We start from the raw sequence: 57,671 nt of genomic DNA, 5'->3' as shown, positions 1-57,671 counted from the left end.
AACGCTCGCTCTTGCATCACCTTCGACGCGCGCATCTCATCGCGGCGGACGATCAAGTAGATCGTGTCGGCACCTTTCAGATTGGCCAGATAGGTCGCCTCTTCGACCGCCGAATCGCCACCGCCGACAACGGCCAGTGGTTTGCTGCGGTACAGCGGCAGCGCGCCGTCGCAGACCGCACACGCGCTGACTCCCTTGTTCTTGTAAGCGTCTTCGGATTCGAGGCCGATGTAGTTGGCTCGGGCTCCGGTCGCGATGATCACCGTGTGGGCTTTGACGGTGTCGCCATTGCCAGCGGTCAGGGTGTGGACGTCGCCGGAGAAATCGACGCTGGCGATATCGTCGCTGACGACGCGGGTGCCGAAGTTGAGCGCCTGCTGCTTCATCAGCTCCATCAGCTCGACGCCTTGGACCGCGTAGTGCGGTTGGCCATCTTTTTCGTGGCCGGCGGGAGCGGGGGGCAGGTTCCAGTGCCGGGACTTATCGACCGCTGATTCGACGAAGGCGCGGATGTTGCCGGCCGGGAAGCCTGCAAAATTTTCGACTTCGGTGGTAAAAGCCAATTGGCCCAGCGGAATCATTTCCGGACGGACGGTCCCTTCGTAAACGACCGGATTCAAATTGGCGCGGGCGGCGTAAATTGCTGCCGACCATCCTGCGGGGCCGCTGCCGATAATTACGGTTTTTTCAATCGTGTCCGACACCAAGAGGGTACTCCGTGCAATGGGTAAGGTTCTATTGGAACCATCTGTATCAAATTTGGGGCCCGTATTATAGGTCGCTGCCGCGATTCCACCACCTGGAAACCCGGTTTGCGAGGGGCAATCGGGACGCGATTTGTGTCGCGATGGGAAAGTGGGTGCGGCAATCAACGATTTGCAGCTTGGCGACATCGCAGGGCCCGGGCGTTCGGGGCAATGATGAGGTATGCTGAGGGAGAGCGAACGCCGTTTTTGTTGGCTGACCGGGCACGAACCACTCACGCACAATCCGCCCATGGCGATAAAACCATCCATGAACCGCGATCTCACCCGCAGCATCCTCTCGCTCGCGCTGGCGTCGATCCTGCTTGCGACCGCCACGCTTCTGATTTCCGTTGCCATCGATCAAACGGTGGGGTTGCGTCCGGGCTGGCCTGCGATCGCCGAGGAGCGGACGCCAGTGGCGCGTCGCCCGCTGCCGCCTCCAGGCAGCTATGAACCGACGATCGATCAAGCCCCGATCGACGCGAATCTGCGTCAGTTGTGGGAATCGCTGAACGAGCAGGAGACGAAAACGCCGCTCAAATTCCCCGTCGAAGTCGAGCGAGCGATGTCGATCGATTCCGATCGCGGCGTCTGAACGCTTGCAGCGGCCCTGAGCTTCAGCGCTCAGATCGCTAGCAAAACAGCGGCCGCGCGGAACCTTGCCGGTCAGATCGGGTTTGCCCTGAACGTTTGGTTTTGACAGAATCCACAATTGGGGAATTTCAGTCGATCCATGGGACAAGGATGTCGGTGGCGAAGATGAAGAAGGGACATTGGCGTAAGCTCAGCAAAAACCGGCGTTTGGTTTTAGACGTCTGTGCACTCTCACGGCGGATGCCGCTGTTTCCCGCTGAACGGACGATCGATCTGACGGCGGTTGCCGAAGCGCGCGGTGCGTCCTCGCAACGGATCTCCTGGGCAGCAATCTTTACCAAGGCCTTTGCGCTGACGGCCGCGCAACAACCCCAGTTGCGGCAGACCTATTACCGGCTCCCTTGGCCGCATCTGTACGAACACAACCATTCGGTCGCTTCGATCGCGATGCACCGCTTCGATGGCGATGAGGACCGATTGTGCTGGGCGCGGATTCGCCGCGTGGAAGAGTTGTCGCTGGCCGATCTGCAGTCGCGGCTGGACGACTTCAAGAGCCAACCGATCGACGTCGCCTTCAAGTCGCAGCTGCGGATGTCGCGGTTGCCGATGCCGATTCGTCGCTTGATGTGGGGGCTGGCTTTAAATCTGAGCGGCCGATCGCGCGCTAAGTCGGTTGGCACGTTTTCGATGTCGTCGGTTGCCGGGCTGGGCGCCTACAACCGCTTCCATCCGACGATGCTGACCAGCAGCCTCAGCTATGGCCCGATCGACGACGACGGCCGCTGTTTGGTGACGTTGATCTGCGATCACCGCGTGATCGATGGCTATCGCGCGGCGATCTGTTTGCAGCAGATCGAATCGATACTGCAAGGGCCGATTGTCGACGAACTGGATCAGACGTTGCCATCGCATACGGCCGCGGCACGCGCGGCGTGAGTTGGGATGACGCGTGGAATCAGGCGGCAGCCGTTTCGGTTTTACTGGCGACAGGCAATCGAATGATGAATGCGGTTCCGCGGCCGACGGTACTTTCGACTCGAATTCGCCCCCCATGTTCTTGAATGATATCGCGGCAAGCGGACAGCCCCAGCCCGGTTCCTCCCTTGCCCGACGCATCGGGGCCCGACTTCGTCGAGAAGAAGGGCTCGAAGATACTGGGGAGCTGTTCCTGCGGGATTCCGCATCCACTGTCGCGAACCGTCAGCAAAACCTCATTGGCTTCCGGATTCGACCGCAAGCCGATACTGATCGTTCCCCCATCGGGCATCGCTTGGCGGGCATTGATGACCAGATTCAGCAGCACGCGTTGAATTTGGTTGCCATTGGCTCGGGCAGCCGGCACCTCCTGCAGATCGGTTTCGACCGTCACGCGGTATTGGCGCAGTTCACGTTCGAGCAACATCAACGAATCGTCGATGATGCTGGCCAGATCGGTCGGTTCGAAATCGTCGCTGCGATTGCGAGCGGTCGCCAGAATCGTCCGTGTGATTTTTGCCGCGCGTTCGGCAGCGGCCAGGATCTTCGTCAACGCTTTGTCCCGCGTGGGTTCGTCTTTGTGACGGATGCCCAGTTTGGCGTAATTTAAGATCGTCATCAGCACGTTGTTGAATTCGTGCGTGGCGGTGCCGGTCAGTTCCCCCAGCGAGGCGAGGGCTTGGGCCTGTTGCAATTGGTGCGTTAGATAAGCAATGCGTTCTTGATCGGAGAGTCGTTGGTCGGTGTTGGTCAAAGTCACTTCAACGTCCTTGTGGGTCAAGATTGGGCAGGCACGATCGGAATGTCTGCGAGTGCGGGCGACGGCATGTTTGGTTTTATCGTCAAACTCTCTTGGAAAACTGTACGACCGACGTCTACAATCCCTACATCTTCCATGGACGGGAAAGCTTAACGAGGGAACGGATGACACACGCAGCGAACCAGTCGCCCCAACCGACGACGCAGTTTGCCTTGGATCGGCTGGAGAAAGCACTCGCGATCGCCAAGCGTTTGGGGTTCATTGTCCGCAGCGAATGGCTGGGCGGATCGGCAACCGGATGGTGCGAAATGGGGGGCAAGCGGATTTTGTTTGTCGATCTGTCGCTGTCGGTTCACGAGCAATTGGAACAGGTTGAAGCGGCGATCGAAGCGTTGCGAGCCGAGCGGAATAAGCCGGCTTAGTCCGTCGCCTTTGAGCGCCGCACCGGTGGCTTATATCACCGGCAGTTCGTGTGCCGCCCTCCGGGCTGAGAAGGAGGTTGTTCGGCCTGTGTTCCGGTGGCTTACACCACCGGCATTAGGTATGTCGGCCTCCGGCCTTGAAATACATGTAGCTGTGCCGTACCGGTGGTTTACACCACCGGCATTAGATTTGTCGGCCTCCGGCCTTGGGAGGTTGTTCGGGCTGAGTACTGGTGGCATGCATCACTGGCGTTTCTTCTGGCGCGTTTTGGGCTGAGAGCAACTAATAAAGTTGGGACCTATTTAGGCCGTAGGCCGGCACATACTCTGCCGGTGGTGTGAGCCACCGGAACTAAGGCCATCATGAAAACACAAGGCCGGAGGCCGGCACAAAGTTGTGTCGGCCTCCGGCCTTGAAGACTGACGCAGCTCGGAACTAGTTCGCCCACGCCGGTTGTGCCGCTGTCATTTCGACGGTTTCGTCGTTCCCGGCGGGCGAGAACTGCAACTTCCACGCGTGCAAGCACATCGCGCGGGCATCGACATCGAGGGTTTGCGATTCGCCGAGGGCACCGTCGCGCAGGTACGATGGATCGCCGACGATCGGGAATCCGAGGTGCCACAGATGGACACGGATCTGATTGGTGCGACCGGTCAGTGGAGTGACCTGCAGCAACGCAGTGCCGTCGTCCAATCGTTTCAGCACTTCGAAACGCGTTGACGAGGCTTGGCCGGCTTCATCGATCGTCCGCAGGCCAGCTTGCGTCGGGACCGCGGAGATCGCCGCTTCGCACTCGAAAGAATCTTCGGTGGGATGGCCATGAACGCGTGCCAGGTAGGTCTTCTTGACGGCTCCCGATTCGAATTGAGGTTGAATCCGCCGGGCGGCCGCTTTGGATCGCGAGAGGACGACAACTCCGCTGGTGTTGGCGTCCAAACGATGGGCGATGCGCAATTGCTCGGGATGGTAAACCGTCTTCAGGATCGATGTCAGCGTGTTGCGATTGAATCGCCCCGAAGGGTGCATCGGCAGCGGCGCGGGTTTGTTGGCGACGACGATCGCTGCGTCTTCGTACAAGATCTCGATCGCTGGATTGACGTCGGGTTCAATCTCCGCTGGGATCACGTGTTGGTAGCGTTGCCCGGCAGCGACGATCTGTTGGGATTCGACCGGTTGATCTTCCAGACGCAACAGGCCCGCGTCGCAACGCGCTTGCCAGACATCGCGTCCCACATGCGGATGGGCTCGATCCAACAGATCGATCAGCGGCAGGCCATCACACTTTTCGGAAACGCAGACCGGACGGATATTGTCTTGCGGCGTGCTGCCCGGCAGGGGATCGGTTGCCGCGGCGATCGCAAGATTGCGTTTCTGACGCTGGTCGACCGCTTGTTGATCTTCGGGCTTGTAACAATGCGGACACGAGACACTAGGGACGTAATGTGGCGATTGCTGTTCTTCGAGAGTCAACGTGGCTTGGCAGGCGTAACAGAGTTCGGTGTCGGTCTCTTCCAAGTTAGGGTCGACGGCGACGCGTTGATCGAAGACGAAACAGTCGCCTTGGTAGTGGGCGCCGCCAACCTCTTCGAAGTATTTGAGGATCCCGCCGTCCAATTGGTAAACTTCTTTGAAGCCCTCGCGTTGCATCAGCGGACCCGCTTTTTCGCAGCGAATTCCTCCGGTGCAGAACATCACCAGCGGCCGATCTTTGGTTTCTTCCGGCAGTTTGGCGACCGCGGCGGGGAAGTCGCGAAAGTGATCCACTCCGATCGCTGTGGCGTTTTCAAAGGTTCCCAAGGCGACTTCGTAGTCGTTGCGAACATCCAGAAGGGTGACTTCACGCCCCTGATCCAACCATTCCCGAAGTTGCTGGGCTGGAAGTTTGGGACTCGTCCGGTGCGCCGGTGCGATCCCGTCGACACCAAACGCGATGATTTCGCGTTTGAGCCGAACGAGCGCTCGGTTGAACGGTTGCTGATCGCTGAGACTCTCTTTGAATTCCAGATCGCTGAATTCTGAAAACGCGCGCAGTCGATCAATCATCGCACGGACTGCGGAGACTTCACCAGCCAGGAAAAGATTGATCCCTTCGGGACTCAAAAGGATCGTTCCTTTAAGTCCTAGCGACTTCAGCTGGGCAAGCAGCGTCTTGCGGAGCTCAGGCAAATCGGTCAACGCGACAAATTTGTAGGCCGCGATGTTCAGAATCGATTGTGCGGGAAGGGTCGTGGTCGTCATGGGTTTGTGTCATTCGACGCGACCCGTGCACGGTCGCGTCCGGTTTTTTAGAGCAGGAAAGAATCCAACCGGCAACCGCCACGACCTTTATGTCGAGGCCTTCCGGCATTTCGACATTCATCTCGTCAACGGTTGGCCCGCTGCGCACAGCGGGCCAACCACGAGTTTGCGAACTATTCGTCCGATCCGCTACCGCCCAACAGACTGTCCAGGGTTTGGACGCTGGCTGGCGACGAGGATTGCGAACCGTTGTCATCGGCGGGCGGAGCCCCATCGGCCAACAGCGGGAAGCTTTCTTCCAGTTGTTGCGGTGCGGTTCCGGCCAGTTCTTCCATCGCTTCGCGACGGTAGCTGACTTCCGAATCTTGGAAGATGCGGAATCCGGTACCGGCGGGGATCAAGTGTCCCAGGATCACGTTTTCCTTCAAACCAACCAGGCGGTCGACCTTGCCGGCCAACGCCGCTTCGGTCAGGACCTTCGTCGTTTCTTGGAACGATGCCGCCGAGATAAAGCTGCTCGATTGCACCGATGCCTTGGTGATACCTAACAACTGGGTACTGGCCGTTGCACCACGTGGTTTCTTGCCGCGAGCGGGAGAACCACCCAGGGCTTCGATTTCGGCATTGGTCTGTTCGAAGGTTTCCTTCGGAATGATCGAACCTTCGCCGAAATCACTGTCACCCTTGTCGCTGATCTTGACGCATTTGCCCATCGATTGGTTGGCGCGACGGAATTCGAAACGGTCCATAATCAAGCCAGGCAGGATGCTGGTGTTACCGGACGATTCGATTTTCACCTTACGCAACATCCGTGCGATGATGATCTCAACGTGCTTATCGTTGATTTCCACACGTTGCGAACGGTAGACCTGTTGAACTTCGTGCAGCAGGTACTGTTGAACGGCTTCTTCGCCCGAGACGCGAAGAATATCGTGAGGTACCAACGGACCATCGATCAGGGCCTGACCCGCACGGACGATGTCGCCGGTGTGGACCAAGAATCGCTTACCGTGCGGCACCAAGTGCTCGCGTTCGATGCCGCTTTCGCTGCGGACGACAATCGTACGCTTGCCACGTTTCTTTTCGGCCAAGATTTCAACGGTACCGTCGACTTCGGCGATAACCGCAGGTTCCTTCGGCTTCCGAGCTTCGAAAATCTCGGTAATCCGAGGCAGACCCCCGGTGATGTCCGATACACCGCCCGATTCACGTGGCATTTCCGCCAACGCCGAACCGGTTTTGATCTGAGCACCTTCCTTAATCTTAATGACCGCACGTTCGGGCAGGTATTGAACGTTCAGCGTCGCGCCGGTGGCGTCTTCGATCACGATCTGAGGGTGCAGTTCACCCTTGTGTTCCATGATCGTCATACGCATGTTACCGCTGGCTTCGCGTTCCAGCTTCATCGTTTCGCCTTCGACGATGTCGTCGAAGCGAACCTTTCCGTCGACCTCGGCAAGAATCGGCACGCTGTGCGGGTTCCATTCGCAAAGGATCGCACCGGCTTTCACCTCTTCGCCATCCTTCACAGGCAGCGTTGCACCGGTGGGGACTTCGTGCTTTTCGATCTCGCGACCGCGATCATCGACAACCGCGATTTCACCGTTACGGGTCAACGCGACCAACTGGCCCTCTTCGTTGATAACCGCACGCAAGCGAGTCAAGCGAACGAATCCACCCTTCTGAGCGCGGATGTCGCTATCTTCCATCGCGACGTCGACCGAACCACCGATGTGGAACGTACGCATCGTCAGCTGTGTACCCGGTTCACCGATCGATTGAGCGGCGATGATACCGACGGCCATGCCTTCTTCGACCAACGATCCCGTCGCCATATCCATTCCGTAACAACGGCGGCAGATACCCAGCGGTGCATCGCAGGTCATCGGGCTGCGGACTTGGATCTTCTCCAGGCCCATCTCTTCGATCTTGCGAGCGATTTCCGGAGTGATCATTTCGCTTTCGCGGACGATCACTTCGTCGGTGATCGGATCGACGATGTTCTGGCGACTGACGCGACCGTTGATGCTGTCGGCCAAGCGTACTTCGACCTTCTCACCACGGTAAATCACGTTTTTGGTGATACCTTGCGTGGTACCGCAGTCTTCCATCGTGATGACCACGTTTTGGGCGACGTCGGCCAGCTTACGCGTCAGGTAACCCGAGTCAGCGGTCTTCAAAGCCGTATCGGCCAGACCTTTACGAGCACCGTGCGTCGAACTGAAGTATTCCAGTACCGTCAGACCTTCACGGAAGTTCGCCTTAATCGGCGTTTCGATGATCTCACCGGACGGCTTCGCCATCAGACCACGCATACCGCCCAGCTGACGAATCTGTTCAATACCACCACGAGCACCGGAGTGGGCCATCAGATATACAGGGTTCACATACCAACCGCCCGGACGGAAATCGTGTTCCATCGCGTGCATCATGTCGGTGGTGATCTTTTCACGGGCGCCGGTCCAGGTATCGAGTACCTTCTTGTACCGCTCGTCGCCGGTGATCAAACCGCGATCGTAGTTCTTGCGTTGTTTCATCACCTCTTTTTCAGCTTCGGCGATGAACTTGATCTTCGAATCGGGAGTTACAAGATCATCGGTCGCAAACGACAAACCGCTACGAGTCGATTCGCGGAAGCCGAGCTGCATCATGTCGTCCAACACTTGGATCGTCGCTTTACGACCCAGACGTTGGTAAGTGTCGCTAATCGCCGAGGCGAGATCGCCCGAACGCATCGCTTGGTTGTAGTAGTCCATTCCCAGCGGCAGCATCTCATTGAACATGATGCGTCCGTAGGTCGTGTCGATGATCTGACCACCCTTGGCCGAATCGTCGGGAGTCTTGATCTTGCGATACTTCGGCAACCGTACGCGAATCTTCGCGTGCAGCGCGATGACGCCTTCGCGATAAGCCATTTCGGCTTCTTCGGCACAGCTGAAGGTCATGCCTTCGCCCTTTTGATCGGGCAGCTCGACCGTGATGAAGTAACAACCCATCACCATGTCCTGCGACGGACTCATGATCGGCTTACCGTTGGACGGCGCGAAAATGTTGTTGGTGCTCAACATCAACGTGTGCGCTTCGACCTGTGCTTCGATCGAAAGCGGCAAGTGGACCGCCATCTGATCGCCGTCGAAGTCGGCGTTGAAGCCTTTGCAAACCAGCGGGTGCAGGTTGATCGCGTTCCCTTCGACCAAGGTCGGTTCGAACGCCTGGATACCCATCCGGTGCAACGTAGGAGCCCGGTTCAACATCACCGGGTGGTTGCGGATGACGGTTTCCAGGATGTCCCAAACCTCTTCGTCTTTTCGCTCGAGCATCTTCTTCGCCGATTTGATCGTGTCGGCGTGACCCAGCTCTTTCAGCTTACGAATGATGAACGGTTGGTACAGTTCCAGCGCGATCTTCTTGGGAAGCCCGCATTGGTGCAGCTTCAAACGAGGACCGACGACGATTACCGAACGAGCGGAATAATCGACGCGTTTACCCAGCAGGTTTTCACGGAAACGACCCTGTTTACCCTTGATCATGTCGGTCAAGGATTTCAGCGGACGATTGCTGCTGCCCAGAACCGGACGCTTGCAACGGTTGTTGTCGAACAGCGCGTCGACCGATTGTTGCAACATCCGCTTTTCGTTGCGAATGATCACTTCGGGCGCGTTCAAGTCGACCAACTTACGCAACCGGTTGTTCCGGTTGATGATCCGGCGATAGAGGTCGTTCAAGTCGCTGGTCGCGAAGTTGCCGCTGTCCAGCAGAACCAGAGGACGCAGGTCGGGCGGGATCACGGGGATTACGTCCAGGACCATCCATTCGGGACGGTTGTCGCTGTCGCGGATCGATTCGACGATCTTCAAGCGGTTGATCAGATCCTTGGCTTTCTGCTTGCTGCCGGTCTCTTCCAGATCGACGCGCAGTTTTTCCGATAGCGCGACCAGATCCAGTTTGCCCAACAGCTTGCGGACCGCTTCGGCACCCATGTCGGCTTCGAAGGCGTTGTCGCCCCACTGAGCCTTGGCGGCGCGATACTCTTCTTCGGTCAGCATTTGTTGCAGTTCGAGGTCGGTTTGACCTGGGTCGACAACGACGTAGTCCTGGAAGTAGATAACCTTTTCCAGGCTGGTCGTCTTCATGCTCAACAGGTTACCCAAGCGGCTGGGCATCGCTTTGAAGAACCAGATGTGAACGATCGGCGCAGCCAATTCGATGTGGCCCATGCGCTTACGACGAACGCGGCTGTGCGTGACTTTCACGCCGCAACGATCGCAGATCATTCCCTTGTATTTCATGCCACGGTATTTACCGCAGGCGCACTCCCAGTCCTTTTCAGGGCCAAAGATCCGCTCGCAGAACAGACCATCCTTCTCGGGACGGTAGGTACGGTAGTTGATCGTCTCTGGCTTCTTGACCTCACCAAACGACCAGCCGCGGATGTCTTGCGGGCGGGCCAGGTTGATCTTGACCGAGGCGTAATCATTGATGCGGTCGTAAGTGGTGCTTTCGCCGTTGGACATGGACGATGCTCCTAGTGGTAGCACGCTCGCAGCGGCGTCGACATGGCGGCCGACGCGACTGACGAGCTGGTGATTGGCTGAGGTGTGATTTGGAATCGCTGTGGCTTCCCAGCCGCAGCGATAAATTTGCAGGTAGACCGGCGACGGGGGGATTCCCCACGTCGCGTTCCGAACAAGTGATTAGACCGGACGCTTCTCAAGCTGCATGTTGAGGGCCAAGCCGCGAATCTCGTTGGTCAAAACGTCGAAGCTGGCTGGCGTGCCCGCTTCCAAGGTGTTCTCTCCCTTGACCATCGATTCGTAGATCTTGGTTCGACCTTCGACATCGTCGCTCTTGACCGTCAGCAGTTCCTGCAGGATGTAAGCGGCGCCATAAGCTTCCAACGCCCAAACTTCCATCTCTCCGAAACGCTGCCCACCGAATCGTGCTTTACCACCCAACGGTTGCTGCGTGATCAACGAATAAGGACCGGTGCTGCGAGCGTGGACCTTGTCGTCGACCAAGTGATGCAGTTTCAACATGTAGATGTAACCGACCGTGGTTTCCTGCGACAACAGATCGCCGGTTCGGCCGTCCCGAAGACGAATCTTACCGTGGCGTGGCAGTCCCGCTTCTTCCAGGCAGTCGTTGATGTCCTCTTCGCTCGCACCGTCGAAGACGGGTGTGATCGCTTGGAAACCAAGTTTCGCACCGGCCCAGCCCAAGTGGGTCTCCAGAATCTGCCCCACGTTCATACGGCTAGGTACGCCCAGCGGGTTGAGCATGATTTGGATCGGAGTTCCATCGGGAAGGAACGGCATGTCCTCTTGAGGCAAGATCTTGGAGATCACACCCTTGTTACCGTGGCGACCGGCCATCTTATCGCCGACGCTGATTACGCGTTTGGTGGCGACATAAACCTTGACCATTTGCAGCACACCGCTGCGAAGTTCATCGCCACGCTTCATGCTGTTGAGCTTGCGGTCGCGGTCGTCGATTGCGGCTTCGACGTTCGACCATTGCGATTTGTAAATCGTGCGGATTTCGTTCTGTTCTTCCGGCGATTTGACCTGCTCCAACAGGCGGATCACGCTGAACGAACTGGCGCGTTCGGCGATGTACTTCGGATCTTGATCACCCACCAGTGGCGAGCCATCGGTATCCTTGAACTTCGTCTTGATCGCGGTCTGCATCTCTTCGATCATCTGCGTAAAGGTGTGCGAAATTTCCGCATTCCCTTCGCTTTCGACCTGCTTGAGTTCTTGTTCGAAAAGCTTTCGTTCGTCTTCGGACAGACTCATCCGGCGGCTGAACTTTTGCGTATCGATCACGATACCTTCGACACCCGAAGAGACTTCCAGCGAATCATTTTTGACGTCTTCACCGGCGCGACCAAAGATCGCGTGCAGCAGTTTTTCTTCCGGAGTCAGTTCGGTCTTGCTCTTGGGCGAGACTTTACCGACCAGGATGTCGCCCGGTTTGACATACGTTCCAACTTGTACGATTCCGTTTTCGTCCAAGTTGCGCAACGCCTTCTCGGAGACGTTGGGAATGTCACGCGTGAATTCTTCGCGGCCCAGTTTCGTTTCGCGAATCTCGACGTCGAAGTCTTCGATGTGGATCGAAGTGTAGGTGTCGGCTTTGACCAAGTTCTCGGAGATGATGATCGCATCTTCGTAATTGAAGCCGTCGAACGACATAAAGCCGACCAACACGTTGCGTCCCAGGGCCAATTGCCCCTTATGGGTCGCAGCCCCGTCGGCGATGATCTGGTCTTTCTCAACCCGTTCGCCCAACCGAACGATCGGGCGCTGATTCAGGCAGGTCCGTTCGTTGAGGCCTTGGTACTTCTTCAAGACGTAGTGGTCCGAACCGATTTCGATTCGCATCGAATCGACATAAGTGACCTTGCCCGAGCGGCGAGCGCGAACCAGCATCGCACTGTTCTGCGCGACTTCGCGTTCCATGCCGGTACCTACAATCGGCGGTTCGGCGACCAATAGCGGCACGGCTTGCCGCTGCATATTCGAACCCATCAACGCGCGGTTCGCATCGTCATGCTCGAGGAACGGAATCAAACCGGCCGACACACCAACCATCTGGCTCGGGGCGACATCCATGTAGTGGACTTGCTCTGGCAAAACGATTTCAAAGTCGCTGCGGAAACGGGCGATCAAGTTGGGACCGGGCACCAACGCCAAATCCTTGACCTCGGTATCGGCGGGCGCGACAAACGACTCGTTCTCTTCGTCGGCTCGCAACCACACAAAATCGTCGGTCAGCTTGCCGTCTTTCACCTTGCGGTACGGCGTCACCAAAAATCCGTAATCGTCCACACCGGCATAGATCGCCAACGAGCTGATCAGACCAATGTTTGTACCTTCAGGCGTTTCGATCGGGCAGATACGGCCGTAGTGCGAAATGTGAACGTCGCGAACTTCAAAGCCCGCACGTTTACGATTCAAACCACCAGGGCCCAGAGCGGACAGACGACGCTCGTGCGTCAACTGGCTCAACGGGTTCGTTTGATCGACGACCTGCGAGAGTTCACCGCGGCCGAAGAAGTAATCGATGGCAGCACTGACGCTCTTGGGGTTAACCAACGAGCGTGGCGTCATGTCCTCGGCATCCTTCAGGCTCATGCGCTCTTGAACCGTACGACGCAGCTTCAGGAAGCCCTTGCGGAGTTCTTCCGACGCCAATTCGTCGATCGTTCGCAGACGTCGGTTGCCCAGGTGATCGATATCGTCGATCTCCGCGCCGCTGTCGGGATCAAACAATGCGATCAGGTAAGAGATCGAAGCGATCACGTCGTCTGACCGCAGGGTCATTTCGTCTTCGGAAACGTTCAGATTCAATTTGCGGTTGATGCGGAAACGTCCGACGCGGCCCAAACGGTAACGGTTGGAATCGTAGAACTTTTCAGCAAACAGCGTGCGCGCCTTCTCCAGTTGCGGCGGGTTACCGGGACGCAGCCGTTGGTAGATTCGCAGCAATGCTTCTTCATGGCTGCTGGTGTTGTCTTCGGTCAACGAATTGACGATCAACGGCACCTTGGGCGCGTCCATCACCTCGGCCGCCTTGCAACCGCTGGCGCAGATCAATTCGGCCATCTCTTTGTTGATCTTCTGACCCGATTCGACGATGATCTCACCGGCGCGGGGCGAACCGCTTGGGTAGATGATGTCGTCGACGGCGATCTTGTCGACAAGCTTTGCTGCCGAACGGCCATCGGCGGTCTTGTGGGTTTCGGTTTGATAGAAGGCCCGCAGCAGGTCGGCATCCGAAGAAAGTTCGGGCGACATCGCACGCAACAAGGTCAGTGCGCTGAACTTACCGCTTTGATCGATCCGAACACTCAGCGTCTCTTTCTTGGTGATGTTGACTTCGACCCAGCTTCCGCGCTCAGGGATGACGCGGCAGCTAGGCAGCTTGCGATCGCTGGTCCCTTCGGCTTCCATCACGAAGTCGATACCTGGGGAGCGGTGCATCTGGCTGACGACCACACGTTCGGCACCATTGATGATGAATTCACCACCACCCATCATGATTGGCAAATCGCCCAGGAACACCTCTTCTTCGATCGGTTCATCGCGATTCAAACGCAACCAAACGCGCAACGGTCGACCGTAGGTCAGACGCAATTGGCGGCATTCGGCCGACGTATAGCGTGGCTTGCCAAGCTCGTAGCGAAGATATTCCAGCGAGATGTTGCCATCGTAGCTTTCGACAGGGAAAACTTCCTTCAGAACAGCCTCAAGGCCTTGAACCTTGCGTTTATCGGAATCCGCGTCGGCCTGCAAAAATGCCGCATAGCTAGCGGTCTGCAAGGCCGTCAGGTCGGGAGTCGCGAAAGCTTCGCGGCCCGAGCCAAAATAACGGACATTCTCAGGTTCCAATCGGCGCTCGGTGGTGGTAGCCATACGCGAGATCGCTCCTTCAAGCAAATATCGAAAGGGATTGAACGGATTGCACTGGGGTCGCTATCTCGGCGCGCAACGCCTTCGCGGCGGAGGAGGCGCGAGTCTGGAACGCTGGCACATGGAAATGCACGGCAGAGGGCGCAGCGGGTGTTAGGGGGAGATAACGGCAGCGAAACGGGAATTCCACAATGTCAAGTTTTAGCAAAATCGAAGTTGCTGCGTAACCCCATCCGAAGATTTGGCGCAGCGATTGCTACACCGAACCAGATTTTGCCGGAATTTCCCTAAAATTCAACGTTTCCCGCTCGATCGGCCGTTTGGGAAAGAAGCCGCCACGCGTCCCGTGCGTGAGTTTGTGGGACTTCCGTTTGCCATGCGGGGGGCGTGTGGTGGAGTCGCGTCGAGCGAGCGGTTTCTGTGGTTTTAAAGCGCGATCGTCACCGTTTTGTTTTCCAGGTAAGCGCGCAAACCCTCTTCCCCGAGTTCGCGGCCGTGACCGCTCATCTTGAATCCTCCGAAGGGGGCTGCTGCGTCGAAGACGTCGTAGCAGTTGACCCAGATCGTTCCCGCGCGGACGCGTGCCGCGTAATCGTGCGCCTTTTTGATATCGCTGGTCCAGACCGCGGCCGCAAGCCCAAAATAGGTGTTGTTGGCGCGCTGGATCATCTCTTCGTAGTCCTTAAACTTCAACACGCTCAACACCGGGCCGAAGATCTCGTGTTGCGCGATCGTCATGTCGTCGGTCACCCCGTCGAAGACCGTCGGTTCGATAAAATAGCCTTTATTGCCGACCCGTTTGCCGCCGGAGATGCATCGCGCCCCCTCGTCCTGTCCCTTGTCGATGAAGCCCATGATTTTGTCGAATTGAGCTTGGTCGACCTGCGGCCCCTGTTCGGTTTGCGGATCCAGTGGGTTGCCGACGCGGCGATTGGTGGTCAGCGCGGTCAGCTTCTCCAGGAACTCGTCGTGTGCCCGCTCTTCAACGAACAGCCGGCTGCCGGCGCAGCAGCACTGGCCTTGGTTCAGGTACAGCCCTACATAGGCTCCCCGTACCGCGGCGTCCATGTCGGCATCGGCGAAGACGACGTTGGGGCTCTTGCCGCCCAATTCGAAGGTCAGTCGCTTCAACGATTCGGCCGCCTCACGCATGATGATTTGCGCCGTGCGATGCTCGCCAGTAAAAGCGACCTTGTCGATGTTGGGGTTCTTGGTGACGGCAGAGCCTGCGGTGGGTCCAAATCCCGGGACCACATTGATCACGCCTTTGGGGAAGCCTGCTTCGGCCGCCAGTTGCGCCATCCGCAGGCAGGTCAGTGGCGTTTGTTCGGCGGGCTTCATCACGATCGTGCAGCCAGCGGCCAACGCAGGGCCCCATTTCCATGCGGTCATCAACATCGGAAAGTTCCAGGGGATGATCTGTCCCGCGACGCCGACCGGTTCGCGGCGCGTGTAACACAGGTAGTTGCCCCGGATCGGAATCGTTTGACCGTGGATTTTATCAGCAAATCCGGCATAGTAGCGCAAGCAATCGATCACCAGTGGCAGGTCGGCGTGTCGCGATTCGGAGATCGGTTTGCCGTTGTCGAGCGATTCGAGTGCCGCGAGCGAATCGATCTCCTCTTCGATCAGATCGGCCAATCGCATCATCAGCTTGCCACGATCGCGCGCGTCCATCTTGGGCCAGTCGCCGCTCTCGAACGCGCGTCGCGCCGCCAGCGCTGCTTTGTCGATGTCCGCTGCGTCCCCTTCGGCCACTTTGGCGATGACTTCTTCGGTCGCGGGGTTCACTGTCGCGAAGGTCTTGCCACTCTCGGCCGGCACCCATTGCCCGTCGATAAAACACTCGGTGTGTTTCACTTTCGCAGCCACTGACGATTCGGTTAGGACGGTCATCGGAGGGTCTCCCTCGAAGTGGGACGGATGGGCGTATGTAAAGCGTCTCTCTGGAAGTCATCATACCCAATCGGCGACAAGGGGCAACGGACGTTAAGTCGCCTCAATCGCTCTGTAGTGGGGGTGGAGGTTGGGTTGGGGCCTGCGCTGCGATCATTCATCACGCCGGTAGACGGCTGCTTTTTTGCTGGCAAGTATTCCGGTTAACGGTTGCGGAGCCAAAACGGAGGCGTTGCTGCGAGCGGTGGGGAAATGGATGCGTTTTAAGCCGTTTCCGGCGACACTTTGCGGTCAGCGGGATGACCAGGTTCGGTGGGATTGCTCTACAATGCAAGCTGAGCAAGGCATTGGAGCTTTGGGATGCTGGGAACCGCAGAAGTGAGGTAGTGTCATGAAAATTTTGTTTGCGACCGACGGGTCGTGTTACGCCGCCGGTGCTGCTCGATTTATACGCCACTTGCAGTCGAAAGGCCCGATGGAATTGACGGTCCTGACCGTCAGCTACACCCCCGAAAACACATCGAGTCCGTCGGTTCAGCCCTGGTTGCCCGAGTGGCGTCGCCGCGAGCATGAACGGATCGACCAGCATCACGCCGAGTTGCGGGAGACGCTAAAGTCGATCAAGGGAACGGTGACGATGGAACTTGCCGAGGGGAACGCGGCGCGGTGCATCTTGGAGCGGGCCCGCGAACTCGATGCCGACTTGATCGTGATGGGCGCTCGGGGGCACTCGACGTTGGAGCGGTTGCTGTTGGGGAGCCTCTCGGATTCCGTGGCCACTCACGCCGATTGTTCGGTGTTGATCGTGCGGCCACCGGAATTGCACGCTCCGGTTGCAAGCGACGCTCCCTGCCCGGAACCCGCTGCCGACGAGGACCCCGTTCGCAAGATCGAACTCGCCTACGATGGTTCCTCCAGTTCGAAAGAGGCTGTCAACGAACTGATGCGTTTTCAGTGGCCGGCAACGACCGAAGTGAGCGTTTTGAGCGTAATTCCAACGTTCGATTTCTATGGGCAAGAATACGGTTTAATGGTCGAGCAGCATGACAAGACCGAGCACGAGCGAGTGCAGACGTTGTGTGAGCAGGTGATCAGTTCGCTTTCGCGAAGCATTAAAAACGTCGAATCGCAGACCGTGATGGGGGACCATGTCGGAGACGCCATCGTGCGAGCCGCCGACGAAAATCAGAGCCAGTTGATCGTCTTGGGGGACAATGGCCACGGTTTGATCGGCGAGCTGTTGTTGGGCAGCACGACCAAATACGTGCTGCGTCACGCGCACTGTAGCGTCTGGATTTCACGACACCATCGCACCCAAGCGGAAAAGGTCGCCGAGGTGGCAGTGCAGCCTGCGTAGCGGTCCCGGGCTAACGCTCAAATGGGAACATCGGTTGACGCCGGTGATGGTAGGTCATTTGCAGCATGTCGGCACACGTGGAACCTTGTGTGTTGACATGGATGAAACGGTCGGCGACCGGTTGGTAGGCGGCCATCGGAGCGATCACGCCTTTGGCGACGATCGCCCGGTACTCTTTGGGCTCGATTCCAAACGTCGTCAGCTGGCTCAAGCTGAACGGGGGCACGCGCTGCGAGGTGAGCATCAGTGTCAGGTCCGAATCAAGGGTGCGGACGATCGCCGTGGCTCCTTGGTCGAACTCGGAAAACCCGCCGTGTCGGGCTTCCGATTCGCGGAACTTTCCATCCCCTGTGCTCAGCAGTTCGACGGCGACCTGCAGCGGTTCGCCGTGCAACGCATCGGTTTTCCCGCCGATCGATACCTCTGCGCCGTTTTGGAAGTCGGCCGACGTGACGTCCGCCACCGCTTTGGGATCGTAGATGACAACCAACGACGGGCCGATCTTTTGGCGATGCAGTTCGTGTGCCAGGATGGTGCTGTCGGCAGGAGAACCTCCGCCGGCATTGTCCCCCATGTCCAGCATGCAGGTCAGGCCGGGCTGCTGTCCCGCTTGTTGGACCGCTTCGGCGGGAGAGGTGAACTCTGGCTCAAAGCATTCCGGGTTCTCGGTCAGGATCGTCGTCAGTTGGTCTAACAATTCCTGACGCCGCGCCGCGGGAACGTCTTCATAAGATACGAGGATCGCCGAACAGCCCATCTCGGCAACGTCGGAGTAGGGGAAACCGAGGACCAGACTCAGGCTGGCGACTTCGGGAAGTTCACGCAACGCATCGGCGGCTTCCCATCGCGGTCGCAGCGGCATGGCCGAGGTGTTTTGGTTTTGGATGTTGATCGCCACCGGGGGAAAAGCGGCCGATTGATGCAGCCGTCGACCGCTGGTCAGAGTTTGGACCATCAGTTGGGCCGCTTCGACGCCGCGTTGACGTTGATCCAAGTGCGGGTTGGTGCGGTAGGAAACCAACGCGTCGGTTGCATCGGCCATCGCGGGGGAGACGTTTGCGTGCGCATCGATCGTCGCGATCAGCGGCCGCTCGGGGCCGAGAAGTTCGCGCAAACGGGACAGCATGTAGCCATCGGCGTCGGGGTGACCATCGGCAACGGTCGCGCCATGGGGGGCAGCGAGGATCCCGTCCAGTGGGCCGGCCGCCTCGCATTGCTTTAGCATCGTTTCGATTAGGTGGTCAAATGTGCTGGCCTCGATGGGGCCGTATGGGATCGCGCGGGCAGCGAAGATCGGCACGATTTCGACATTGTCGGCGGCGTCGAGACCGGCGAAGAAGCCGCCGACTTCGTGCGGCGCATCCGCGAAACGCTCGCGAATCGCTTCGCCACTCAAGAGCGTATCCTGCTGGAAATGCGTAAGGGTCGTATTTTGCGAGATGAATGTATTCGATTCATGAAGCAGGGCAACAATTCCGATTCGGTAATTCATGTTGGCTTTGCCGATGGTTGAAAGAATTCGCATTTATCGGGTCGATCAGGTAGACTTTGAGAGCTCACCGTGATTCCCACCAATCGCATCTGCATTTGGCCCCACTTGCATTTGCTTCTATACATTTAAGCAAGGATTGAAATATGTCGAAACTCTCCCGACGCCAATTTGTTCACACCTCTGCCGCCGCGGGTGCGGGGTTGGCTGTTTCAGGACGAATGGCGCACGCTGTGCAATCGAACGAAAAGATCGGCGTTGCCCTGATCGGTGCCGGTGGTCGTGGTGGATCGCACCTTAGCGCATGGCTTGGCGACAAGCGAACCGATCTGCTGACGATCGTCGACGTCGACGAGAAGGCTGCCGCATCGCGCGCCGACGCTGCCGAGAAGGCTCAAGGCTTCCGCCCGAAGATCGTGACCGACATGCGGGAAGTCTTCGACGACAAATCGATCGACGTGATCAGCACCGCAACGCCCAACCACTGGCATGCCTTGTGCGGCATCTGGGCGATGCAAGCGGGCAAAGACGCGTATATCGAAAAGCCTGTCTCGCACAACATCCACGAAGGGACCGCGCTGATCGCTGCGGCTCGCAAGTACGATCGCATCTGCCAAGTCGGAACGCAGTGCCGTTCGGCAACCGCTCAACAAGAGATGGTGGATTTCATCCAAGCTGGCGGAATCGGCGAGGTCAACTTCGCTCGCGGTTTGTGCTACAAGCGACGTAAATCGATCGGTGCTTTGGGCGATTACGCCGTTCCCGACAACGTCGACTTCAATCTTTGGAGCGGTCCGGCCGCCTACACCGATCCGAAGGTTACCCGTCCGCGTTTCCATTACGATTGGCACTGGCAACGTCTGTACGGCAACGGCGACTCGGGCAACCAGGGCCCTCACCAAACCGATGTCGCGCGATGGGGCTTGGGGATCGATACCCATCCGATCAGCGTCATCTCGTACGGTGGACGATTGGGTTACCAAGCCGAACGCAAAGACGACAACTACGTCGATGCGGGCGACACGCCCAACACGCAGGTTTCGATCTACGATTACGGCGACAAGTGCATGGTCTTCGAGACCCGCGGTCTGGGCGTCGATAATTCCGATGATGCCGAATTGAACAAGCTGTTCAAGAGCACCAAGGGGAACAAGATCGGCGTCGTCTTCTACGGTACCAACGGTTATTGCGTGCAAGTCAGCTACGGCCACTCGATCGCTTACGATGTCGACATGAACGTGATCAAAGAGTTCAAGGGAGCGAAGGATCACTTCGCCAACTTCTTGGACGCTTGCGAAAGCCGCAACTACAAGGACCTGACCGCCGACGTTCGCGAAGGCCACCTGTCGGCGTCGCTGAGCCATCTGGGGAACATCTCGTTGGCGATCGGCGAACAAAAGAAAATGTCGGTCAAAGAAGCGACCGAACATCTGAGCAAGATCAAGAGCTTGGACGACAACGATGCGACACTGCAACGAACGATCAAGCACTTGGAGAAAAACGGCGTCGATCTGGAGAAGTATCCGATCGCGATGGGCCCGTTGTTGAAGTTCGATCCCGAGAAGGAAATCTTCCCCGAGAACGAAGTCGCCACGGCGATGTGTACTCGCGAGTACCGGGCTCCCTTCGTTTGCCCGACCGCCGACAAGGTTTAATCCTTGCCGCTGCCAGGCTTGTCCGCCTGGCGATCAATCGTGTGCCGGGCCCTCGGGCCCGGTGCGACTGCATCGAGCCATGCCCGGCTTTCCCACCGGGCTGCTCGGCTCTCTGCCTCTGGCGGACTGCAATCGCTATCGTGTCTTCCGGCCTTCGTCCCGCAAAACGCTTGTTTTTTAAGGCAAAAGCGTTACGGGTTTCCAATCTCGGCTCGGTGCGACAGAATAAGGCGGTATTGCAGCGGGTTCGTGTCGCAACAACCTGTGTGTATCCCTAGGGACGCTTTCTGCATCGCACGAACCGATTATGGGGCGAACTGAATCACCCCGCTCCATCTTTTATTCGCAACGGATACCGCCACTCGTGGAACGACGCGTCCTCGCTTATCTATTCGTCTCCGCATTTTTCATGTTCGTCATGATGACGATGCGGCCCAAGCAACCGCCGGCTGATGATCCCAATGCGCCCGATGTGGTCGCAGAACTGGACGCCGAAGCGGATGAGCCGGCCGACGCGGAGGATTTGGCCGAGGCGACCGATCCCGCGGCCGATGGCGATGCGAAAACCGACGACGACGCGGCGCCATCCGAACGCCCGCGGCAAAAGCAATGGTTCACGATCGGATCGCTGGCCTACGACTCCGAAGATCCCACGCTGGGTGATAAGACCCTGATCACGCTGAGCAATCGCGGGGCGGGGATCGAGCGGATCGAATTGATCGAACGCAACGCCAAGGGCCAGTTTCGCTATCGCCGCGTCGATACGCGCAGCGGCTACCTGGGCTATCTCGCTCCGTCGGCTCCCAGCGAAATCGACGGCTGCCAAATCAACGTGATCGGCCCGGGAACGCCCGCCGATCTGGCCGGCTTAAAAGTGGGCGACATCATCGTTGCCACGGGAACCGGTGTGATCGTCTCTCCGAGCGACCTGGATCGCTGGCTCGAAGAGACCAGTCCGGGGCAAACGATCACGCTCGAAGTGCTGCGTGGCAGTGGCGAGAGCCGCGAGACGGTGACTGTCGAAGCAAAGCTGACGCAGCATCCGTTGGACTTGATCCGCTTGGCCAAGTCGGGCGGGCCCGACCAAGTGCCGGGGAACATCTCCCGTTTGTCCTGCCTGCTGACCCTGGCAAAACTGAACACCACGAATCTTCGCGTCGGGCAGAAAGAGCTGACGAAGATGCCCAGTCTGTTTGATGGGCTGTGGAATGTCACGCCGATCGAAGATGCTGAAAATCCTGGTTTTGAGTTCCGTTTTCCGATTTCCGCCAGCGAAGCAGCCAGCGTCGCGAAAGGCTCTGGCGCCCTGGAAGTGGTCCGCCGCTACACCGTGCCGGCTGCCGGTTCGGGGTACGACATCGACCTGCAAACCGAGATCGTTAATAAATCCGAGGCCGAGCAAGAGGTTGCCTACCGTTTGGAAGGCCCCAACGGTTTGACGCTCGAAGGCTGGTGGTACAGCGCCAAGATCAGCCCCAATTGGACCGGTGGTGCGGGTGCTCGCGACGTGGTTTACAACACCGCCGCAGAATACCATCGGCTGATGGGCTTGCCCGCGATCGTCAAGCAGGTTCGCCAGAGAACCGAAGATGGTGTCGACAAAGACGAGGATGTCAACGAAACGCTGTTTGCATCGTCGGGCGATCCGAAAACGAATCAATTGCGTTACATCGGCATCGACGGGCAATATTTCACCGCCAGCTATCTGCCGCTCGAAGGCGAAGCGCAGACCGATGTGTTCAGCCGCGGCAGCACGATGCTGTTGGCCGATTTGAAGACGCTCAACCCGCACCAAACGCAGGCGGCCAACGTCAGCTTTTACGTCGACAGCACCGCCCGCAAGATCGCTCCAGGGGAGAGCCTGGTCGACAACTTGCGGCTGTACGCCGGTCCCAAGCGTCCCGAAATGTTGGAAGAACGTGGCCTCAGCCGCTTGATCGAATACGGCCTGTTTGGCGCGGTCTCCAAGCTGTTGTCGGGCTTCTTGCACTTCATCTATATGATCTTGGGCAACTATGGCTTGGCGATCATCCTGCTGACCGTGTGCGTTCGCGGAGCGATGTTCCCGCTGTCTCGCAAGGCGGCTCAGAACGCTCAGAAGATGCAAGAACTGGCCCCCGAGTTCAAGAAGATCGCGGAAAAATACAAAGACGACATGGAGAAGCGGCTCAAGGCCCAACAAGATCTCCAAAAGAAACACGGCTTCAATCCGCTCAGCGGTTGTCTGCCGATGTTTGTCCAGTTGCCGATCTTCATCGGCCTGTATCGCAGCCTGTCATGCGATATCGAACTGCGACAAGCCGCCTTCATTCCGGGCATCCAGTGGTGCTCTAACTTGGCAGCACCGGACATGTTCTATAACTGGTCGCCATGGATGATCGAATACTTCGCGGGGCGTGGCACCGGATGGTTCGGGCCTTATTTCAACATCCTGCCGTTGATAGTGATGGTCCTGTTCATGGCCCAGCAGAAGATGTTCATGCCGCCTCCGACCGACGAACAGCAAGAGATCACGCAGAAGGTGATGTTCTTCATGACCTTCATCATGGGTATCTTCTTCTTCAAGGTCGCTGCCGGTTTGTGCATCTACTTTATCACCAGCAGTTTGTGGGGCATGGCCGAGCGGATTTTGGTGAAGAAGACGATCAAGCAGTCTCCTGGCGGAGGCGGTTTGGCTATCGAAGGCGTCGGCAGCGACGATGGGCCCGGCATCTCGGGGCCGCTGAAGTCGGCTCCGGTGCAAAAGAATCGTCCTCGAACGCCACCGAAGAAGAAGTGAAGTCAAGGGGCGTTAGATGCCGCTAGTGGCTGCGATTTCGCCTTCCCGCGATCGTGGCCTAGGACGCGGAAAAATGCCCATTGCAAAGCCATGCAAAATGGCCCAGGCTACCTAAGTTGACAGGCGGTCATTTTCGACCAACTGCAGCGCTGGCAAGACGACACCATCTTGCCCACCAGCGGGGTTTGCCGGTAAGGTCGATAGAAACGACAAGTCGCGGCAGCCCTCGATACGGTCCTTGAGACCCCCAATAATAACAATAGATTTCCCTTATATAGGATGCGTCCGGCATGGATAATTCTGAGACCGTGGCCATTCGGCAAGCGATGGAAGAATCGATGAACGACGGCGAATTACGCAACGAAGTCTTGGCGGATGTCGATGCGGCAGAAACGGCGGAGTGGTTAGGCTCGCTGGACTATGTCCTGCAGAGCAAAGGCCCCGAACGCGCCAAATTCCTGCTGGAGCAATTGCGTCATCGTGCCGCTCAAGAAGGCGTCGCGCTCGACACGCAAACGATCACGCCCTACATCAACACGATCCCCTCGAAGGATCAGCCTCCTTTCCCAGGCAACCGCGAGATCGAACGGCGGATCAAATCGATCGTCCGCTGGAATGCGATGGCGATGGTCGTGCGTGCCAACCGCCGCCCCGGTGGTGTCGGTGGTCACATCAGTACGTTTGCGTCGAGCGCCACGTTGTATGAGATCGCTTTCAATCACTTCTTCCATGGCCGTGGCGAAGACGGCTATGCCGGCGATTCGGTCTACTTCCAAGGCCATGCGTCGCCCGGTATGTACAGCCGTGCCTTCCTGGAAGGTCGACTGACCGAAGAGAACCTCGAGAACTTCCGTCACGAACTCTCCCCCGGCGGTGGCCTCTCCAGCTATCCGCACCCTTGGTTGATGCCAAGCTTCTGGGAATACCCCACCGTCTCGATGGGGCTCGGTCCGATCATGGCGATCTACCAAGCGCGGTTCAATGAATACATGCGCGATCGCGGGATCAAAGACACTTCGGGGCAACGCGTTTGGGCCTTCTTGGGCGACGGCGAATGCGACGAACCGGAAACCCTGGGGGCGATTGGATTGGCTGGCCGTGAAAAGCTGGACAACCTGATCTTCGTCGTCAACTGCAATCTGCAGCGCCTCGATGGTCCTGTCCGCGGCAACGGCAAGATCATCCAAGAACTCGAAAGCATCTTCCACGGTGCCGGTTGGAACGTGATCAAGGTCGTCTGGGGTGGCGAGTGGGACGAACTGTTGGCCAAGGATACGTCGGGCATGCTGGCCAAACGCATGAACGAAGTCGTCGACGGTCAGTACCAGAAGTACACCACGATGCCTGGCAGCTACATTCGCGAGCACTTCTTCGGCAAGTATCCCGAGACGCGGAAGCTTGTCGAAAACATGAGCGATGAAAAGCTGGAGAAGATCCGTCGCGGTGGCCACGATCCCGAAAAGGTCTACGCAGCGTACGCTCAAGCGACCTCGTCAAAGAACGGCAAACCAACCGTGATCTTGGCGAAAACCGTCAAGGGGTATGGTTTGGGCGAAGCGGGCGAAGGCCGCAACATCGCGCACAACCAAAAGAAGATGAACGAGGAAGAGCTGCTCGAATTCCGCACGCGATTCGGGATTCCGATCAGCGACGCCGAAGTCGGTAGCGCACCATTCTACAAGCCTTCGGAAAACAGCGTCGAAATCAAATACATGAAACAGCGTCGGGCCGCTTTGGGAGGATCGCTACCCAGCCGTCCGACCGAACATCCGAAGTTGGAAGTCCCCACGCTGGAAGACTTCTCCAAGCTGATCAAACGTCTCGGCGATGGCAAAAACTGCAGCACCACGTTTGCTGTCGTACAAACCCTGATCGCTTTGTGCCGCGACAAGAAGATCGGCAAATACATGGTCCCGATCGTTCCCGACGAATCGCGAACCTTCGGCATGGAAGGCATGTTCAAGCAGTTCGGCATCTACGCCCATGCGGGCCAGTTGTACGAACCGATGGATTCGGAGATCGTCGCTTCGTACAAAGAAGCGCAAGACGGTCAGATCCTCGAAGAAGGGATCACCGAGTGCGGTTCGATGAGCAGCTTTAATGCGGCCGGTACCGCGTACAGCTGTCACGGCGTCAACATGATTCCGTTCTACATCTACTACAGCATGTTCGGTTTCCAACGGGTCGGCGATTCGATCTGGGCCGCTGCCGACATGCGAGCCAAGGGCTTCTTGGTTGGTGGTACCGCGGGCCGAACTTCGCTTAACGGCGAAGGCCTGCAGCACCAGGACGGTCACAGCCTGCTCAACGCGATCGCCTTCCCAACCGTGCGGTCTTACGACCCCGCGTTTGCGTACGAAGTGATCGTGATCATTCAGGAAGGTCTGAAGCGGATGTACCAAGATGGCGAAGAGTGCATCTACTACATCACCGCCGAAAACGATGCCTACGATCACCCGTCGATGCCCGAAGGCTGTGCCGATGGGATCATCAAGGGAATGTACAAGTTCCGCAGCAACGAAGTCGAAGGTGCGAAGGCTCGCGTCCAATTGTTCGGCAGCGGTGCCATCCTGAACTGTGCTCTGGACGCACAAAAGTTGTTGGCCGAAAAGTTCAACATCGCCAGCGACGTGTGGAGCGTTACCAGTTACACGCAACTGCGTCGAGAAGCGGACGCGTGTCAGCGTTGGAACATGTTGCACCCGACCGAAACGCCGCGGAAGAGCTACGTCGAAGAAGTGCTCGAAGGTGTCGAAGGTCCGTTCATCTCGTCCAGCGATTACGTCAAGGCACTTGGCGAACAGCTGACCCCGTGGATTCCAGGCGATTACTATGTCCTGGGCACCGACGGCATGGGCCGCAGCGAAACCCGCCCAGCGCTTCGCCGTCACTTCGAGGTCGATGCGGAATCGATCACGATCGCCGCACTCAGCCGACTGTCGAAGGCTGGCGTTGTCACGCCGCAAGACGTCGCCGATGCGATCAAGTCGCTCGATTACGACGCCGAAAAAGTGAACCCTTATTTCGCGTAAGGGTTTGCTGGTTCCGCCCGCCTTCGATTTGGCGGGCGGATCCGGTCGAATCACGACGGGCGTTCCCTTCTGATAACAACAAAACAACCCCATCCTCATCGAACCTCCGATACACTCTATGGCTACCGAAGTAAAACTTCCTGAACTCGGCGATGGCATCGAATCAGGCGACGTACTGGAGATCTTTGTATCCGTCGGCGACGTCATCACGGCCGGGCAAGACGTCGTGGAAATGGAAACCGACAAGGCGACCGTTCCCGTCTCCAGCAAATCGGCCGGAACCGTCACCAAAATCCTTGTCGCCGAAGGGGACACGGTCTCGGTCGGCAGCGTGATTCTTGAAATCGAAGCGGAAGCCGGAGCCCCCGCCGAATCCGCACCAGCTGCTGCAGAACCTGCCGCCGAAGTGCCTGCCAAGGAACCCGAACCCGAGCCCAAGGCGGCGGAAACGCCTGCCGCACCGCCTGCCAAGCCAGCAGCACCCGCGGAACCTGCCGCCGTGGAAACTCCCAAGCCCTCTCCGGCGGCTCCTGCCCCCACACCGGCAGCGCCCGCCGCTCCGGCCCCAGCCAGCAGCGGTGAGATCGTTGCCGCCGGGCCCGCGATTCGCCGCTTCGCACGCGAAGTCGGTGTCGATTTGCACAGTGTCCCCGGCACTGGCGAAGGGGGCCGAATCACGCGTGAAGACGTGTTGGCCGTCGTCCGATCGGCGAACCAATCCCGCGGCGCGGCGTCAGCTGGCACCGCGGCAGCACCCAGCAAAACGGCTGCGGCACCCACCGACGCGAACGCCGATCACGATGAATACGGACCGATTCGCGTTGAACGGATGAGCAAGATCCGCAAGACGATCGCCGCTCAAATGCACGAGAGCTGGTCGACGGTTCCGCGCGTCACCAACTTCGACGATGCCGACATCAGCGACTTGGAACACCTGCGCCAATCGAGCAAAGACGATTACGCCGCGCAAGGGCTGAAGCTGACGACGATGCCGTTTTTGATCAAAGCGATCGCGACGGCGCTGAAGCACAATCCAGAAGTCAACGCGGTCATCGACGAAGCCAACGGCCAGCTCATCTACAAGGACTACGTCAACATTGGGATCGCTGTCGACACCGACCGCGGTCTGGTGGTTCCCGTAATGAAGAATGCCGACAAGATGGGCATCCCCGACATCGCACGGGCCCTTGCTGAAATGGCGGCTAAGGTTCGCAGCGGTCAGTTCGCCGTCAGCGATCTCCGCGGCGGTACGTTCACGATCAGCAACCTGGGGGCGATCGGTGGTCAGTACAGCACTCCGATCGTCAACGTTCCCGAAGTCGCGATCCTGTTGGTGGGCCGCAGTCGCAAATTGGCATGCGTGATGCCCGACGATTCGATCAAACCGCGGCTAATGATGCCGCTGAGCCTCAGTTACGATCATCGCTTGGTCGATGGCGGTGCTGCGGCACGATTCCTGAACGATGTGATCGGATACCTCGAAGCGCCAAGCCGCCTGCTGTTGGCGCTGTAGCCAGACCGTTATCCGCGGCGTTGATTCACCGTTCGTTGGGACGCAACAGACGCCATGCGAATCGCATATTTGACCGCCGGTGCCGCAGGCATGTACTGCGGCAGCTGCATGCACGACAACACCCTCGCCCGGGCGATGATCGCCCGCGGCGCGGACTGTCTGTTGGTCCCCACCTACACGCCGATTCGGACCGATGAAAAAGACATCAGCGACGATGTCGTCTTCTTTGGCGGAATCAATATCTACCTGGAACAGAAGCTTCCGCTCTGGGGACGCTTGCCCCATCGGCTGACCGCTTGGTTGGACCGCCCCGGGCTGCTGCGGTTGGCGACGCGAAAGACCGGTTCGACCAGCCCGCATCTGTTGGGCGCGCTGACCGTTTCGATGCTGCAAGGAATGCAGGGACGCCAGCGAACCGAAGTCGATCGGCTGTGTCGTTGGTTGCAAACGCACGCGGCTCCCGACGCGATCGTGCTCAGTAATTTCTTGATCGGCGGCTGCGTGACCGAACTCAAACGGCGGCTCGGCGTGCCGGTTGTCGTGACGTTGCAGGGAGACGATATCTTTCTCGACTTCCTGCCAGCCAAATATCGCGCGATGGCGATCGACCGGATGCGAGCTCTAGCCGCCGATGTCGATGGTTTTATCGTCAACAGTCGGTTCTATGGCGAGAAGATGGTGGCGCTGCTGGGGCTGCCTGAAGAGAAGATGCACGTGATTCCTTTAGGGATCGATACGACCGGCTTCCTGGCAGAGGGCTCCGAAGCTCGGCGAGCCGCTGACGCCGACGCGTCCTCTCCGCTACGGATCGGTTACCTAGCCCGGATCGATCCGGCCAAGGGATTGCATCGGCTTGTCGACGCGATGATCGAATTCGAAGCGACGCGTCAGCCGTCGGATCGGGCCATCCATCTGGAAGTCGCAGGCTGGCTGGGCGAACAGCACCATGCGTACGCGGCAGAGCAGTGGTCGCGGCTGGACCAATCCGGAATGGCTGGGCGGTACACCTATCACGGAAGTCCCGATCATGCCGGCAAGTTGGATTTTCTGCGTCGCTTGGATCTGTTTTGCGTGCCGACGGAATACGAAGAGCCCAAGGGACTGTACGCTCTCGAGGCGATGGCGATGCGATTGCCCGTGATTCTTCCCCGGCATGGCGTCTTTCCCGAGCTGGCGGGCGATAATTCCGCGGTCCAATTGGTTCCGCCCGGCGATGCCGCGGCCCTTGCTGAAGCGATTCGCTCGCTTACCAGCGATGCGGCGAGCCGAGAACAGTTGGCTGAGCGGGGTTATCGATCGGTAGTTGGTGAGCGTACTGTCGATCGTATGGCCGATCAGGTCCTGCAATTGCTGAACGATCTCGCAGAGAGCGGAAAACCCGTTGACCACTCTGCAGGCCGTCGCTAAATTATTGACATCGCCAAGCGATATGACGGTGGATATAGCTTAGTTGGTTAAAGCGCCGGATTGTGGTTCCGGAGATCGGGGGTTCAAGTCCCCTTATCCACCCCTTCTTTTTTCTTATTGTCCGCTTGCTCTAAGCGGAATTCTCGCGTGCCGACCGTTGTTCCGTTTGGGAACTCCCGTCTTATCGGCTCGCCCCCAAAGCCAATCGTCTCTCGACGCTCAAACGGCTAATTCAAGAAGTTCGCATGCGATTACATCAACAGGCCTTTGACGAATTCCGCTACGTTTAAAGCTTATTCTTCGGGACTTTTGGCGGCTGTTTTCAGTATCCCAACCAACGACGCGCTCCCATTCGATGGAAACGACATGCAGATAACAAAAATTGAAACCGCGATTCCCGACCAGATCATGCCGGGGTTGCTGTTGTTGCGAATCCATACCAGCGATGGGATCGTCGGTTGTGGCGAGACCTATTACGCTCCCGAATCGGTCGCCAGCATGTTGCACGATTGGATGCACCATCATCTGCTGGGCGAGAACCCGCTGGATATCGAACGGCACTGGCGATTTTTGTACGAACGGACGACCAACTTTGGATCGCGCGGTGCGGAATTGCGAGCCATCTCGGCGATCGATCTCGCCCTCTGGGACATCTTGGGGCAGGTCACCAAGATGCCGGTCTGGCAACTGTTGGGCGGCCGTGTCCAGGATTCGATCCCGACTTACAACAGTTGTGGCGGTCCTTCGTATGGTGGCAAAACAGAGGATAGCTCCGGCCATATTTGGCCCGGCCATGGACCGATGGGGAACCAGGGTCCGCTGAACGATTATTGGTCGATCGTCCATGAACCGGTTCAATTGGCGGAGGAGTTGATCGGCGAAGGGTACACGGCGCTGAAGACCTGGTCGACCGACTTTGCCGCGCACAAAACCAACGGCCCGCTGCACGTTTCGCTGATGGATGTGGAGAAGGCTGTCGAGCCGTTCCGCAAGATTCGCGAAGCGTTGGGAAACAAGATCGAGCTGATTCTCGATGGGCATGGCTTCTTCCAACTGCCGATGGCGATTCGGCTCGCCCAACACCTGCGCGAATTCGACCTGCTGTGGGCCGAGGATCTGTTGCGTGTCGATTCGATCGACACCCTCGCCGACTTCCGCGACAAAGCGGGGATCCCGTTGGCGGTTAGCGAGATGTTCAGCGGGCCCGATGATTTCCGATTGACGCTGGAAAAGCGTTCTGCCGATTATTTGATGATTGATCCAACCTGGGTTGGCGGGATCTCGCAAACGCGCAACATCACTCGACTGGCTCAGTTCTACAACGTGCCGGTTGTGATGCACGACTGCACCGGTCCGCTGACGCTGTTGGCGGGCGTGCAAGTTGCCGCGACATCGAACAATGTCGCATGGCAGGAAAGTGTGCGAGCCCATGTGCGGATGCTGTATCCGAAGCTAATCGACACGGAAGTCACGATCGAAAAGGGAAGGATCACCGTTCCCGAGCGCGCTGGAATCGGAGCTGCTTGGCAACCCGAACTGTTCCAAAGCGGCCAAGGGCAACACCGCATCACCAGCCTTTGATGCATGAGGGGCGCGGGTTTGTCGCCCTGTCGGCCCACCCGAATTGCAAACGCGTTCGCGTATTGATGCGCGGGGCCATGAATCGATGCAGGCTTGCGGTCGAAACAACATCGCTATCCTTGCCGTTGCGTCGCCGTGGACCGCGCGCTGCGGGGAGTTCAATTGGTCGAATCGTTGCCTGGAGCGTATCGTGCTTGATGCGCAGCGTGGATCCAGGCGATCGCCGCCGTGTCGATCAGCTCGTGGCCGCCGTCGAAAAGTGTCACCGTCGCGTTGCCCGAAGTGCGGCGGAACAACGGTGGCTTCTCGCCATAACTGGGATCGGAAATGTCGGCTTGTAGATGCGCCGGAACTTTCGCCTGTTTGACAAAGTAGCGGATCTCGTCCGCCGATAACCGATCCTCTTCACGGGCGACTTCATTAAAGGCGAGCAGCGAATGGCTGACCGGAACGCTTCCTTCATGCCCGTCGCGAATTCCTGCGTTCATCGCCAACGGAACCTCTTTTGCATTGGCAAGATAGGTCAAGGGAGATCGCTTGCGATACTCTTGATCGATTTCAGGACTCTCTCCTGGGGCTCCACCACAGGATGCAGCGATGTTGTTGAAGTAGTGCCGTTTCGCTTGTCTGCATTCGTGGTACCAGGCGGTCAGATCGGAAATCGGAACCCAAGCGGTCACCCCCGCCCAGATCTCAGGATGACGCCCCGCCATCAATAATGCCCCGTAACCACCTCCGGAGGTTCCGACCAAATAGATCGCCGACGGATCGATCGGGACCGTCTGTTTGGCGTGCTCCACTGCGCTGACAATATCTTTCACTACAAGTTCAGAACCGGTCGCTTCGGGGCGCACGTTGGGGCCTCGGAAGTTCGGATGGATGTAAGCCCATCCGTTTTGGACGCACCAGGCTTCGATCGCTTGGTGGGTGTTCTGCTTGTAGTCTCCCGACCAGCTGTGGAGCGCAACGACCAACGGAACCGTTGCATCTGCAGGGGGAGCGTAGAAGACCGCCGGTTGCTGCGATTGGTCCGCAGAACTGAGGTAGCGAATTTCTTCGGCTTGTTGGCCCCACGAGCATTGGCATGCGATAACAAAAGTGAGTAGCGACGAGGCAAACGACGGAGCGATTTTCATGTACGGTGACTCGGGGGGCATAGTGCGGAAGTTCCAGCCGATGGGATGACGACTTCATCGCCGAGCGTCGCATTTTTGTTGCGAAATCATCCGTAGAGATTCGGTTTGACGTTTGGCCATGATGCGCGGTCGATCCGGCAAGTATAAACAACCGCCCCCCCCATGGTGGGCTCGAAAGAAGAGGCGTTTTTCACGTCGATCGGGTCCGCTGTTCAGCAGCGGTTGGCCCGAAACTCAACAAGCAACCCGGATCGGGCGGTAAAACGCTTTTCAGGGAATGCCTTCGGTAAAATCGGTCGCGCGAGTTGACCCAGCGAAATGGTAGAAACACAATGCATTCTCCCACCTTTCCCGCCGCAGTCTTCGTCAATGGAACATTCGATGGCCTCCATAATTTTCCCACGATCGTACGACGCCCGTGTCCTCTCTGTTCCCGCGTCGCAAATGAGGCGGCTGCTATCCGTTGGCGGGGTGATCGTCGCGGGAATGATTGCGTTGTTCGATGCGTCGATCGTCGATGCCGAATCGACAGCACCGCCGAACGTTGTCTTTATCCTTGCCGACGACCTCGGCTATCGCGAACTCGGCAGCTTTGGGCAGGAATTGATCAAGACGCCGCACCTGGACAAACTCGCGAAGCAAGGGATGCGACTGACTCAGCACTACTCGGGCAACGCCGTCTGCGCCCCGTCGCGATGCGTGTTGATGACCGGAAAACATCCGGGCCACGCTGAGGTGCGGAGCAACAAATCGACGCCGCCCGAAGGGCAATGGCCGATCCCCGACAGCGACATCACGCTCGCCGAACTCTTCACCGGCGAAGGCTACGCCACCGGAGCGTTTGGAAAATGGGGACTCGGCGGTCCCGATTCCTCTGGAGAACCGCTGCGTCAGGGAGTCCAACGCTTCTTCGGTTACAACTGCCAATCGCACGCCCACAGCTACTATCCGTCTTACCTTTGGGACGACAACCAACATGTCAAATTGAACAACGATCCTCCGGTCTCCGGCCACATCGGGTTTGCCGATGGCGACGACCCCAGCGATCCGGCCAGCTACGCTCGTTTCAAGGGACAGGACTACGCGCCCGACCGTATCAACGCGCAGGCACTACAATTCGTTAAGGACAACAAAGGCAAACCGTTCTTCTTGTATTACCCGACGGTGATTCCGCACGTCGCGTTGCACGTTCCCGATGAAGAGCTGAAACAGTATCACGATTTGGGCTGGCAGGATCCGCCGTTTGTCCGCGATGGCGGATATGGGTACACGCCCCACTTCACGCCGCGAGCGGCTTATGCGGCGATGATCACTCGGATGGATCGCTACATCGGCAACATCTTGAACCTGTTGGACGAACTGCAGCTGAGCGACAACACGATCGTCATCTTCAGCAGCGACAACGGCACGACTCATCTGGGCAAAGAGGTCGATTACACGTTCTTCCGCAGCGTTGGTGAACTTCGCGGCTTGAAGGGCTCGCTGTACGAAGGAGGCGTTCGCGTGCCGACGCTTGTCCGCTGGCCCGGCAAAATTGCGGCGGGATCGCAGAGCGATTATGTCAGCGGATTCGAAGACTGGATCCCGACGCTGATGGATCTGATCGGCAAACCGGAAGATGTTCCAGAGGGCTTGGATGGGATCAGCATCGCCCCGACGCTGCTCGGAAAATCGCAGGAAGAGCGTCCCTATCTGTATCGCGAATTCCCTAGCTACGGCGGCCAGCAGACGATCCGCGTCGGCGACTTCAAAGCGGTTCGGCAGAACATGAGCAAAGGAAATTTGGAGATCGAGCTTTACAACATTCGCGAGGACATCGGCGAACAGAACAACATTGCCGCGGAGCATCCCGAATTGGTTGCCCAATTAGCACAGCAGATGGAAGCGGTCCGAACGCCTTCGAAGATCTTCCCTTTGATCCCATTGGACGCCCCTGCACGGAAGGCGAAGAAGCGTTAGAATTCAGCCCCACTCGGGCTCCCAACGACTGCTTCGCCTCCACAATCAGCGTTCCATCACATGGTCACGATCCTTTCGTTTTTGTTCTTCACCGGACTTGTCGGTCTGATCACCTGGTGGATCACGCATCGCGACGACCACGCCTCCAGCAGCGGTTACTTTTTGGGTGGCCGCACGCTGACCTTCCCGCTGATCGCCGGATCGTTGCTGCTGACCAACCTGTCGACCGAACAGATGGTGGGACTCAACGGCGCTGCGTTTAACGACGGCTTGTGCGTGATGGTTTGGGAAGTCGTTTGCGTCGTGGCGTTGGTCTTCATGGCTTGGTTCTTCCTGCCGCGATTTTTGAAGAGCGGCGTCGCCACGGTTCCGCAGTACCTCGAGATCCGCTTCGATCACCAAACCCAAGTGATCACGAACCTGATTTTCTTGGTCGCCTATGTCGGCATCTTGCTGCCGATCATTTTGTACAGCGGAGCGACTGGGATGATCGGGATCCTGGACGTTCCGTCGATGTTAGGCGATCTGCCCGAACGGGTCGGGATGTCGACCGATTCGTTTGCGTTGTGGTTGATCGTTTGGGCGGTCGGAATCATCGGTTCGATCTACGCACTGTTCGGCGGCCTGCGAACCGTCGCGGTCTCCGACACGATCAACGGCATCGGGTTGCTGATCGGCGGCTTTATGATCACCGGATACGCGTTGGCTCAGATCGGCGATGGCGATGGGATCGCCAAAGGGGCGGAATTGCTGATGGATCAACAGCGCGAGCGTTTCAATTCGGTCGGCGGCCCCGAATCCTCGGTTCCGTTCAGCACGATCTTCTCCGGGATCTTCCTGCTGAACCTGTTCTACTGGACCACCAACCAACAGATCATCCAGCGAACGTTTGGTGCCAGCAGTCTCGCCGAAGGACAAAAAGGTGTGCTGTTGACCGGTGCCCTCAAGTTGCTCGGCCCGCTTTATTTGGTCATCCCCGGCATGATCGCCTACCACATTTTCAGCGGCGAAGATATCAAAGCCGACCAAGCCTACGGGATGTTGGTCAACCGCGTCTTGCCGGCGCACCTGACTGGATTTTTTGCGGCCGCGATGATCGGCGCGATCCTGTCGAGCTTCAACTCGGCGCTCAACAGTTCCTGCACGTTGTTCAGCCTGGGACTTTACAAGAGCGTCCTTCGCAAGGATGCCACCGAAGCCCAGGTCGTTCGTTCGGGCAAGATCTTCGGCTGGATCGTGGCCGTCGTCGCGATGGCGATCGCGCCGCTGTTGGCTCAAACCGACAGCATCTTCGGCTTCCTGCAGAAGATGAACGGGATGTATTTCATTCCGATCTTTGCCGTCGTGTTGGTCGGGATGCTCTCCCGCCGCGTCCCCGCGTCGGCCGCGAAGATCGCTCTGCTGGCGGGCTTCGGCATCATCGCGATCGGCTACTTTGTCGAACCGTTCGACAAGATCGTCGCTTCGATGCACGAGTTCCATTTCTTGGGATGTGTCTTCGCTTGGTTGGTGATCCTGATGCTGGTGATCGGCGAAATCTGGCCGCGCAAGACGGAGTTCGTGCAAGAGGATGTGGGTGCCGTCGACATGACCCCATGGCGTTTTGCGGTCCCCGCCGGCTTGGTGCTGATCGCGATCGTGCTGCTGATCTATCAACGCTTCGCCGACTTCTCGGTGCTTGTACCTTAGAAAGAGACCGGTGGAGCGACGATGGACGTTATCTGGGAAGACAATTACGCGCTGGTGGTGAATAAGCCCAATGGGCTGCTGACCACCGCCGCACGAGGTGTCGAATCGCTGGAGATCCAGCTGCTGGAATTTTTCAAGCAGAGGAGCGGCGAAGAGTCCCCCTACGTGGGGATGCCTCATCGCATCGACCGCCCGGTCAGCGGAGCGGTCCTGATCGGCAAGACGCGAGCGGCAACCAAGCAGTTCTGCGCTCAATTCCAATCGCGGAAGATCGAAAAGACTTACGTCGCGATCGTCTCCGGAACGCCCACCGAACCGACGGGGACTTGGCGCGATTGGATGCGGAAAATTTCGGACCGCGCCGAGGCGGAGATTGTCGACGCGGAGCACCCCGAGGCGAAGCAAGCGATCTTAAATTACGAGCTGGTCGCCAGCGTGGGGGATCTCTCCTGCTTGCGGATCGGGCTGGAAACCGGTCGCACCCACCAGATCCGACTGCAGGCGGCGCACCGTGGATTTCCGATCGTCGGCGATAGCCTGTATGGCAGTCAAATCGATTTTGGGCCACAATCAACGGAGCCACGCAAACGCCCGATCGCTTTGCATGCCCGCCAAATCGTCTTCCGCCACCCCAAGACTGGCAAAGCCACGTCGGTGCTGGTCGACGTTCCCGAAGTCTGGCGGACGCTCGGCTTCCACGAAGTGTTAAAGGAAGGCGAGCTGTGCGGTTAATTGGATGTCGGGCTGGAGCATTGCAGCGGCTTGCGGCCGCGCGATCCGCCGCCGTCACGATCCCATCCCCACGCTTGCCTTACCCAAAACTGACGCTTCCATGGACAAACTTCGCATCGGTGCGGTCTCTTATCTGAACACCAAGCCGTTGGTCTATGGAATCGAAAAACGGTTGCCGGGAGCGGAGGTTGTCTTCGATCTTCCCAGCCGATTGGCTGACCAATTGCACGCCGGTCAGTTGGATGTCGCCCTGATTCCTTCGGTCGAATATTTCCGTCACGCCGACGATTACGAGATCGTTTCGGACGCCTGCATCGCCTGTCGCGGACCGGTTTGGAGCGTGCGACTGTTGAGCCGTGTGCCGGTCCCCGAGATCAAGACGCTCGCGCTGGATGAAGGCAGCCGGACCAGCGCGGCGCTGGTCCAAGTGCTTTTGAAGCAACAGTATGGGCTGACCCCCGAACTGCACCCGCTGCCGATCGACGCCAGCCCCGATACCCTTTCGACCGACGCCGTCTTATTGATCGGCGATCGAGCGATGCACCCGACGACGGGACTGTATCAAGAGATATGGGACCTGGGGGATCGCTGGTGCAGTTGGAGCAAGCTGCCGTTTGTGTTTGCGATGTGGATCGGCCGCCGCGGCGTCGACCATCGCGAACTTGCCGACGCGTTGCAGCACTGCCGCGATGCGGGGATGGAGCACTTGCAGCAACTGGCGACCGAACACGCGGGGACGCATGGGCTGACAGTCAGCGACTGTTTCGCGTATCTTTCCCGTTATCTCCACTTCACTCTCGGCGACGAAGAACGCCAAGGACTGGAGCTGTATCGCGCCAAAGCGACCGAACTGGGGCTGATCGCTTCCTAGCGAAAGACCAGCCGACGGCTCGGCCGCCAAATTGAACAAATCACCTCGACCAATCGATTTCCTTCCACGCAACGACCAACGCAGAAGAAAGGTTCCCATGTCCAGCGGATCGACAACGCAACCTCAAGCCAAAACGCAAGCGATTCTCGACAAAGCGGTCGCGGGCGATCGGATTAGCTTCGAGGAAGGATTGCATCTGTTGCAGACCGACGACCTGTCGCTGGCCAAGCTGGGGGCGGCTGCCGATGCGATCACGCGACGCCTGCATCCCGAGCCGTATCGAACCTACAACATCGATCGCAACATCAACTACACCAACGTCTGCACCGCGGTCTGCGATTTCTGCGCGTTCTACCGGGGCCCCAAGAGTGACGAAGGTTACGTGCTGCCGCGGGAAGAACTGCTGCAAAAAGTGGCCGAGACGGTGCAATTGGGGGGCAATCAGATCCTGATGCAAGGAGGCCTGCACCCGAAGTACAAACTGGACTGGTACGAAGAACTGCTGCAGGACATCGTCACGAACTACCCCAGCATCAACGTCCACGGATTCAGTCCTCCCGAGATCCATCACTTCACGAAAGTCAACAACCTGTCGTTGCGAGAGGTCTTGAGTCGGTTGAAGGCAGCCGGCCTGGGCAGCTTGCCCGGCGGCGGCGCCGAAATTTTGGTCGACCGCGTCCGGTCGGAGATCACGCGCGGCAAGGTGATGACCGACGACTGGTTGAACGTGATGCGCGTGTGGCACGAACTGGGCGGGATCAGTTCGGCAACGATGATGTTTGGGCATGTCGAAACGCTCGCCGAACGGATCGAACACCTCGACCGGTTGCGTCAGGTGCAGGACGAAACGGGAGGCTTCACGGCGTTCATCTGTTGGACCTTTCAACCCGAACATACCGAGATGGCTCACATCGCGCCGGCGGGATCGTTCGAATATCTGAAGATGCAAGCGGTGGCGCGGCTGTTCCTGGACAACATCCCCAACATTCAAAGCAGCTGGGTGACGCAGGGTTCGAAGATCGGTCAGCTGGCGTTGCTGTACGGTGCAAACGACATGGGCAGCTTGATGATCGAAGAGAACGTCGTGGCCGAAGCGGGGACGGTTCATTACCAATCGCTGCGTCGAATTCGCGAATCGATTGAAGAAATTGGGTACCAGGCACGCCAACGCGATGTGCACTACAATCTGGTCGATCCAGAGTTGGAACGCCGTGCTATCGAGGCAAACGGCGACCTTGGCCCGAAGGAACTGGTTCAATTGAGCGCATTGCAGTGAAGCGATGCGGAAACGTCGCCGCCAGCGATTTGACGGGCTGGCGGGCGATGTCGGTCGATCGCAGCAAGACCGCCGCGACCGCGACCGCCGATTGATCGGGCGTTATTCCCCTATTCACCCCCGATCTCCCGATGATGTTCTCTTGCCCGAAATCGGCCATGCTGCCTGGCGGTGTGATTGTCGCGGCCTTGGTTGGTGCTAGCTGTTCTTCCGCTGGCCTCGAAGCTCCGGCATGCTGGTGTGCCGCGACAGCGACTCTGTGCGCGATGTGGTGGATCTTTGAAGTCCTGCCGATCGCCGCAACCGCTCTGCTGCCATTTATCGTCTTTCCGTTGACCGGCGTGCTGGATCATCGATCCGTCGCGACAGCGTATGGGCATACGATGATCCTGTTGCTGATGGGGGGCTTCCTGCTGTCGGCGGCGATGGAACGCAGCGGAGCTCACCGGCGGCTGGCGATGATCATGGTCCGCGCGGTGGGAGGCCGCGGCGAGCGGCGGATCGTGCTGGGCTTCATGCTGGCCACGGCGATGTTGTCGATGTGGATCAGCAACACCGCCACGACGCTGATGATGCTGCCGATCGCGATGGCGGTGCTGGAACGCCATGCGTCCAACGGCTTGCGAGTTCCTTTGCTGCTGGGAATCGCCTACTCCGCATCGGTCGGCGGGATGGGAACGCCCGTCGGGACTCCGCCCAACGCGATGTTCATGGGCTTCTATGAAGAGAAGCTCGGTCGCTCGCTGGCCTTTGTCGACTGGATGGTCATCGCGGTGCCGATCGTCGCGATTTTGTTGCCGATCATTTGGCTGTGGCTGACCCGCAATCTGAAGTCCGACGCCATCTTCGAGATGCCCGACGTCGGCGCTTGGCGAAGTGCGGAGGTCCGCGTACTGATCGTCTTCGGCCTGACCGCCTTGGCTTGGATCACGCGGACGACGCCGTTTGACGGTTGGTCGTATTGGATCGGGGCGACGACGCCCAACGACGCCGGTGGAATCACATCGCTGGTCGGCGATTCGACCGTCGCATTGGCCGCGACGCTGGCTCTGTTCATCATCCCTTCAGGCGGCGAGGCGAAGGGCCCGCTGTTGGATTGGGAGACGGCGGAGCGGATCCCTTGGGGCATCCTGTTGCTATTCGGCGGCGGGCTTGCGTTGGCCAAAGGCTTCGACGCCTCGGGACTCTCCACCGTGATCGGTGACTCGCTGGCCGGACTCGCCTCGCTGCCACCGATTCTCGTGATCGGCGGCGTCTGTTTGCTGGTCACCTTCCTGACCGAGATCACCAGCGGCACGGCGACGACCGCCCTGTTGTTGCCGATCCTCGCCAGCACGGCGATCGCCGCCGATGTGCCCGCGGAAATGATCATGATCCCAGGGACGATCAGTGCCAGTTGCGCTTTCATGCTGCCGGTCGCGACCGCTCCCAATACGATCGTCTACGGTGCCGGAGGGCTTTCGACCGGCGTGATGGCTCGCACGGGATTGGTGCTGAACCTGATCGCCGTCTGTGTCATCACAACCCTTTGTTGGTTGATGCTGTCGTAAGAGCGATCGGCGTCAGCCGCTGTGGTCAAAGATCCGCAAGACGGCTTCGGTGCTGAGTGCTTGCACGCCGGGAAAGTTGCTCTCGCGCGGCCCGGCGATATTCAGCGACAGAGGTTGATACTGGTACAGCCAGCGGTGGACGCTTTCGACCGACCATTCGTCGTCGATTGCTACCGCTAGCTGCGGCTTGCCTGCATCGACGGCGTAACGCTGCGTCAATCGCGTGCCACCGCGCAGCGTGTCGCAGTAGAGGATCAACGTGGCATCGCTGTCGATGACATTTTGCAGCGTGCGGTCTTTGTAGCGTGGAGATTGGTGTTCGGTCAGATCGTAACGCGCTGGGATCTGGCCATCCTCTGCCAGCCGGCCGCGCGGACACCATCCGCCGTGCGGGATTCCGAGCGCGATCGCCGCATCCAACGCTCCGCGGTCCACTCCCGTTTGCCCGCCCGAAACGATGCGTTGCGGAACGTGGGAGAAGACGGCTTGGGTCATGCTTGGTACGCGGGGAAATCGAGGAAGACCTTCATCGCTCCCTCGCGTCGCGTGGCGAACATGTCGTACGCTTCTTGGATCTGATCGATCGGCATCCGATGCGATACCAGCGGTTCGACATCGATCGTCCGCTCGGCGACCATCTTCATCGCCAGCGAGAAATCGATCTCAAAGCTGGGGCCGACGCTGGTGTACATCCGCAGATTCTTCCAGAACATTTCCTTCAGCTTGATCCCGTTCGCTTCGATCGGCGGCACGCCAAAAAACAGGATCTCCCCTTCGGGTCGGCATGCGGCGATACATTCGTTGAGCACTTGTTGGCGATGCCCGACCGCTTCGATCACCAGATCGGGACCGCCACCGGGCATCGAGGCCGCTTCGGCAGCCGCCTGAGCCGCGGTGCCATGGATCACCTGAGTCGCACCGCCAGCCAACGCGAGATCCAAGCGATCGCGAACCGGATCGACGACGATGATCTCCGCCGCGCCAAACAGCTTCAAAACGCGAACGAACAACTGGCCCATCGGTCCGGCGCCAAACAGCATCACGCGGCGGGCGAGCACCGACGGAATCCGGCGGAGCGCGAACAGCACCGTTCCCAACGGCTGAGCCAGCACGGCGGCGGCATCGCTGCAACGCGGATCGACGCGGACCGCACGGGCTTGATCGACCCAGTAGCGGCCGTAGAAACCGTAGTGTTCGATCGGCACAGCGAGCACCCGATCGCCGACGGCAAACTTGTCGCCCGTCGTCTCGACGACGCGGCCGATCATCTCGTGCAGCGATTGGCCGACGTGAGGCATGTAGCCGGGATTGTCGGCCTCGTAATACAGAAGGTCGCTGCCGCACAGGCAGGCCAACTGAGGCTCAAAGAGAATTTGACCCGCTGGGACATCCGAAGCTGTCGCGGCAGCGGGCACATCGATCAATCGAATCGAATTGGGTTGGTAGATTTCACCAGCGAGCATGCTGAGTTCCGATAGCGTTAGCGTTACCACGTTGGTAATTCAGAACGACCAGCTCGCGCGATCGAAAGCTGTCGCAAGGCAGCTCCAGCCGATCTATGGAACCAGGTGGCCAGACAGTGCTAACCACTCAACCCGAATCAAATATTGGAGCGTTGCCCGGAGTCTAGGAGACCAGGCTCAATCGTTCGATCAGAACATCGGCACCGGGGGTCAGGCGACGCAGTTTGCGAGCGATTTCCAGCTTTTCAGCGGGGCTCGCCTTTCCAGCCTTAACCGTCAGCTTGCCAACTTGCTTTCTGCGATGACGACGACGACGCAGTTCGCGTCTTCTTTCGGATCCTGACATTCTCGGAAGTCCTTGATACACATGACGTGGTTGGAGTTGCAAAAACAATGCCACAGCGTACAGGCAACATCGTTTTAGGTCAAGAACGTCCCCTTCTCAACCTTAGCTTGAGCGGGTGAAGCTGCACCACTTCACCCTCCGCCAAACGCAGTTTGAAGGGGAGGGTCGAACGAGCGAAGCAAAGTTCGGGGAGGTGCAGCGTTGCGAGATGCAAACCTGCCCGATACCTAGATAGTCTGTTGGATGTAGGCGATCCGGGCGAAGTAGAGCAGCAGAATCGCTCCGCAGAACAGCCAGATCGTTCGGCGTTGGCGACTGCGAAATTTCGCGTCGCGTGGGGACGTCGAGAAGAGCAGAGCAACCGACGTGTAAAACGGGTCGGAGCGTTCCGCGCCCGTTGCTTCGTCGAGCCGCTTGAGCGAATGGAGCGATCGCACGCCGGCGATGAACACTCCGACAGCGATCAAGGTAACGATGACTGAAAGCACGATTTAACAAGTACCTGACTTTAAGAAGGTTCCGCCCCCCCCCGGGGACCGAAGCAAGCGAAGGTGGCTTGGCTGTCGATTCTACACTTCCCACAAACGCTGCCAAACGGAACAACTTCCAAGGCGACAGCCAGCCAACGCTCGGTCGCCTCCAACGCGCCGTGATTTATTCGGATTCCATCTCGCGGGCTTGGGCGAGCGCCGATGCGACTAATCCAGCGGGAACCGAAACGACGCCGAGGCCAATCAACAGAATTGCGAACGTGAAGATTCGCCCGCCAGCCGTGATCGGGTAGACGTCTCCGTAGCCAACCGTTGTCAGCGTGACGACGGCCCACCAAAGGCAATGGAACACCGATGCAAAGGCTTCCGGTTGGGCAGCGTGTTCAAAGTGATAGATTCCCACCGACGCGAGATACAGCAAGATCACCGTGACGAAGAAGAACAGGACAATTTCCTCGCGCGAGATCAAGAACGCGCGGTGAAACCGTTGGATGGCTCGACTGTAGCGTACCAGTTTCAACATCCAGAACAGTCGCAGCAGCCGGAGCGCTCGAATCGAACGCAGGTCGAAGCCAAACGAGAGGTAGAACGGTAAGATCGCAAGCAGGTCGACCACGCCAAAAAAGCTGGTCATGAAAGCAATCTTGCGGTCGGCAACCAGCAGCCGGACGAGGTATTCCACCGAGAAAACGGTGATCGATGCGATCTCGAAGAAGTGGAGCAAACGCGCCCATCCGGGGTCGAGCCCCGGCAGCGTTTCCACGCTAAAAGCAATCAGCGAGAGGATGATGAAGAACTGGATGGATAGATCGAACACGCGACCGATCGGCGTGTCGGAACGTTCGACGATGTCTTTAAGAGTGGGCACGGAAACGAGGGAGTCCTCAAGAGAAGGTTTGGTTCGAACGGAAGGTTTCGCTCAGCGCGATTGATCGTTTGTGCTCAGGTGAATCAGACGGCACCCGTTTCTAACGCGAGCGTTGGTTGTACTTCTTGCGATATTTGTCAGCCAACGTTTTGTGTTTGCTTCCCAAATCGACCTTTGCACCGGAGATATAGGCCTCGGTGACATTCGATTCGGTCTGCAGAACGTCTCCGTCCACAACGATCAACGTCGCGTCTTTGCCGACGGTGATCGAACCGACGCGATCGGCGACGCCCATGATTTCTGCGGGGGCCAAGGTGATCGCGTGGATCGCCTGATCGGCCGGTAGTCCGTAAGAAACGGCAACGGCGGCGTGGTAGGGTAAATTGCGAGCGGCCGCGCCGCCGCCAGGGCTTCCCGATCCCGGACCGCCAATCGCGAACCGGATCCCCGCCTTGCTGATTCGGCTGGGCAGAGTGTAAGGATGATCATAGGGATCATCGCGTCGCAGCGGCAGCCGATAAGTCGAATGCACGATGACGGGAACGTCGTATTTTTTTAGCAGCGGCGCACATTCGGGAGCGTCGTAGCCACCGTAGATGATGGGGCGAATTCCACGCGCCACACAGAACGCCACGGCGGCTTCGATTTCACGTCGATCATCGGCGTCGATGATCATCGGCGATTTGCCTTCCAACACGGGAATGAGCGCTTCGAATCGCAGGTCGACAGGCGTCCAATCGGGCCGCGCGGCGCGGGCGATCGCATACCGCGCGGCGGTCTCCAAGCGATCCGACAAGCCTTTCAAACGTTCGTCGCGTTCTTTGACGCGATCGACTGCGCTGGTTTTGCGAGAATCGTACGAACGCCAGGAGACGATCATCCCCGTGTCGCCACGAAGCAACATGTCCTTGTAGGTCCAGCCGTCCAACTGAATCACGGCCGATTGGCCTCGGATGTTCCCTCGCTTGGGCGCGATCGACGCCAGAAGCACTCCGCCCGCCCGGGCGACAGGAATCAGCTCGCTGTCGGCGTTCACGGCAACCCACGGCCGAAGGTTTGGGTTTTCGTCTCCCACTTCGTCGGTGTCGACCGTCGCTCTCACGGAACCAATTTCGGTCAGCCCCACGTTCGACATCGACTCCATCAACCCCGGATAGATGTGTTTCCCCGAGACGTCGATCGATCGACACTTCGCCGGCAAAACGACTTTCTTTCCGACCTGGGTGATCTTTCCTTTCTCAAAGACCACCGTGGCTTTGTTCAACGTCCCCGCGTCGACCGTATGGACCACGCCACCGACCAGTGCGATTGGCGTCGACTGGGCAGGGCCAGGAATCTGGTCGTTTGCGTCGACGTTTGCACCAGACACCACCGCACAACCGAACAGAGTCGCCAGCACGGATCGGATCAAAAATGAGCGTCGACAGTCATGAGGCTGACTCGCAGGCTCGCTGGCCTTCTTTTCAGAGTTCTTGGTCGCCGCGGGAAAGAGCGAACGGAAGATGTTTGGGTATTGCTTGCTCATCGTCGTGCCTCCGCGTGGCGGTGTCCGGACTCGTTGTGGTCGTGGTTGTGGTGCGCGTGATCATGGTCGTCGTGTCCGTGACAATATTCGTCGTAACGCAACCAACGCTCTTCCTCCTCGATCTCCTTCTTGTCAGAACCGCCCCTGCCATCGTTTTGATCCAAGATCCTGGCGATCAACATCGACCGCCACTTTGCATCGCGTTGGCGAAGCCGTTGGTCGCTTTCGAGCCTAAACATCGGCCGTCCATCGACCCAGGTTTGTTCACAGCGCGAAAGGGTCGATAACGGTGGGCCGCTCCACAACACGAGATCCGCATCTTTTCCTGGCGCGATCGATCCCACGCGGTCATCGATTCGAAGCTGCTTGGCGGGATTGAGCGTGACGAATTTGAGTGCCTCTTCCTCCGAAATGCCACCATATTTAACCGCCTTGGCAGCTTCGGTATTGAGATGGCGAGCCAGCTCGCGATCGTCGCTGTTGAACGACACGACGATCCCTTCATCGTGCATGATCGCTCCGTTGTAAGGAACCGCATCGTAGACCTCGAACTTGTAGGCCCACCAATCCGAGAACGCCGAAGCCATGCCGCCATGTTCGCGCAATCGATCCGCAACCTTGTAGCCTTCCAGCACATGTTGCAACGTTCCAATCGTGATCTCGAATTGATCCAACAAGTCGAGGAATGCCACGATTTCATCTTGGCGATAACTGTGGCAATGAATCCACCGCTGACCGTTCAAGATTTCCACGATCGCTTCCAATTCGAGATCTCGCCGCAGCGGCAATCCCTCGCGTTGACCGGCCTGCCACCGCCGCTGTTGTTCACTGTATTCCTTGGCAGCTTGGAATCGATCGCGGAACAACTGCTCCACCCCCATCCGGCTCGACGGGTAGCGGGTTTGAGCCGCGGAGCGATTGCTCTGCTTGACGTTTTCCCCCAATGCAAATTTGATCCCGGCAGGAGCGGAAGTCATCTTCATCGCCTGCATCGAATCGCCCCAACGCAGTTTGATGACTTGGTTCTGCCCGCCGATCGGATTCGCCGATCCATGCAAGATGTTGCTGCTGGTCACTCCGCCAGCCAGTTGGCGATAGATGTTGATATCGGAATTGTCGATAAAGTCGCCGATTCGCACCTCCGCCGTCACCGCTTGTCCCGACTCGTTGATCCCACCATCGGTTCCCATGTGCGAGTGGCAATCGATCAAACCGGGTGTCAGGTGCTTGCCGGTCGCGTCGACCACGCGGCAACCCTCGGGGACCTCGAGTGCGTTCCCCACCGCATCGATCTTGCCATCGATAACCAACACGTCGGTTCGGTTGAGGACGCCTTGATCCCCACACGTCCAAACGGTCGCATTTCGAAACAACACCATCGGTTCGACCGGCACCGCGCCCGTCACTCCGAAGCCGCCCAGCGGGTAATTGACGGTGATTGCGTCGAGAGGCCCAGCGTCTTCCGATGTCGGTTCGGATCCGTTGTCGCTCTTGTCGCCAGCATCCTTCTTATTGTCGGAGGCTTTGTTGTCAGGCGTTGCGTTCTTCGGCTCGACGCGCTTCCACTGCAAGTCCTGCGTTTGACCGTCGGGAAAGGCGAGGGTCGAGAATATGGAAATCGCATCCTCGTCCAGGACGGTGATCATGGTGATGCGAGAAGGTCCCGCGGGCAGCTTGTTGTTCGTCTGAGAAAGATCAACCCAGGCGGTCATCCGATCGACAGCGCGAGCGATTTTTTTGAGCTCCGCCGTCGCGTTCTCCTTCTTGGATTTGTCGGCCGCCGGTTTATCATCCGATTCTTCGACTTCCGCATCGGATGGTTTCGACTTGCTGCGATGTGAGATGTTCCCCGACCATTTGCCCTTCTTCCTCGCCAAGTGCAACGCGACAGGGACTCCCTTGCGGCCGATTTTAATCTTGGTCGTCCAATCTCCGATCAACCGATCCGGTTGTTCCGGGGCATTGGCGGAGACTTCAAATCGCTTTCCTGCGACCCACGTTTCAAGCACATGCGTCTCTTCTTCGAACAGTTCGCCATCGGTCACGATCAGATTGGCGAGTCCGCCGACTCGAATCGCTCCACACGTTTCGTCGAGGCCTAGCCACTTGGCCGGGGTGGTCGTCAGCGCTGCCAACGCCACATCGGGTGAAAGCCCGCGACGGACCGCCACGCGTATGTTCTTCAGAAACGACTTGGGATCATCCAAGCCATCGGAGGTCAAACAAAACGTGGCGCCAGCCTGTTCTAGACGCAGCGGATTCTCGGGTGCAAAGTGCCAGTGCAGCAGGTCACGCAGTTCGATGTCAGCAGCTTGGGCTTCGGAAGAGACATCGGGAGCGTCGGGGAAATTAACGGGAACAAGCAACATTCTGCCAGTTTCCGCAATCGCATCGAGATCGCGATATTCACGCCCCGAACCACGCAGCGTCATATTTAGTGCGAACTCGTTCGCCAACTCTTCGGCCCGCACCGCCATGCGTTCGTTGGGAGCGTCGACGATGAATCGGCCACCACGCATTTCATCAGCTAACGTTGCGAGTGCATCGTTGCGCTCCGGACGGGGGAGCGTCGGTTTGGACCGATACGCTTCCCAAGCCTTGGTGTACCAGTCGGCATCGGAAAACGTCTGCCGCAAAAGCGCGACGGCTCCCATCGGTGAATTTGGGTACGCGTCGCGGCGACGATCTCTTGGTACCGTTAGTTGCAGGTGCTGTGCGACGGCGTCGTCGATCAAGGTCGCCCCCGATTTTTTGTCGAGCATCACCAAACTGCTGCGACCTTTGACGATCGCCCCTTTGGGAGCGATCAAACGCAGCGCCACGCCTTGCGAACGGTAATCGGAGATATCGGAAATGTCATCGATCCCGTCGGCCGCCGATCGACGCGGAAGAACGTAGCCATTCCAGTGGCCGGTGCCGTTGGATTGCGGCGGAGCGACAGCGATCTCGCCAAACGCGTCGATCAAACCGGCGTAGATCGATTTGTCGGAACAGTCGATCACGTCGGCGCCGGGCGGTGGTTGAATGTCGCGCCCGATCGCAATGATCGACTTGCCACGGATCAAGATCGACGCCGAAGGAATCACCTGCCCTGGGCGGATGACTAATCGACCATCTTTCAGGAACACGGTGTCGGGAGGATTCTCTCGCAAGCCGACCACCGGACGTGTATCGGCCGGATCCTGTGCGACGCAAAGCGATTGGCAGGCAAGCACCAGCAAGAAAATGACACCTCGGGCGACGCGGAGCGTCCTCGTTTCGCAAAGCAACATGATTCTTTCAGCGTGGCGAATTTTGGATGGACTTCGAACCTAACAGAATACTTGATCGAGGACCGGACGTCAGAAAGAAGCTTGGGGTTTCCCGTGCGGAGACAACTTGCCACAACAAAAACTGCAGCAAGAGACTGGCTCAATGAGAGAGTCGTCTTGGCTCAAATGAATGGGCTGGCGGCTAAGCAAACCCTTTTGGGGAAGCGTTGAATTCGCGAAATTTGCTTTCCGCAGGACGAATACCTTGCAAGAGGAACGAAACTTAGGACTCTAAGCGTGGTTCATAGATTGGCGAGCCAAAGGTTCCAGCTTCCAGAGTGTTTTTCAGGAGGGGGAGTGAGGAATCGGCGGCCAGGCGAGGCCGGAGGCATTCGAATTCCCACGGTACACAACCCAAAAGGCTTCCGCGATGAGATTCGCATTTGGATTAGGACTGATCCTGCTAACGACAATTTCTTCCGCGTCGGGAGAAACACGTTCCCGCAGCGACAAAAATGAAATCGCAAAGCCTTACGGAGTGTTTTCGTCGAAAGTCACTCCAAAGTCAGCAACTCATCCGTTGTGCAAAGGCCTGCTGCTCAGGACGTCGTGGAGCAAGCTTGAACCACAGCAGGGGCGTTATGACTTTTCTGACATCGATCGCCAGATCGAAATGGCCACACGAGGAAACAGGAATGCAGAGTCCTTAGCGTTCAGCCTCGCCATCTCTGCGGGGCTCGGTGGAAGCGCGCAAGGCCCCAACTATCCCGCCTGGCTGATCGACGAGGGGGTCGAAACGATGCCGATCCAGTTCCGCGGGAAAGAGGGGCTTGTTCCCAAAATGTGGGATCCTCGGTTTCAAAAGAGGCTAAAGGAACTGGCCGATGCGGTGAGCCAAAAATTTGCGAACGACAACCGGCTCCAACTTGTCTACGTCCCTCAAGCGACAGCGAACGGAGTGGAAGGGCATTTCAACGGCACCTCCTATGCCGTACTAACAAGAAACGGTCTTACCGCCGATGTCTGGGTAAGTGCTGTGAAACAAGCGGCGATGGCATTTGCCGACGCGTTTGACACGTGTGCCATTGCGGTCGAGGTGCATGAAGTTCTGGGATCGCCCGAAATCCCCATGCGAATCTTAACCGAACTGAACCAAGACCCAAGATATGGAGATCGAATCGGTGCCGGGATGTGGTGGATCTCCGGTGGCACAAGGTATCAGCCCGCTCTGATTCGGGCGTTGAAGAACTATCCGGGAGATATCTACGGACAGATTATCGGCAACTCATCTCAACCTTATCGTTTTGGGGACAAATCGGAAGACTTCACCACCGTCTACCGCCAAGCAATCGAATTGGAGGTCAGGTATCTGGAGGCCTGGAACTTTGAGTTTGATTTCAACACTCAAAATGAAAACATCGAGAACTTCAACAAATACGCGCATGAAAAGTATGCCATGGGGATCGCCAATCCACGCACCCCGTCGTTCGTCAAGCCAAAGGTCACGACACAAGGATTCCGAAGGCTACGCCAACGTCCGCAGCGATGAGCATGGCGCGGCATCATTTCCCTCACCGTCGACGGAACAAGCCTACCCGGCCATCGCGAAACAATTCGTGAATAAACGCAAGCCGCGCGAGCGTGGGCGGCCACACATTGTGGGCGGTCAATCGGTTTTCAATCGCTCCTTCCAAAATCCGGGCTTTTGCCTGCCGTGAGCAACGGCCAAGATTTCTATCCGATCCGTTGCCACACGATAGACAATGACGTACGGAAAGCGTTTCATTAGGTAGCGATGCGTTCCCCGCAAATAGCTTTCCCAGCGTTCGGGATTATCCTCAATCGCTCGCCCCGCATGCGATTCGGTCGCTAGGAAGCAATAAAGCCAGCGGGGCCCCTGAACGGCATGAACGTGGGCGGAAGACTCTATGCCGATCGGGACGCCAATCGAACCACGGTCTCGTCGCCAAGGTTGCATCCTTCCTCGCGATGGTTCATCGCCAAGGAAGACGGTGACCTCGCGTGATTGTTGGACTTCGGCGGTCCTCGGTGAACCACCAATGGAAGACCAAAAGCGGGGCTGGGCTCCGCCGATCCTTTTGACTGGCTGCCACGATTTAGTAACCGTCGCTCGGAGCCCCATGAACGCGCTGTCGCGTGGCGGAGAGACCGGGAATCGTGATTTCGCCTGCCTCCCAGGTTTCGGATGTTTCGCATCCCCGTAGTTCACCTTTGCATTGGTAATGGCGGTGTAGCGTCCGCTAGATGGTGTTTAATTTGATTGAAGGTCCCTTTGGGGTGCTGTAGAATCCGGGAGGTTGGGGTTGGAATATTTTTGATTTCTATCCTTCTTTCGTTCCGAAGTCCCTCCTCCCCCCCGGGGCTTCCTCACGCTCCTGAGAAAGTGGTCGACATGAAACTGCAAAATCGAGGCTTCACGCTGGTTGAACTGTTAGTTGTCATTGCAATCATAGGAATTTTGGTAGGCCTGCTTTTGCCAGCGGTGCAAGCGGCCCGTGAAGCAGCGCGCCGGTTGCAGTGCAACAACCACCTGAAACAATTTGGCTTGGCGCTACACAACTACGCCGACACTTATGGCAAGTTCCCGCACGGATCGGGCGGACCTGCTCACACGACTAATCGTTTGAACGCGATGGTTTCGATGTTGCCCTTCTTTGAAGAAACGGCCTTGGCCGACATGGTCAATTCGCAACAAACTTTCGGCAGCAACACCTACGGTCCGGGAGGATCGAGCCCATGGGATCAAAATTACGATTTGTGGGGCTCCCAATTCCAGGTCAAAGGGATGAACTGTCCTTCCGATTCCCCGGTTGGCGACAAGCGCAATGGTCGCTGGGAAAATGGAGAAGCGGCGACATCCAGTTATTCGTTCTGCCACGGTGACCATGTGACCGGCGCCAGCAACCAAGCGACCTACCGACGCCGTGGTCTGTTTGGCACGCGCAGCTATGCGACGTTCGCTGCGGTGACCGATGGGACCAGCAACACGATGGCGATTTCCGAGCGATGCTTCCCACGCGGCAACCGCAGTGTCTTCGGCAACACCGTCGAGAATTTGACCGGCCTGGAAACCAATCCCGCCCTCTGCCTCGCTCAAGCGGATCGTAACGCCCGCGAATATTTGCCGTCGGCAAATGTGGGAGGCTACCGCATCGGCGGCACGCGTGCTTACGACGGGATGCCGATCTACAGCGGATACAACGCGATCCTTCCTCCCAACAGTCCTTCCTGCTTGGTTGGCAACGTCAACACCCACGGCGTGATGTCGGCGCAGAGTTGGCATCCCGGCGGCGTCAACTGTGTCTTTGCTGACGGTTCGGTCCGGTTCATCACCGAAACGATCGATACCGGCAATCCAGGAGCTGCGGAGAAGTTCTCAGGAGCCAGCCCCTACGGCGTCTGGGGTGCCTTGGCCACGATCAATGGTGGTGAAGTCGCAAGCGAGTAACTTGCAACTTCTCAGACCTTTCCTTCTTTCGCTCGCAATTGAAGCGCCGGTCGGGCGTTTTACCCACCTCCGATCGTTGCGCTCCCTTGCTTGTGTTCCTTAATATTCGAAAGTGATTTTACGGATGATTTGCCAAAAGATCTGTGGCTTTGGTGCCGCGTTCGGCTTGTTGATGTTCCTTGGGTGCGAGAATGGCCCGATGGAAAACCCCGAGTGGCCAGCGAGGTATCCCGCTTCGGGAACCGTCAACTATCAAGGCAAGCCGATCGAAGGGGCGGATGTGACGTTCACTAACCTAACCGCTGGATCGACCGGGACGGGGAAGACCGATGCGGATGGGAAGTTTCAATTGACGACGTACGTTGAAAACGATGGCGTTGTCGCGGGCGAACACATCGTCGCGATCCGCCGCGTCGATGTCGTCGACAACACGCCCGCCGACGTCGATCTATCGGCAGGGGGCGAAGCGGTCCCGCCGACGATCACCTGGATCATTCCCGAGAAATATTCGAACTCTGCAAAATCCGGTCTAACAGCCACGATCAGCGAAACCGAACCGAACGAGTTTACGTTCGATCTGGAGTAGTTTATTTCCGCGACAAGGACTCCGAAGGCCCCAGTCTAGGCAGCTCGCTCGCAAGCCGCAGAGTGGCGATCGCATAAAGCCTGGTGGCGCAAGCCCCAGGCCTGCTTGATTGGCAGAATGATCGGGGCAGGATAATGCCAGCTCCTCGCCAATGAACCTGCCTGTCCCTACACCGGTGACTCACACCGTTGGCAGTTAGATCTGTCGGGCTTCGTCCATCGGGCACGTCCGATGGCGACGTCAACGAGCCCGCGACTCTGTGAACTCGGTGCTCTCGGTGGCTTCAAACGACGCGGCGAACCGGGCGGTTGGGTGCGCTCGGTCGGCTGAAGCCTTGACTCCAGCGCGGCCCGGTGGGTGCGCGGTTAAACGATGGCGTGATCGTTGAGGGTCGTTTAACCGCGTGGGCAACGCCCCGCGCGTTGGGACGCACCGTTGTGAAGTGCGCTCGGTCGGCTGAAGCCTTGACTCCTGCGCGGGTTAGGCTGGCTCGTCGACTAAGAAGACGGTGAGTGTTCGGCAGCCGTGGGCGCCTAGGACCAGCGACTGTTCGATGTCGGCGGTCTTCGATGGACCGGCGATGAAGACGCCAAAGGGTGTCTCGGGTTGGCCGATTCGCTCGTACGCTTGGTGCATGTTGCTGATGATCGATTGCCGCGAGACGACCAACGCCAAGTGTTGAGTGATGAACAGCGAAGCGCGATGCCGGATGTCGCGGTCGGTGATCCACATCGCCCCGTTTTCTGCGACGCCAAACTCGGCTCGAGCGATCAGGAAATCGAGACTGCTCAATTCGTGCGGGTCTTCGATCTCTTGCAAGTTGACGTTGCCGGGGATCTCGTCGCCGACCAGCGAACAGCGTCGCGCCGCGTCGCGGTAGACCTCGTCCTGTTCCAGCTTGTTCAGCGCCTCCTGCATCGATCCGACCTGCAGGCACAATCCACCGACCGCTTCGACGGTTCCGGCAAACTGCGTCGGCGGATCGTCGAAGCCGATCGCAACTTGGCTGATCGAATCGTCGCCAAAGATCGCGGGCAATTCGACTGGCGTCACCTCGCGGCTGCGCAATCGGTCGAGGATCGCTTGTCGGCTGTCGCGTGCTTTACTTCCCATTTTTCGCTCCCTTGGATTTCATCCCCTCGTCGACCGAAGTCCCTTGGCGATTGGTCTGCCACCACGAACGGAAACTCTCCACCGGCGGCTCGGGGAGATCGCGATCCAGTCCCCACGGGTTGGCGCGATTGTAGATCCAACTCTTCGGCAACCAACGCAACGCGCGGCGGCCGAGCGCTCCGGCCAAAGCGTAGATCCGCGGATGCTGGAACAACATGCTGCCAGCTCGCATCGCCGCGGTCTTGCTGACCGGCAACAGTCCCTGGGATGCGATCTGTTGACGCCAGGTGAGCAGTTGATGGTGCAGCGGAATTTTGACGGGACAAACATCGGTGCAGGACCCACACAAACTGCACGCATACGGCAGACTGCGATGCTGTTTCGTATCGGCGGCCGGCGACAGGACCGAACCGATCGGGCCCGGAACGACCGCGTCGTAGCTGTGTCCGCCACTGCGACGAAAGACGGGGCAGGTGTTCATGCACGCGCCGCAGCGGATGCATCCGAGCGCCGATCGGAATTCATCGCTATCGCGGATCCGGCTGCGGCCGTTGTCGACAAGCACGATATGCAGTTCGCAGCCCGGCCGCGGGCCATGGAAATGGGAGGTGTACGTGGTGATCGGTTGCCCGGTCGCCGAACGAGCCAACAGCCGCACGAAGACGCTGAGATCGACCAACCGTGGGATCAGTTTTTCGATCCCCATGCAGGCGATGTGGACGCGCGGCAGCGAAGCGCCCAGATCGGCGTTCCCTTCGTTGGTGCAGACGACAAAGCCGCCGGTTTCGGCGATTGCAAAGTTGACGCCGGTGATGCCAACTTCGGCTTCCAAGAACTTGCTGCGCAGATGCTGGCGAGCCGCTTCGGTCAGGTACTGCGGATCGCTCGCCCCCGGTTCGGTCCCCAAATACTTGGCGAACGTCTCGCCAACCTCTTCCTTCTTAATATGGATCGCCGGCAGGACGATGTGGCTGGGGCGTTCGCCGCGCATCTGCACGATCCGTTCGCCCAGATCGGTATCGATCACCTCGATCCCGTTAGCCTCCAAATGCGGATTCAAATGGCACTCTTCGGTCAGCATCGACTTGCTTTTAACGACGCGGGTCGCATTCTGTTTGCGAACGATCTCCAGCACGATCTCGTTGTGCTCTTGCGCGTCGGCGGCCCAGTGGACGTGCACGCCGCGGGCCTTCGCGTTCGCTTCGAACTGCTGCAAGATCTCGGGGAGATTGGCGATCGTGTGGGCTTTGATCTGCGAAGCCGTACTCCGCAGCCGCTCCCACTCGGGCAGCGAATGAGCCATCCGATCGCGCTTGCTGCGGACAAACCACAGCGCTCCGTCGTGCCAGCGCGAACGAGAGCGATCGGCGATATAAGCCGCTGCTTTTTCAGGATGCTCGGAAACCGTAGCCATGGTGGATTCCAGGGTTTTCAAAAATGGAAGTTGGATCGGGATGCTGTCGTCGGTAACGCGGATCGCTCGTCGCAGCGCGTGTTACAACGCGTTGCCAGCTTTCGGTTTGATCGAGTTCTTGACCGAGACCGAAGGAGATCGCCCGGCGAGGACTTGCGCGACGTGCATCACCGCCAGCGGAGAACCTTGGCGACTGATCAAGCCCCACAGATGCATCAGGCAGGACATGTCCGATGCGACCATCACCTCGGCTCCCGCCTCCAGATGATCCTGCACGCGGTCTTCGCCCATCGCCACCGAGACGGCTCGTTCATTAACCGCAAACGTTCCGCCGAAGCCACAACATTCGTCGACGCGTTGCAATTCGACGAAGCTCAATCCCTGAACCTGAGCCAACAGCGAACGGACCTTGTCGGGGCGTTCGATCATCTGTTCGCTGTCGCCGCCGAGTCGCAGTTCGCGCAGGCCGTGGCACGATTGGTGCAGCCCAACGCGGAACGGAAACCGATGACCGCTGAAATCGATCGGATGGACATCGTGCAAAAATTCGCAGAACTCAAACGTTCGCGACTGGATCGATGCCAATCGGGGATCGTTGCCGACGAGGTCGCTGAAATGATTGCGAACCATCGACGTGCAGCTGCCCGAGGGACAGACGATGTAATCGAAGGGATCGAACAGATCCAAGAACCTCGCCGCCAGCGGCCGGGCCGCGTCGTTGCATCCGGTGTTGGCCATCGGTTGGCCACAGCAGGTTTGAGCGGCGGGGAATTCGACCTTCAAACCCGCCCCTTCGAGCAATTCCAGGGTCGCGACCGCAACATCGGGATACATTTGGTCGATGTAGCAGGGAACAAACAGGCCGACTCTCATGGAGTTTTCCATCATCTCAGCAGACAAACGAACAGGGCAAGAATGATTACTTCTTGACGAAGTATAGTTGCCCGACGGGGCTTAGAGCACCCGTGGAAACAATTCAGGGGGGCCAGGCGGGTGTACCTGCTGACTTAACCGGCTTCCTGTAAGACTCGTAACGAGTTGCCTCGTTGGGAAAGGCCTGACAATTGGAGTGCGGATGTCAAACAAGTACGCCGGAGCCCCCGCTGCAAGAAGGGAGCCGGAGGAAACATGCACCTCTACATCCACATCAATTGCACCGCCACGTTTTTAATTTGGATCGTTGTCTTATCGTTTCTAACGCATGGTTTAATGGAAACCATGGTGGCCGAGATGCACGCCTGGGAATGAACGCATCGATTTGGGAAGTGATCTAATGTGCACTTGGGTTGCGTGGGGGCGATCGATGATGTTTGGTGTCGACGCGGCGATTCGTCGCTCGAGTGTCCAGTTTGCTCGAAGAAGCGATTGTGTGAACGGGGTTAACTTGCAAGATTTACGTTTTGCGAATCTGATTCCGAAAAAAACGGTGCTACAGTTTTACAGACACGCGTTGCATTGTTGTTGCCTGCAATGTCACTCGACCTGTTGCTTCACTTGGGCCGCGTAAGAATGGAAGCTCGGTTCGATCGCAGCTGCGGGAGGCTCTGGATTACCGGGGCGGATTAGAAAGCGTCGCGACACCCTCTTGTCCGATAGGACGCACCAAGCTTTTACGACTTGGGCAATTGTCAGCGCACTACAATGTGGTTGCACTCGCAATCGTGGCGGAACGAATCATTTCGAAGCCTCGGAACATGGACAGATGCAGATCACAACGTCTCGAACGCTTCAGGCTCTTGTTGTCGACGACGATGCGGTCGCGCGAAAGACCGTTGCGTTTGCGTTGCAGCGTGAAGACTTTCAATGCGACCTCGCGACCGATGGCGAGGATGCGTGCCGGCAGTTGGATCGAAAGCACTATGACCTCGTGGTAACTGACCTAAGGATGCCTAATAAAAATGGGCATGCGTTGACGGTTGAATTGCTGGCAAGGAAACCACGTTCGGTCATTGTGGTTCATTCGTGTATCGACGTCCCCGATTTGGCGAGGGATCTAATGCTTCGCGGCGTCGACGACATCGTCTACAAGCCAACGAACTATGCGGCGTTTGCAGCCAAGGCGAAAGGTTTAGTGCTGCACCGTCAACCTCTACTGCGAACCGACGCTCCGGATGCCGTTGAGGCCAACGCACCGGTCAGCGACGCGTCGGCGACTGCAGCCACCGAACAGCAGTCCGGCGAGTCGGAAGTCGCGGCGGAAGAGTGCCCGCCTGTTTCGGTCGAAGACATCGAGAGTAAACGTGCGATCGCTGCGGATGTGCTGCCTGTTTCCAAGGTAGCGCTGAAGGTCTTCGAATTGACGCGCACGGAGTGCGCTGCACGCGAACTGGGAGCAGCAATCGAGTGCGATGCCGAATTGGCGAAGAAGGTCCTGTCGATTTCGAACAGTAGTTTCTATCGTCCCATCGGAAAAAAGATCACCGAGTTGGACAAGGCGGTGGTTCAAATTGGCCTGCGGCGAATCGGTGAACTGACGCTTGCCGCAGCAATGCTCTCTGCCATCACCCAACGCAAGCTTGCCTGGATGAATGCGGCAACGATTTGGCAACAATGCAATAGTGCCGGAGTCGCTGCGGAACATTTGATCAAACAGGGCAGCCACGCCAGCATCCGCAACGATCTTGTTCTGATCTCGATCTTAAATTTTATGGGTCGCGTTGTTCTCGGATCGCTGTATCCGGACCACTACCAGAAGATGATTGCGCAATGCCAACAGACAGGCGAATCGCTGCGCGAACTGGAACAGAACGTCTTCCCGGAAAATCACGCCGAAGCGTTGTTGCGATTGCGAAATGTGTGGAATTTCCCGGCGGAAATCTGCAAACCGATGAGTCGAATCCTCGATTCCTACAGCGAATTATCTCAGCAGCCCGAACCGCTGCGGAGACGTGTCGAACTCGTAAAACTGTCCGTCTTCGTCGGCAAGCTAGCGATGTCGTCGTGGCATTCCTGGGATCTTGTCGAGATTCCTCCGGCATCGGTGCTGGAACGGTTGCGGATTGACGCTATCGACCGAGTTATCGAAGACACAAACAGAGACACGCAAACGATTGTCGATACCACGCCCAATTCG

At 58.2% G+C, this 57,671-nt stretch carries 39 protein-coding genes and 1 tRNA gene (2 of these 40 only partly in view); 21 read left to right on the top strand and 19 right to left on the bottom strand.

Features of this window, described 5'->3' with window-relative positions; translation table 11 throughout:
* Positions 1–704: the 5' portion of an FAD-dependent oxidoreductase gene (locus Poly24_RS20915; protein WP_197452064.1), read on the bottom strand. 361 nt of this gene lie to the left of the window's left edge; 704 of the gene's 1,065 nt are visible here — the first part of the coding sequence; its start codon is at positions 702–704; the stop codon falls past the left edge of the window.
* Between the two features lie 310 nt (positions 705–1,014).
* Between Poly24_RS20915 and Poly24_RS20910 the strand changes: the two genes are divergently transcribed.
* On the top strand, positions 1,015–1,341 hold the full coding sequence (locus Poly24_RS20910) for a hypothetical protein (RefSeq protein ID WP_145100178.1): 327 nt from the start codon (positions 1,015–1,017) through the stop codon (positions 1,339–1,341).
* A gap of 101 nt (positions 1,342–1,442) precedes the next feature.
* Positions 1,443–2,276 (top strand): hypothetical protein, encoded by an 834-nt coding sequence (locus tag Poly24_RS20905; RefSeq protein WP_231753263.1) that lies wholly within the window; start codon positions 1,443–1,445, stop codon positions 2,274–2,276.
* Between the two features lie 19 nt (positions 2,277–2,295).
* Here the strand turns inward: Poly24_RS20905 and Poly24_RS20900 are convergent, their stop codons facing one another.
* Positions 2,296–3,075, bottom strand: coding sequence for a sensor histidine kinase (locus Poly24_RS20900; RefSeq protein WP_315852215.1), 780 nt, complete (start codon positions 3,073–3,075; stop codon positions 2,296–2,298).
* 164 nt (positions 3,076–3,239) lie between these two features.
* Between Poly24_RS20900 and Poly24_RS20895 the strand changes: the two genes are divergently transcribed.
* Positions 3,240–3,497: a hypothetical protein gene (locus Poly24_RS20895; protein ID WP_145100172.1), complete on the top strand. Its 258-nt coding sequence runs from the start codon at positions 3,240–3,242 to the stop codon at positions 3,495–3,497.
* Between the two features lie 436 nt (positions 3,498–3,933).
* On the opposite strand, the gene Poly24_RS20890 is transcribed toward Poly24_RS20895, so the two are convergent.
* From Poly24_RS20890 to Poly24_RS20875, 4 genes are all read right to left on the bottom strand, one after another.
* Positions 3,934–5,736: a sulfurtransferase gene (locus Poly24_RS20890; protein ID WP_145100169.1), complete on the bottom strand. Its 1,803-nt coding sequence runs from the start codon at positions 5,734–5,736 to the stop codon at positions 3,934–3,936.
* Between the two features lie 173 nt (positions 5,737–5,909).
* Positions 5,910–10,250 carry a DNA-directed RNA polymerase subunit beta' gene (gene rpoC / locus Poly24_RS20885; RefSeq protein WP_145100166.1) on the bottom strand — a complete coding sequence of 1,447 codons (4,341 nt, stop codon included), beginning with the start codon at positions 10,248–10,250 and terminating at the stop codon, positions 5,910–5,912.
* 180 nt (positions 10,251–10,430) lie between these two features.
* A complete protein-coding gene (rpoB, locus tag Poly24_RS20880; protein ID WP_145100163.1) occupies positions 10,431–14,153 on the bottom strand; it encodes a DNA-directed RNA polymerase subunit beta in 3,723 nt (1,240 codons plus the stop codon).
* A 423-nt stretch (positions 14,154–14,576) separates the two neighbouring features.
* Positions 14,577–16,046 (bottom strand): aldehyde dehydrogenase family protein, encoded by a 1,470-nt coding sequence (locus Poly24_RS20875; protein ID WP_145100160.1) that lies wholly within the window; start codon positions 16,044–16,046, stop codon positions 14,577–14,579.
* 391 nt (positions 16,047–16,437) lie between these two features.
* On the opposite strand from Poly24_RS20875, the gene Poly24_RS20870 reads away from it, so the two are divergent.
* Positions 16,438–17,403: a universal stress protein gene (locus Poly24_RS20870; RefSeq protein WP_145100157.1), complete on the top strand. Its 966-nt coding sequence runs from the start codon at positions 16,438–16,440 to the stop codon at positions 17,401–17,403.
* Between the two features lie 10 nt (positions 17,404–17,413).
* On the opposite strand, the gene Poly24_RS20865 is transcribed toward Poly24_RS20870, so the two are convergent.
* Entirely contained in the window at positions 17,414–18,895 is a 1,482-nt protein-coding gene (locus Poly24_RS20865; RefSeq protein WP_231753262.1) for a M81 family metallopeptidase, read from the bottom strand.
* Between the two features lie 143 nt (positions 18,896–19,038).
* Here Poly24_RS20865 and Poly24_RS20860 point away from each other — a divergent pair, with 143 nt between their 5' ends.
* From Poly24_RS20860 to Poly24_RS20830, 7 genes are all read left to right on the top strand, one after another.
* A complete protein-coding gene (locus Poly24_RS20860) occupies positions 19,039–20,547 on the top strand; it encodes a Gfo/Idh/MocA family oxidoreductase (protein ID WP_145100151.1) in 1,509 nt (502 codons plus the stop codon).
* 364 nt (positions 20,548–20,911) lie between these two features.
* On the top strand, positions 20,912–23,326 hold the full coding sequence (locus Poly24_RS20855; protein ID WP_145100148.1) for a YidC/Oxa1 family insertase periplasmic-domain containing protein: 2,415 nt from the start codon (positions 20,912–20,914) through the stop codon (positions 23,324–23,326).
* A gap of 290 nt (positions 23,327–23,616) precedes the next feature.
* The gene (gene aceE, locus Poly24_RS20850) at positions 23,617–26,358 is read left to right on the top strand and encodes a pyruvate dehydrogenase (acetyl-transferring), homodimeric type (RefSeq protein WP_145100145.1); all 2,742 of its coding nucleotides are present in this window, start codon (positions 23,617–23,619) and stop codon (positions 26,356–26,358) included.
* 118 nt (positions 26,359–26,476) lie between these two features.
* A complete protein-coding gene (locus Poly24_RS20845; protein ID WP_145100142.1) occupies positions 26,477–27,871 on the top strand; it encodes a 2-oxo acid dehydrogenase subunit E2 in 1,395 nt (464 codons plus the stop codon).
* A gap of 54 nt (positions 27,872–27,925) precedes the next feature.
* Positions 27,926–29,278 carry a glycosyltransferase family 4 protein gene (locus tag Poly24_RS20840; protein WP_145100138.1) on the top strand — a complete coding sequence of 451 codons (1,353 nt, stop codon included), beginning with the start codon at positions 27,926–27,928 and terminating at the stop codon, positions 29,276–29,278.
* Positions 29,279–29,306: 28 nt separating this feature from the next.
* Positions 29,307–29,380, top strand: a tRNA-His gene (locus Poly24_RS20835).
* A gap of 264 nt (positions 29,381–29,644) precedes the next feature.
* Positions 29,645–30,859 carry a mandelate racemase/muconate lactonizing enzyme family protein gene (locus tag Poly24_RS20830; protein WP_145100135.1) on the top strand — a complete coding sequence of 405 codons (1,215 nt, stop codon included), beginning with the start codon at positions 29,645–29,647 and terminating at the stop codon, positions 30,857–30,859.
* A 158-nt stretch (positions 30,860–31,017) separates the two neighbouring features.
* Here the strand turns inward: Poly24_RS20830 and Poly24_RS20825 are convergent, their stop codons facing one another.
* A complete protein-coding gene (locus Poly24_RS20825; protein WP_197452063.1) occupies positions 31,018–31,995 on the bottom strand; it encodes an alpha/beta hydrolase family protein in 978 nt (325 codons plus the stop codon).
* 381 nt (positions 31,996–32,376) lie between these two features.
* Between Poly24_RS20825 and Poly24_RS20820 the strand changes: the two genes are divergently transcribed.
* The 6 genes from Poly24_RS20820 (at position 32,377) to Poly24_RS20795 (ending at position 40,072) form a co-directional block, all read left to right on the top strand.
* Complete coding sequence (locus Poly24_RS20820; RefSeq protein WP_197452062.1) at positions 32,377–33,954, top strand: arylsulfatase; 1,578 nt, start codon at positions 32,377–32,379, stop codon at positions 33,952–33,954.
* Positions 33,955–34,014: 60 nt separating this feature from the next.
* Entirely contained in the window at positions 34,015–35,643 is a 1,629-nt protein-coding gene (locus Poly24_RS20815; RefSeq protein WP_145100129.1) for a solute:sodium symporter family transporter, read from the top strand.
* A 21-nt stretch (positions 35,644–35,664) separates the two neighbouring features.
* Positions 35,665–36,375, top strand: coding sequence for an RluA family pseudouridine synthase (locus tag Poly24_RS20810; RefSeq protein ID WP_145100126.1), 711 nt, complete (start codon positions 35,665–35,667; stop codon positions 36,373–36,375).
* A gap of 100 nt (positions 36,376–36,475) precedes the next feature.
* The gene (locus tag Poly24_RS20805) at positions 36,476–37,246 is read left to right on the top strand and encodes a menaquinone biosynthetic enzyme MqnA/MqnD family protein (RefSeq protein ID WP_145100122.1); all 771 of its coding nucleotides are present in this window, start codon (positions 36,476–36,478) and stop codon (positions 37,244–37,246) included.
* Between the two features lie 97 nt (positions 37,247–37,343).
* Positions 37,344–38,522, top strand: coding sequence for a cyclic dehypoxanthinyl futalosine synthase (mqnC, locus tag Poly24_RS20800; RefSeq protein WP_145100118.1), 1,179 nt, complete (start codon positions 37,344–37,346; stop codon positions 38,520–38,522).
* 131 nt (positions 38,523–38,653) lie between these two features.
* Positions 38,654–40,072: an SLC13 family permease gene (locus tag Poly24_RS20795; RefSeq protein ID WP_231753261.1), complete on the top strand. Its 1,419-nt coding sequence runs from the start codon at positions 38,654–38,656 to the stop codon at positions 40,070–40,072.
* 12 nt (positions 40,073–40,084) lie between these two features.
* Here the strand turns inward: Poly24_RS20795 and Poly24_RS20790 are convergent, their stop codons facing one another.
* The 7 genes from Poly24_RS20790 to Poly24_RS20760 form a co-directional block, all read right to left on the bottom strand.
* Positions 40,085–40,567: a putative molybdenum carrier protein gene (locus Poly24_RS20790; RefSeq protein ID WP_145100115.1), complete on the bottom strand. Its 483-nt coding sequence runs from the start codon at positions 40,565–40,567 to the stop codon at positions 40,085–40,087.
* Positions 40,564–41,535, bottom strand: coding sequence for a zinc-dependent alcohol dehydrogenase (locus tag Poly24_RS20785; RefSeq protein WP_145100112.1), 972 nt, complete (start codon positions 41,533–41,535; stop codon positions 40,564–40,566). The genes Poly24_RS20790 and Poly24_RS20785 overlap by 4 nt, the downstream gene beginning before the upstream one ends.
* Positions 41,536–41,698: 163 nt before the next feature.
* Entirely contained in the window at positions 41,699–41,881 is a 183-nt protein-coding gene (locus Poly24_RS20780) for a DUF6800 family protein (protein ID WP_145100109.1), read from the bottom strand.
* 227 nt (positions 41,882–42,108) lie between these two features.
* Entirely contained in the window at positions 42,109–42,369 is a 261-nt protein-coding gene (locus tag Poly24_RS20775; RefSeq protein ID WP_145100106.1) for a hypothetical protein, read from the bottom strand.
* A gap of 166 nt (positions 42,370–42,535) precedes the next feature.
* Positions 42,536–43,240, bottom strand: a complete 705-nt coding sequence (locus Poly24_RS20770) for an ion transporter (RefSeq protein ID WP_145100103.1) — start codon at positions 43,238–43,240, stop codon at positions 42,536–42,538.
* A 100-nt stretch (positions 43,241–43,340) separates the two neighbouring features.
* Positions 43,341–44,765, bottom strand: coding sequence for an amidohydrolase family protein (locus Poly24_RS20765; protein WP_145100101.1), 1,425 nt, complete (start codon positions 44,763–44,765; stop codon positions 43,341–43,343).
* Positions 44,762–48,037 carry an amidohydrolase family protein gene (locus Poly24_RS20760; RefSeq protein ID WP_145100098.1) on the bottom strand — a complete coding sequence of 1,092 codons (3,276 nt, stop codon included), beginning with the start codon at positions 48,035–48,037 and terminating at the stop codon, positions 44,762–44,764. Before Poly24_RS20760 ends, Poly24_RS20765 begins: the two co-directional genes overlap by 4 nt.
* 409 nt (positions 48,038–48,446) lie before the next feature.
* Here Poly24_RS20760 and Poly24_RS20755 point away from each other — a divergent pair, with 409 nt between their 5' ends.
* Positions 48,447–49,565, top strand: coding sequence for a beta-galactosidase (locus Poly24_RS20755; protein ID WP_145100095.1), 1,119 nt, complete (start codon positions 48,447–48,449; stop codon positions 49,563–49,565).
* Positions 49,566–49,682: 117 nt separating this feature from the next.
* On the opposite strand, the gene Poly24_RS27885 is transcribed toward Poly24_RS20755, so the two are convergent.
* Positions 49,683–49,994, bottom strand: a complete 312-nt coding sequence (locus tag Poly24_RS27885) for a type II toxin-antitoxin system RelE/ParE family toxin (protein ID WP_145100092.1) — start codon at positions 49,992–49,994, stop codon at positions 49,683–49,685.
* A gap of 435 nt (positions 49,995–50,429) precedes the next feature.
* On the opposite strand from Poly24_RS27885, the gene Poly24_RS20745 reads away from it, so the two are divergent.
* Both Poly24_RS20745 and Poly24_RS20740 read left to right on the top strand, forming a co-directional pair.
* Positions 50,430–51,485 carry a DUF1559 domain-containing protein gene (locus tag Poly24_RS20745; protein ID WP_145100089.1) on the top strand — a complete coding sequence of 352 codons (1,056 nt, stop codon included), beginning with the start codon at positions 50,430–50,432 and terminating at the stop codon, positions 51,483–51,485.
* Between the two features lie 124 nt (positions 51,486–51,609).
* Positions 51,610–52,071 carry a carboxypeptidase-like regulatory domain-containing protein gene (locus Poly24_RS20740; RefSeq protein WP_145100085.1) on the top strand — a complete coding sequence of 154 codons (462 nt, stop codon included), beginning with the start codon at positions 51,610–51,612 and terminating at the stop codon, positions 52,069–52,071.
* A gap of 480 nt (positions 52,072–52,551) precedes the next feature.
* On the opposite strand, the gene Poly24_RS20735 is transcribed toward Poly24_RS20740, so the two are convergent.
* The 3 genes from Poly24_RS20735 to Poly24_RS20725 form a co-directional block, all read right to left on the bottom strand.
* Positions 52,552–53,184 carry a LutC/YkgG family protein gene (locus Poly24_RS20735; RefSeq protein WP_145100081.1) on the bottom strand — a complete coding sequence of 211 codons (633 nt, stop codon included), beginning with the start codon at positions 53,182–53,184 and terminating at the stop codon, positions 52,552–52,554.
* Complete coding sequence (locus Poly24_RS20730) at positions 53,174–54,598, bottom strand: lactate utilization protein B (protein WP_145100078.1); 1,425 nt, start codon at positions 54,596–54,598, stop codon at positions 53,174–53,176. Before Poly24_RS20730 ends, Poly24_RS20735 begins: the two co-directional genes overlap by 11 nt.
* Before the next feature lie 81 nt (positions 54,599–54,679).
* The gene (locus tag Poly24_RS20725) at positions 54,680–55,471 is read right to left on the bottom strand and encodes a (Fe-S)-binding protein (protein WP_145100075.1); all 792 of its coding nucleotides are present in this window, start codon (positions 55,469–55,471) and stop codon (positions 54,680–54,682) included.
* An 829-nt stretch (positions 55,472–56,300) separates the two neighbouring features.
* Between Poly24_RS20725 and Poly24_RS20720 the strand changes: the two genes are divergently transcribed.
* Positions 56,301–57,671 carry the 5' portion of an HDOD domain-containing protein gene (locus tag Poly24_RS20720; RefSeq protein ID WP_145100070.1) on the top strand. Its footprint extends 366 nt past the window's final position, so the window shows 1,371 of its 1,737 coding nt (coding positions 1–1,371); its start codon is at positions 56,301–56,303; its stop codon lies off the right edge, out of view.

This window comes from Rosistilla carotiformis (assembly GCF_007753095.1).
In the GTDB taxonomy this organism is placed as follows: Bacteria; Planctomycetota; Planctomycetia; order Pirellulales; family Pirellulaceae; genus Rosistilla; species Rosistilla carotiformis.
This window is presented reverse-complemented; position numbering and strand designations above follow the sequence as displayed.

Coding starts and splice junctions, on each gene's coding strand:
- Poly24_RS20870 (WP_145100157.1), top strand. CDS start 16,438: ATGAAAATTTTGTTTGCGACCGACGGGTCGTGTTACGCCGCCGGTGCT.
- Poly24_RS20815 (WP_145100129.1), top strand. CDS start 34,015: ATGGTCACGATCCTTTCGTTTTTGTTCTTCACCGGACTTGTCGGTCTG.
- Poly24_RS20860 (WP_145100151.1), top strand. CDS start 19,039: ATGTCGAAACTCTCCCGACGCCAATTTGTTCACACCTCTGCCGCCGCG.
- Poly24_RS20890 (WP_145100169.1), bottom strand. CDS start 5,736: ATGACGACCACGACCCTTCCCGCACAATCGATTCTGAACATCGCGGCC.
- Poly24_RS20825 (WP_197452063.1), bottom strand. CDS start 31,995: ATGAAAATCGCTCCGTCGTTTGCCTCGTCGCTACTCACTTTTGTTATC.
- Poly24_RS20765 (WP_145100101.1), bottom strand. CDS start 44,765: ATGAGCAAGCAATACCCAAACATCTTCCGTTCGCTCTTTCCCGCGGCG.
- Poly24_RS20865 (WP_231753262.1), bottom strand. CDS start 18,895: ATGAATTACCGAATCGGAATTGTTGCCCTGCTTCATGAATCGAATACA.
- Poly24_RS27885 (WP_145100092.1), bottom strand. CDS start 49,994: ATGCAACCTTGGCGACGAGACCGTGGTTCGATTGGCGTCCCGATCGGC.
- Poly24_RS20745 (WP_145100089.1), top strand. CDS start 50,430: ATGAAACTGCAAAATCGAGGCTTCACGCTGGTTGAACTGTTAGTTGTC.
- aceE (WP_145100145.1), top strand. CDS start 23,617: ATGGATAATTCTGAGACCGTGGCCATTCGGCAAGCGATGGAAGAATCG.
- Poly24_RS20840 (WP_145100138.1), top strand. CDS start 27,926: ATGCGAATCGCATATTTGACCGCCGGTGCCGCAGGCATGTACTGCGGC.
- Poly24_RS20810 (WP_145100126.1), top strand. CDS start 35,665: ATGGACGTTATCTGGGAAGACAATTACGCGCTGGTGGTGAATAAGCCC.
- Poly24_RS20790 (WP_145100115.1), bottom strand. CDS start 40,567: ATGACCCAAGCCGTCTTCTCCCACGTTCCGCAACGCATCGTTTCGGGC.
- rpoC (WP_145100166.1), bottom strand. CDS start 10,250: ATGTCCAACGGCGAAAGCACCACTTACGACCGCATCAATGATTACGCC.
- Poly24_RS20910 (WP_145100178.1), top strand. CDS start 1,015: ATGAACCGCGATCTCACCCGCAGCATCCTCTCGCTCGCGCTGGCGTCG.
- Poly24_RS20875 (WP_145100160.1), bottom strand. CDS start 16,046: ATGACCGTCCTAACCGAATCGTCAGTGGCTGCGAAAGTGAAACACACC.
- Poly24_RS20730 (WP_145100078.1), bottom strand. CDS start 54,598: ATGGCTACGGTTTCCGAGCATCCTGAAAAAGCAGCGGCTTATATCGCC.
- Poly24_RS20845 (WP_145100142.1), top strand. CDS start 26,477: ATGGCTACCGAAGTAAAACTTCCTGAACTCGGCGATGGCATCGAATCA.
- Poly24_RS20805 (WP_145100122.1), top strand. CDS start 36,476: ATGGACAAACTTCGCATCGGTGCGGTCTCTTATCTGAACACCAAGCCG.
- Poly24_RS20740 (WP_145100085.1), top strand. CDS start 51,610: ATGATTTGCCAAAAGATCTGTGGCTTTGGTGCCGCGTTCGGCTTGTTG.
- mqnC (WP_145100118.1), top strand. CDS start 37,344: ATGTCCAGCGGATCGACAACGCAACCTCAAGCCAAAACGCAAGCGATT.
- Poly24_RS20895 (WP_145100172.1), top strand. CDS start 3,240: ATGACACACGCAGCGAACCAGTCGCCCCAACCGACGACGCAGTTTGCC.
- Poly24_RS20755 (WP_145100095.1), top strand. CDS start 48,447: ATGAGATTCGCATTTGGATTAGGACTGATCCTGCTAACGACAATTTCT.
- Poly24_RS20780 (WP_145100109.1), bottom strand. CDS start 41,881: ATGTCAGGATCCGAAAGAAGACGCGAACTGCGTCGTCGTCGTCATCGC.
- Poly24_RS20760 (WP_145100098.1), bottom strand. CDS start 48,037: ATGTTGCTTTGCGAAACGAGGACGCTCCGCGTCGCCCGAGGTGTCATT.
- Poly24_RS20735 (WP_145100081.1), bottom strand. CDS start 53,184: ATGGGAAGTAAAGCACGCGACAGCCGACAAGCGATCCTCGACCGATTG.
- Poly24_RS20830 (WP_145100135.1), top strand. CDS start 29,645: ATGCAGATAACAAAAATTGAAACCGCGATTCCCGACCAGATCATGCCG.
- Poly24_RS20820 (WP_197452062.1), top strand. CDS start 32,377: ATGGCCTCCATAATTTTCCCACGATCGTACGACGCCCGTGTCCTCTCT.
- rpoB (WP_145100163.1), bottom strand. CDS start 14,153: ATGGCTACCACCACCGAGCGCCGATTGGAACCTGAGAATGTCCGTTAT.
- Poly24_RS20785 (WP_145100112.1), bottom strand. CDS start 41,535: ATGCTCGCTGGTGAAATCTACCAACCCAATTCGATTCGATTGATCGAT.
- Poly24_RS20795 (WP_231753261.1), top strand. CDS start 38,654: ATGATGTTCTCTTGCCCGAAATCGGCCATGCTGCCTGGCGGTGTGATT.
- Poly24_RS20725 (WP_145100075.1), bottom strand. CDS start 55,471: ATGAGAGTCGGCCTGTTTGTTCCCTGCTACATCGACCAAATGTATCCC.